The 43,226-nt window shown below is 70.6% G+C and carries 40 protein-coding genes, 1 other RNA gene and 2 pseudogenes (1 of these 43 running past the window's edge); 23 read left to right on the top strand and 20 right to left on the bottom strand.

Going from position 1 to position 43,226, the window contains the following annotated elements; all coding sequences use genetic code 11:
- Positions 1-492 precede the first annotated feature (492 nt).
- The 5 genes from tyrS to ABH928_RS23430 form a co-directional block, all read right to left on the bottom strand.
- Positions 493-1,755, bottom strand: coding sequence for a tyrosine--tRNA ligase (gene tyrS, locus ABH928_RS23450; protein ID WP_370069626.1), 1,263 nt, complete (start codon positions 1,753-1,755; stop codon positions 493-495).
- A gap of 146 nt (positions 1,756-1,901) precedes the next feature.
- Positions 1,902-2,495, bottom strand: coding sequence for a TetR/AcrR family transcriptional regulator (locus tag ABH928_RS23445; RefSeq protein ID WP_370069624.1), 594 nt, complete (start codon positions 2,493-2,495; stop codon positions 1,902-1,904).
- Positions 2,496-2,527: 32 nt separating this feature from the next.
- Complete coding sequence (locus ABH928_RS23440; protein ID WP_370069622.1) at positions 2,528-4,003, bottom strand: MFS transporter; 1,476 nt, start codon at positions 4,001-4,003, stop codon at positions 2,528-2,530.
- A gap of 55 nt (positions 4,004-4,058) precedes the next feature.
- Positions 4,059-4,475, bottom strand: a complete 417-nt coding sequence (locus tag ABH928_RS23435) for a nuclear transport factor 2 family protein (protein ID WP_370069620.1) — start codon at positions 4,473-4,475, stop codon at positions 4,059-4,061.
- Between the two features lie 51 nt (positions 4,476-4,526).
- Positions 4,527-5,189 (bottom strand): DsbA family oxidoreductase, encoded by a 663-nt coding sequence (locus ABH928_RS23430; protein WP_370069618.1) that lies wholly within the window; start codon positions 5,187-5,189, stop codon positions 4,527-4,529.
- A 108-nt stretch (positions 5,190-5,297) separates the two neighbouring features.
- Between ABH928_RS23430 and ABH928_RS23425 the strand changes: the two genes are divergently transcribed.
- The 12 genes from ABH928_RS23425 (at position 5,298) to ABH928_RS23370 (ending at position 16,516) form a co-directional block, all read left to right on the top strand.
- Positions 5,298-5,702 carry a winged helix-turn-helix transcriptional regulator gene (locus tag ABH928_RS23425; protein WP_370069616.1) on the top strand — a complete coding sequence of 135 codons (405 nt, stop codon included), beginning with the start codon at positions 5,298-5,300 and terminating at the stop codon, positions 5,700-5,702.
- 168 nt (positions 5,703-5,870) lie between these two features.
- Positions 5,871-8,669 (top strand): AMP-binding protein, encoded by a 2,799-nt coding sequence (locus ABH928_RS23420; RefSeq protein ID WP_370069614.1) that lies wholly within the window; start codon positions 5,871-5,873, stop codon positions 8,667-8,669.
- A 56-nt stretch (positions 8,670-8,725) separates the two neighbouring features.
- Positions 8,726-9,652, top strand: coding sequence for an NAD-dependent epimerase/dehydratase family protein (locus ABH928_RS23415; RefSeq protein ID WP_370069612.1), 927 nt, complete (start codon positions 8,726-8,728; stop codon positions 9,650-9,652).
- The gene (locus ABH928_RS23410; protein ID WP_370069610.1) at positions 9,649-10,113 is read left to right on the top strand and encodes a nuclear transport factor 2 family protein; all 465 of its coding nucleotides are present in this window, start codon (positions 9,649-9,651) and stop codon (positions 10,111-10,113) included. Before ABH928_RS23415 ends, ABH928_RS23410 begins: the two co-directional genes overlap by 4 nt.
- Positions 10,110-10,589: a quercetin 2,3-dioxygenase gene (locus ABH928_RS23405; RefSeq protein ID WP_370069608.1), complete on the top strand. Its 480-nt coding sequence runs from the start codon at positions 10,110-10,112 to the stop codon at positions 10,587-10,589. Before ABH928_RS23410 ends, ABH928_RS23405 begins: the two co-directional genes overlap by 4 nt.
- Positions 10,590-10,624: 35 nt before the next feature.
- Positions 10,625-11,458: a 4'-phosphopantetheinyl transferase superfamily protein gene (locus tag ABH928_RS23400; RefSeq protein WP_370069606.1), complete on the top strand. Its 834-nt coding sequence runs from the start codon at positions 10,625-10,627 to the stop codon at positions 11,456-11,458.
- Positions 11,455-11,880: a chorismate mutase gene (gene aroH / locus ABH928_RS23395; RefSeq protein ID WP_370069604.1), complete on the top strand. Its 426-nt coding sequence runs from the start codon at positions 11,455-11,457 to the stop codon at positions 11,878-11,880. The genes ABH928_RS23400 and aroH overlap by 4 nt, the downstream gene beginning before the upstream one ends.
- Before the next feature lie 2 nt (positions 11,881-11,882).
- A complete protein-coding gene (locus ABH928_RS23390; RefSeq protein ID WP_370069602.1) occupies positions 11,883-13,133 on the top strand; it encodes a 3-deoxy-7-phosphoheptulonate synthase in 1,251 nt (416 codons plus the stop codon).
- A complete protein-coding gene (gene pheA / locus ABH928_RS23385; RefSeq protein ID WP_370069600.1) occupies positions 13,130-14,035 on the top strand; it encodes a prephenate dehydratase in 906 nt (301 codons plus the stop codon). The genes ABH928_RS23390 and pheA overlap by 4 nt, the downstream gene beginning before the upstream one ends.
- Positions 14,036-14,040: 5 nt before the next feature.
- On the top strand, positions 14,041-14,655 hold the full coding sequence (locus tag ABH928_RS23380; RefSeq protein WP_370069598.1) for a malonic semialdehyde reductase: 615 nt from the start codon (positions 14,041-14,043) through the stop codon (positions 14,653-14,655).
- Between the two features lie 173 nt (positions 14,656-14,828).
- Positions 14,829-16,037 carry an IS701 family transposase gene (locus ABH928_RS23375; protein ID WP_370069596.1) on the top strand — a complete coding sequence of 403 codons (1,209 nt, stop codon included), beginning with the start codon at positions 14,829-14,831 and terminating at the stop codon, positions 16,035-16,037.
- 71 nt (positions 16,038-16,108) lie between these two features.
- Positions 16,109-16,516: a VOC family protein gene (locus ABH928_RS23370; RefSeq protein ID WP_370069594.1), complete on the top strand. Its 408-nt coding sequence runs from the start codon at positions 16,109-16,111 to the stop codon at positions 16,514-16,516.
- 65 nt (positions 16,517-16,581) lie between these two features.
- Here the strand turns inward: ABH928_RS23370 and ABH928_RS23365 are convergent, their stop codons facing one another.
- Positions 16,582-17,265, bottom strand: coding sequence for a DNA-3-methyladenine glycosylase (locus tag ABH928_RS23365; RefSeq protein WP_370069592.1), 684 nt, complete (start codon positions 17,263-17,265; stop codon positions 16,582-16,584).
- 97 nt (positions 17,266-17,362) lie between these two features.
- Here ABH928_RS23365 and ABH928_RS23360 point away from each other — a divergent pair, with 97 nt between their 5' ends.
- The gene (locus tag ABH928_RS23360) at positions 17,363-17,893 is read left to right on the top strand and encodes a YbhB/YbcL family Raf kinase inhibitor-like protein (RefSeq protein WP_370069590.1); all 531 of its coding nucleotides are present in this window, start codon (positions 17,363-17,365) and stop codon (positions 17,891-17,893) included.
- A gap of 149 nt (positions 17,894-18,042) precedes the next feature.
- Positions 18,043-18,549 (top strand): HNH endonuclease, encoded by a 507-nt coding sequence (locus ABH928_RS23355; protein WP_370069588.1) that lies wholly within the window; start codon positions 18,043-18,045, stop codon positions 18,547-18,549.
- 60 nt (positions 18,550-18,609) lie between these two features.
- On the opposite strand, the gene ABH928_RS23350 is transcribed toward ABH928_RS23355, so the two are convergent.
- The 5 genes from ABH928_RS23350 to ABH928_RS23330 all read right to left on the bottom strand — a co-directional run bounded on the left by ABH928_RS23350 (position 18,610) and on the right by ABH928_RS23330 (position 23,481).
- The gene (locus ABH928_RS23350; protein ID WP_370069586.1) at positions 18,610-20,628 is read right to left on the bottom strand and encodes a PQQ-binding-like beta-propeller repeat protein; all 2,019 of its coding nucleotides are present in this window, start codon (positions 20,626-20,628) and stop codon (positions 18,610-18,612) included.
- A gap of 44 nt (positions 20,629-20,672) precedes the next feature.
- Positions 20,673-20,972 carry a 4a-hydroxytetrahydrobiopterin dehydratase gene (locus ABH928_RS23345; protein ID WP_370069584.1) on the bottom strand — a complete coding sequence of 100 codons (300 nt, stop codon included), beginning with the start codon at positions 20,970-20,972 and terminating at the stop codon, positions 20,673-20,675.
- A gap of 91 nt (positions 20,973-21,063) precedes the next feature.
- Complete coding sequence (locus ABH928_RS23340) at positions 21,064-22,050, bottom strand: SPFH domain-containing protein (protein ID WP_370069582.1); 987 nt, start codon at positions 22,048-22,050, stop codon at positions 21,064-21,066.
- A gap of 117 nt (positions 22,051-22,167) precedes the next feature.
- Positions 22,168-22,599 (bottom strand): NfeD family protein, encoded by a 432-nt coding sequence (locus tag ABH928_RS23335; protein WP_370069580.1) that lies wholly within the window; start codon positions 22,597-22,599, stop codon positions 22,168-22,170.
- 90 nt (positions 22,600-22,689) lie between these two features.
- A complete protein-coding gene (locus ABH928_RS23330; RefSeq protein WP_370069578.1) occupies positions 22,690-23,481 on the bottom strand; it encodes an ABC transporter ATP-binding protein in 792 nt (263 codons plus the stop codon).
- A 116-nt stretch (positions 23,482-23,597) separates the two neighbouring features.
- Here ABH928_RS23330 and ABH928_RS23325 point away from each other — a divergent pair, with 116 nt between their 5' ends.
- Complete coding sequence (locus ABH928_RS23325; RefSeq protein WP_370069576.1) at positions 23,598-24,413, top strand: hypothetical protein; 816 nt, start codon at positions 23,598-23,600, stop codon at positions 24,411-24,413.
- 265 nt (positions 24,414-24,678) lie between these two features.
- On the opposite strand, the gene ABH928_RS23320 is transcribed toward ABH928_RS23325, so the two are convergent.
- Complete coding sequence (locus tag ABH928_RS23320) at positions 24,679-25,326, bottom strand: response regulator (protein ID WP_370069574.1); 648 nt, start codon at positions 25,324-25,326, stop codon at positions 24,679-24,681.
- Complete coding sequence (locus tag ABH928_RS23315) at positions 25,319-26,503, bottom strand: GAF domain-containing sensor histidine kinase (RefSeq protein WP_370069572.1); 1,185 nt, start codon at positions 26,501-26,503, stop codon at positions 25,319-25,321. Before ABH928_RS23315 ends, ABH928_RS23320 begins: the two co-directional genes overlap by 8 nt.
- 204 nt (positions 26,504-26,707) lie before the next feature.
- Between ABH928_RS23315 and ABH928_RS23310 the strand changes: the two genes are divergently transcribed.
- Together ABH928_RS23310 and ABH928_RS23305 are read left to right on the top strand one after the other, a co-directional pair.
- A complete protein-coding gene (locus tag ABH928_RS23310; protein WP_370069570.1) occupies positions 26,708-27,433 on the top strand; it encodes an SDR family NAD(P)-dependent oxidoreductase in 726 nt (241 codons plus the stop codon).
- A gap of 80 nt (positions 27,434-27,513) precedes the next feature.
- Positions 27,514-28,635: an S-adenosylmethionine:tRNA ribosyltransferase-isomerase gene (locus ABH928_RS23305; RefSeq protein ID WP_370069568.1), complete on the top strand. Its 1,122-nt coding sequence runs from the start codon at positions 27,514-27,516 to the stop codon at positions 28,633-28,635.
- A 93-nt stretch (positions 28,636-28,728) separates the two neighbouring features.
- On the opposite strand, the gene ABH928_RS23300 is transcribed toward ABH928_RS23305, so the two are convergent.
- A complete protein-coding gene (locus ABH928_RS23300; protein WP_370069566.1) occupies positions 28,729-31,515 on the bottom strand; it encodes an FHA domain-containing protein in 2,787 nt (928 codons plus the stop codon).
- A gap of 198 nt (positions 31,516-31,713) precedes the next feature.
- Between ABH928_RS23300 and ABH928_RS23295 the strand changes: the two genes are divergently transcribed.
- The 5 genes from ABH928_RS23295 (at position 31,714) to ABH928_RS23275 (ending at position 38,560) form a co-directional block, all read left to right on the top strand.
- The gene (locus ABH928_RS23295; RefSeq protein ID WP_370069564.1) at positions 31,714-33,660 is read left to right on the top strand and encodes a streptophobe family protein; all 1,947 of its coding nucleotides are present in this window, start codon (positions 31,714-31,716) and stop codon (positions 33,658-33,660) included.
- Between the two features lie 59 nt (positions 33,661-33,719).
- Positions 33,720-35,180 (top strand): RNB domain-containing ribonuclease, encoded by a 1,461-nt coding sequence (locus ABH928_RS23290; RefSeq protein ID WP_370069562.1) that lies wholly within the window; start codon positions 33,720-33,722, stop codon positions 35,178-35,180.
- Positions 35,181-35,399: 219 nt separating this feature from the next.
- A complete protein-coding gene (locus tag ABH928_RS23285) occupies positions 35,400-37,463 on the top strand; it encodes a hypothetical protein (RefSeq protein ID WP_370069560.1) in 2,064 nt (687 codons plus the stop codon).
- Between the two features lie 51 nt (positions 37,464-37,514).
- Positions 37,515-37,918, top strand: an RNA gene (rnpB, locus tag ABH928_RS23280) — RNase P RNA component class A.
- Positions 37,919-38,206: 288 nt separating this feature from the next.
- Positions 38,207-38,560 carry a DUF3592 domain-containing protein gene (locus ABH928_RS23275; RefSeq protein ID WP_370069642.1) on the top strand — a complete coding sequence of 118 codons (354 nt, stop codon included), beginning with the start codon at positions 38,207-38,209 and terminating at the stop codon, positions 38,558-38,560.
- A 119-nt stretch (positions 38,561-38,679) separates the two neighbouring features.
- On the opposite strand, the pseudogene ABH928_RS23270 reads toward ABH928_RS23275, so the two are convergent.
- From ABH928_RS23270 to ABH928_RS23250, 5 genes and pseudogenes are all read right to left on the bottom strand, one after another.
- Positions 38,680-38,820, bottom strand: a pseudogene (locus tag ABH928_RS23270) (IS5/IS1182 family transposase); the annotation flags it as partial.
- Positions 38,821-39,074: 254 nt separating this feature from the next.
- Complete coding sequence (locus tag ABH928_RS23265; protein ID WP_370069558.1) at positions 39,075-39,443, bottom strand: hypothetical protein; 369 nt, start codon at positions 39,441-39,443, stop codon at positions 39,075-39,077.
- A gap of 157 nt (positions 39,444-39,600) precedes the next feature.
- Positions 39,601-39,987: a hypothetical protein gene (locus ABH928_RS23260; RefSeq protein ID WP_370069556.1), complete on the bottom strand. Its 387-nt coding sequence runs from the start codon at positions 39,985-39,987 to the stop codon at positions 39,601-39,603.
- A 201-nt stretch (positions 39,988-40,188) separates the two neighbouring features.
- On the bottom strand, positions 40,189-40,413 hold the full coding sequence (locus tag ABH928_RS23255) for a type II toxin-antitoxin system HicA family toxin (RefSeq protein ID WP_370069554.1): 225 nt from the start codon (positions 40,411-40,413) through the stop codon (positions 40,189-40,191).
- A complete protein-coding gene (locus tag ABH928_RS23250; protein WP_370069552.1) occupies positions 40,410-40,625 on the bottom strand; it encodes a type II toxin-antitoxin system HicB family antitoxin in 216 nt (71 codons plus the stop codon). Before ABH928_RS23250 ends, ABH928_RS23255 begins: the two co-directional genes overlap by 4 nt.
- A gap of 1,062 nt (positions 40,626-41,687) precedes the next feature.
- Here ABH928_RS23250 and ABH928_RS23245 point away from each other — a divergent pair.
- Positions 41,688-42,481, top strand: a pseudogene (locus ABH928_RS23245) (NUDIX domain-containing protein).
- Here the strand turns inward: ABH928_RS23245 and ABH928_RS23240 are convergent.
- A protein-coding gene (locus ABH928_RS23240) for an XRE family transcriptional regulator (protein WP_370069550.1) crosses the window boundary here: on the bottom strand, positions 42,474-43,226 show its 3' portion. It continues 378 nt past the right edge of the window; 753 of the gene's 1,131 nt are visible here — the last part of the coding sequence; the start codon falls outside the window, past its right edge — the gene reads right to left on this strand; it ends in the stop codon at positions 42,474-42,476. The pseudogene ABH928_RS23245 and the gene ABH928_RS23240 sit on opposite strands and share 8 nt — an antisense overlap.

Genomic DNA, 43,226 nt, shown 5'->3' with positions numbered 1-43,226 from the left:
TGGCGTTGACTTTTGGCACGCTGTTGAGTTCTCAAGGAACGGACGCTTCCTTCAGCCCCGTTTCACCGGGCCCTCCGGGCGCTTCCTTCGTTTTCCAGCTTAGCAGATCCGCCGACCGGTTTTTCCGCTTCCCGGCTGGAAAGTCGGGAGTCGCTCGTTTGCGACGTCCGCTACGTTAGCGCATTTTCCGGAGACCGGGAAATCCACTTCCGTTCGCAAATTCGCACACCAAAAAGACTCGTTCCGGACCGGACAGACACCGGTGCCTACGAGACCGATCAAGTGAGTGAATCAGCTGCGGGTTGGTCACTTTGGACTGGTGCGGCGGAGCGACGCTCCGTACGACGCATCTGTCCGATTCAGGCGACTCGACCAACGTTAGACCCTGATGCCGCGATCGTCAAACACGAAGGGTGGAGACTCTGTCGAATCTCCACCCTTCGGGTGAACATGCTGGTCAACGGCTTGCGCCGGGGGCCCGACGGCGTAGCGTCAGCGCACCAGCTCGACCGCGGCGAGGTTGCGCTTGCCCCGGCGCAGCACCAGCCAGCGGCCGTGGAGCAGGTCGGCCGGCGTGGCCGCGGCGGCCTCGTCGTCGATCTTGTTGTTGTTGAGGTAGGCACCACCCTCGTTGACCGTTCGGCGGGCGGCCGAACGGCTGGCGGAGAGGCCGGTGGCGACGAACAGGTCCACCAGTTCGCCGAGTTCGGACACCTGGGCGCTCGGCAGCTCGGCGACCGCGGCGGCCAGGGTGCGGTCGTCGAGTTCGGTCAGGTCGCCCTGGCCGAAGAGCGCCTTGGACGCGGCGACCGCGCGGTCGAGCTGGTCCTGGCCGTGGACGAGAACAGTCAGCTCCTCCGCGAGGGCTCGCTGGGCGGCGCGCTTGAACGGCGCCTCCTCCGTCTGCCGCTCCAGCTCCTCGATCTCCTCGCGCGACGTGAAGCTGAAGATGCGCAGGAACTTGGAGATGTCACGGTCGTCCGCGTTGAGCCAGAACTGGTAGAACGCGTACGGAGAGGTCAGGTCCGGGTCGAGCCAGACGGTGCCCGACTCGGTCTTGCCGAACTTGGTGCCGTCCGCCTTGGTGATCAGCGGAGTGGCCAGGGCGTGCGCGCTGACGCCCTCGGCCTTGCGGATCAGGTCGGTGCCGGCGGTCAGGTTGCCCCACTGGTCGCTGCCGCCGGTCTGCAGCATGCAGCCGTGGCGGCGGTACAGCTCCAGGAAGTCCAGTCCCTGGAGGACCTGGTAGCTGAACTCGGTGTAGCTGATGCCCGCGTCGGAGTTGAGCCGTCGGGCGACGGCCTCCTTCGCGATCATGTTGTTGACCCGGAAGTACTTGCCGATGTCACGCAGCAGGTTGATCGCGGACATCCCCGAGGTCCAGTCGAGGTTGTTCACCATCTGCGCGGCGTTGGGCCCCTCGAAGTCGAGGAAGCGCTCGATCTGGGTGCGCAGCCGCCCGACCCACTCGGCGACGGTCTCCGGGTCGTTGAGCACCCGCTCGGCGGTGGGCTTCGGGTCACCGATCAGGCCGGTGGCCCCACCGACGAGGCCCAGCGGCTTGTTGCCTGCCTGCTGGATCCGCTTCATGGTCAGGATCTGCACCAGGTTGCCCAGGTGGAGGCTGACCGCGGTCGGGTCGAAGCCGCAATAGAACGTGACCGGGCCGTCCGCGAAGGCCTTGCGCAAGGCGTCCTCGTCGGTGGACAGGGCGATGAGCCCACGCCACTGCAGCTCGTCGACGATGTCGGTCACGATCCCTCGTCTCTTCGTTCGTACGGTCGGCCTGGTCGGGAGTCGGTCAGCGCCGTGTCAGTGCCCTGTACAGGGTCGCTGAAAGAGTCCCGTCTTGGCTAATCCGATTCGAGGGGCGAACAGGGCAGCAGCGGAGTGACGACGGCTCACATGCGGACGACGAGGTCGGACAGCCCCTCGCGGATGGCGTCGCCGCTGGTGGGACCGAGCAGGGCGCGCTGGACCAGCAGGCCCTGGACGATGCCGATCACTGCCCGGACCAGGTGCTCGGCGCTGGCCCCACCGAGCGGTGTCGCGTGGTTCTTCAGGCGCTGTCCGTATTCGAGGAGTTCCTCGACCAGCTCAGCCCAGGCGGAGCGGAGCCGGTCGGTGAGTGCGGGGTTGTGCAGGCATTCGCTCCACACCTGGATGAGCAGGCGGGCGGAGCCGTCGCAGTCCTCGGCGAGCGCCGGGTTGGCGAGGATCCGGTCGAGCAGCTCGTTCACGGTCGGGAACGGCTCCGCCACGGCGGCGGCCACGATGATCCGGCCGAGCCGTCCGGCGGCGTCCGCGGCGACGTCGGCGATCAGCGCCTCCTTGCCGGAGAAGTAGCTGTAGACCGCTCCTGTCGACAGGCCGACGTCACCGGAGACGTCCTGCATCGACGCCGCCCGGAAGCCCTTGGCGAGGAAGCAGCGGCGGGCGCCGTCGAGGATCTGGCGACGGCGGCTGTCGCGGTACTGCGGAGAGACGCGGGCCACCGCGTTCCTCCTTTCCTGGTCAGGGGCGAGTGTCAGGAGCGGACGGTTCCGGCGGCCGGGGCTGCCTCGGCAGGCCGGGGGGCGGGGGCGGCCGGGGCGGGGGCCTTCGGCAGCAGCAGGGTGAGGCCGATCGTGGCCAGCAGCAACGCGATGTCGATGCCCGCCGTGATCTGGAGGCCCGAGGTGAAGTCGGCCCGGGTCGGGTGGGCCCCGACGGCGCCGAAGAGCACCGTGCCGAGAAGGGCGACGCCGGTGGCGTTGGCGAACTGCTGGCTGGTGGTAAGGACGCCGGCGGCGGCTCCGGCCTGGGCCTGCGGCACGCCCGCCAGCACCGAGCCCATCAGGGCCGGCATGACCAGGCCGTTGCCGAGTCCGACCAGGCCGAGCGGGGCGAGCATCCAGCCGACGGTGATGTCCGGGCCGAGCTGGTGCAGTTCGGCGAGCAGCGTGGCGACACCGACCGCACTGATCGCGGCGCCGAGCGCCAGGACGCGCAGGCCGTACTTGGCGACCAGCGGTCGACCGGCGACCGAGGTGACGCCCAGGAGCACGCCGAGCGGGGTGAAGGTGAGCCCGGCGGCGAGCGCGGAGAGGCCGAGGCCGGACTGGAGCAGCAGGGTGAGGGTGAAGATAAAGCTGCCGAAGAACGCCATGAAGGCGATGTTGACGATCAGTCCGCCGGTGAACGACCGGCTGCTGAACAGCTTGAGGTCGAGCAGCGGGGCACCGCCGCGGGCGGTGAGCCGCCGCTCCCAGGCAAGCGTGGCGGCCACGGCGGGAAGGGCGGCGATCATCAGGACCCACGTCCAGACCGGCCAGCCCGCGTCGCGGCCGAGCATCAGCGGGACCAGGATCAGCGCCAGGCTGGTGGACACGCCGAGCGCGCCGACCAGGTCGAGAGAGGTCCGCCGCTCGTTGGTGTGCCGGGGGACGAGGCGCAGTGCGCAGGCGATGGTGACCGCGCCGACCGGGACGTTGATCAGGAAGATGACGCGCCAGCCGAGCCCGAACAGGTTCGCGTCGAGCAGCATCCCGCCGAGGACCTGCCCGGCGACCGAGGCGAGCCCGGCGGTGACGCCGAACCAGGCCATGGTGCGGGGTCGTTCCGAAGGGGCGAACGGTGCGGTGATCAGCGCGAGGATCTGCGGCACCATCAGCGCGCCGGTGAGTCCCTGGGCCATGCGGGCGACGACGAGTTCGCCGGGGGTGACGGCGAGTCCGCAGAGCAGCGAGGCGACCGAGAAGGTGCCCAGGCCGATCAGGAACATACGGCGGTGGCTGAAGATGTCGCCGAGACGACCCCCGGTCACCATGCCGCTGCCGTAGGTGAAGGCGTAGCCGCCGACGATGAGCTCCAGGGCGACGTCGCCGGCGTGGAGTTGGCTGCGCAGCGAGGGCGCGGCAACGTTCACCACGAAGGTGTCGAACTGGGCCATGAAGGAGGCCAGCAGCACCACCGGCAGCATCAGCCAGCGGCGCGGGTCGGGACCGGGATCGGATGGGGTCATCGCAGAGTCACCTGTCTGTGGGTGAGTTGGCGGAGCGGCGCGCGTCGGTCGGCGATCAGTCGGCGATCAGTCGGTGCATCTCCGCCGTGTCGAAGACGTCCTCGAGCCGGGTGACGCGTCCGTCGCACAGGGTCCAGGAGTGGACGAAGCGGAGGGTGCCGGTCCTGCCGTTGTGAGCGGTCACATGGCGGCTGCCGAGGACGACGATGCGGTCGCCGTCGACGACGAACTCCTCGGGCACGACCTGCTGCCCTGCAAGCACGCTCGGCACCTTGGCGAGAAAGGACTTGACGCCCTCGTGCCCGACCTTGGTGCCGCCGACGCCGTAGGCGACCATGCCCTCGGGGTGGACCCAGTCGATGTCCGGGGCGAACGCGTCCAGCACGGAGGGCAGGTCCCGGCGGTCGAAGGCGGCGTAGACGCCGCGGACCAGCTCGAGGTTGGCGGTCGAGAGATCGGCGGTCGAGGTCATGGTGGTGCTCCTGTCGGTGAATCGGGTGGTGAACAGCGAAGGGACGGGTGGTCAGCTGTCGGCCGGGCCCGGGCCCGGGAGGGTGCGCAGGATCGGGCCCAGCAGCCGCGCCAGTTCGTCGGTCTCCGGTACGCCTCCCGAGCAGGGACGCCCTTGGACGGCGAGGAAGGGGACGCCAGCGGCGCCCAACAGCCGGGCGCGGCGCTCCTCGGCGTGCACGTGGTCGGCGAAAGCGTCTCCGGCCAGGACGGTGGCCGCCTCGTCGGCGTCCAGACCGACCTCGGCCGCGAGTGCGGCCAGGGTGGTGTGGGCGGAGAGGTCGATGCCCTCGCCGGTGAAGGCCCGCGCGAGTCGTTCGGTCAGTGTGGGTCGGAGTCCGCGGCGGTCGGCCCAGTGGGTCAGCCCGTGGGCGTCGAAGGTGTCGACCGGGCGGGCCTTGTCGAGGTGGTACTCGAGCCCCTCGGCGGCGGCCAGTTCGGTGACATAGGCGATGCGTTGCTGGACCTGACGGTGCGTCATGCCAGCGGCGGCGACATGCGCGGGCAGCAGCCGTCCGGCCCGGTACGGGACGGGAGGAGGGAGCGGCAGGCTGCGCAGCGAGACAGTGTCCTCGAAGCGGTGGCCGAGGCCGACCACTGCCCGCTCCAACCGCCGCCTGCCGATGGGACACCAGGGACACACCAGGTCAACCCACAGCTCCACGTGCATGCGCATTGCCACCCATCGTCGAAATCCGCCGCGACCAGCCGTGATCAGCAACAAGCTCACCATAGGATGCGAGCTAACTTTTAGAAAGTACGCACTTTTGGGTAAGCTCCCGCTATGACGGAAAGCATGCAGGTGAGCGCGGTTTCCGCCGATCAGATCGGCGATGTCTTCGACAGCGACTGCCCCGTCCGGACGGTGCTCAGCCATGTGGCGGGCCGCTGGGGCGTGCTGGTCCTGGCCGCTCTGGAGGGCGGCCCGCTGCGGTTCTTCGAGCTGAACGCCCGAATCGGCGGGATCAGCGACAAGATGCTCACCCAGACCCTGCGGACCCTCGTCCGCGACGGACTGGTGAGCCGTACCGTGCAGCCCTCGTCCCCGCCCAAGGTCTCGTACCAGCTCACCCTGGTCGGTGAGGACCTGACCGAGCCGTTGCTCCAGCTTCTCGACCGGATCAGGGAGCGCACCGCCGACGTGATCGCGGCCCAGCAGAGCCACGACACCCAGGCAGCCTCCGCCTGACGTCCCACGTCAGACCGGGGGTGGTCCGAGAATCTGGCACTCTCCCGGAGAACTGGCGAAGTGCGTCTCGCGATCTTTGCCTCTCTTCGAGTGCATGTTCATTCTGGCAAGGGCCGCCGCCTCACAGCTGTCGGCGGCCCTTCCCAGGCACTTGTGAGAGGCAGGACGATGACCATTCTGGAATCCCTCCCTGCGGAGACCGGCGTCGCACCCCCGGCGCAGGAGGCCCGCAATGTTGCCGACCTGCTCGTGCTGGCGGCCCGTCAGGTCCCGGACCGGGGGGTGCGGTACAGCCTGACCGGGCAGGTGACGGAGGGTCGGCTGCAGACCTACCCGGAGCTGCTCGACGACGCCCGTCGCATCCTGGCCGGGTTGCACGCCCGCGGGGCCGGGCCCGGCCGGACCGTCGCGCTCCTGCTGGAGCGGCCGGACGAGTTCCTGCCCGCCTTCTGGGCCTGTCTGCTGGGCGGCATGCCCGCCTGCCCGATGGTGCCCATCCGTAACGACCCGCAGCGCTGGGCCGCCCAACTCACCCACGCCGGAGCGCTGCTGGACGAGCCGCTGTTGGTGACCTCCGGTCGGCTGCGCGCCGAACTGCCGGACGTGCCCGGTCTGGAGGTGGCCGACCTGGCCGACCTCGAAGCCACGTCCATACCCGCGGACCTGGAGATCCACCAGGCGAAGCCCGCCGATGTGGCCCTGCTGGTGCTGACCTCCGGGTCCACCGGGAACTCCAAGGCCGTCATGCTCAGCCACGCCAACCTGCTCGCGTCGATGCGTGCCAAGGCCGAGGTCCAAGGCCTCACCGGCGAGGACGTGACGCTCAACTGGATCTCCTACGACCACGTCGCGGCGCTGCTGGAGGCCCATCTGCTGCCGCTCTCGGTCGGCGCGACGCAGCTGCACACCACTCCGGACACGATCCTCGGCGACCCGCTGCGCTTCCTCAGGCTGATCGACGCGCACCGGGTGACGATGACGTTCACGCCGAACTTCCTGCTGGGGCTGATCAACCGGGCGCTCTCCCAGCTTCCGGAGGACCTGCGGCTCGACCTGTCCAGCCTGCGCCGGATCATCTCCGGCGGCGAGGCGAACCTGGTCAGCACCGGCGCGGCCTTCCTGGACGCGCTCGCCCCCTACGGGCTGGACCGCGGCGTGCTGTGGCCCGCATTCGGGATGACGGAGACCTGCGCGGGCAGCATCTACAACCGGACCTTCCCCGCGGGCGATGCGGGCGCCGAGTTCGCGGCCGTGGGCCGCCCCGTGACCGGGCTGAGCATCCGCGTGGTCGAGGACGGTGGCCACCGCTCGCTGGCTGACGGCGAGGTCGGCGAGGTCCAGCTCTACGGGCCGATGGTCACCGAGGGCTACCTGAACAACAACCGGGCCACCGAGGACGCCTTCACCGCCGACGGCTGGTTCCGCACCGGAGACCTGGGGCGGCTGACCGACGGTCGGCTGAGCCTGGTCGGCCGCAGCAAGGACAGCATCATCGTCAACGGGGTCAACTACTTCAGCCACGAGATGGAGTCGCTGCTGGAGGAGCTCGACGGCATCGACAAGTCGTACGTGGCGGCCTTCCCGACCCGTCCCGAGGGCAGCGACACCGAGCAGTTGGTGATCGCGTTCGCCACCACGCTGCCCGCGGACGACGAGGCCGAGCTGCACCGGCTGCTGATCGCGGTGCGCAACAGCGTGGTGATGGCCTGGGGGTTCCGGCCCTCGCTGCTGCTGCCGCTGCCGAAGGAGGCGTTCCCCAAGACCAGCCTCGGCAAGATCCAGCGCCCGCTGATGCGGTCCCGGCTGGAGTCCGGCGCCTACGCCGCGCAGCAGGAGGCCGTGGCGGACCTGGTGACCCGTCAGCTCGGTGGCCACGTGGCCCCGGAGGGCGAGCTCGAGACCGCACTGGCCGGGATCTATGCCGAGTTGTTCGAGGTCGCGCCGGACGCGATCAGCGCCACGGCCAGCTTCTTCGACCTGGGAGGCACCTCACTGGACATCCTGCGGCTGAAGCGGCTGCTCGGCGTCCGGCTCGGGGTCGAGGACCTGCCGGTGCTGGCGATCCTCACCGCGCCGAGTGTCCGGGCCCTGTCCGGGCGGCTGGAGGCCGGTTCGGCGGCGGACGAGGGCGTCTACGACCCGATCGTGCCGCTGCAGACCAGTGGCGAGAAGACGCCGCTCTTCTGCGTCCACCCCGGCGTCGGCGAGGTCCTCGTCTTCGTCAACCTGGCCAAGTACTTCGTCCACGAGCGCCCCTTCTACGCGCTGCGGGCACGCGGTTTCAACCCCGGGGAGAAGCCGTTCGAGAGCTTCGCCGAGATGGCCCGCAGCTACGCCGACGCGATCCGCGCCAAGCAGCCGCACGGCCCGTACGCGCTGGCCGGCTACTCCTTCGGCGCGGCGGTGGCCTTCGAGGTCGCCAAGCTGCTGGAGGCGGAGGGGGAGCGGGTCGACTTCCTCGGCAGCTTCAACCTGCCCCCGCACATCAAGTACCGGATGGACGAGCTGGACTTCATCGAGACGGCCGTCAACCTGGCGATGTTCCTGGACCTGATCTCGAAGCAGCAGGCGAAGGAGCTGCCCGAGCAGCTGCGTCCGCTGAGCAAGGAGGAGCAGCTCGCGCACCTGATCCGGATCGCGCCGCCGGAGCGGCTGGCCGAACTCGACCTGGACCTGCCGCGGTTCACCGCCTGGGCCGACCTCGCCGACGGCCTGACCGGCCTCGGCCGGACGTACCAGCCGAGCGGTCAGGTGCGGTCGATGAGCATCTTCTACGCGATCCCGCTGCGCGGCACCAAGCAGGACTGGCTGAACAAGGAACTGCGGCGCTGGGACGACTTCACCGTCGAGCCGAACCGCTTCCTCGACGTCCCCGGCGAGCACTACACGCTGATGGGCCCGAAGCACGTGGCCAACTTCCAGAGCATCCTGCGCGCCGAGCTCGACCGGGCGCTCGACGCCAAGTAGCAGCACCGGCAGGGCGCCGGAGTAAGCAGCAGGTCCGTACAGATGAGGAACAGTTGATGCACGGAAAGAAGATCCTGATCACCGGGGGCACCGGCCAGGCGGCCCGTCCGGTCGCGGAAGCGCTCGCCGCCGACAACGAGGTCTGGTGCCTGGGCCGCTTCGGCACGCCGGGCGTGGAGGACGAACTGCGCGCGCAGGGCATCACCACCTACCACTGGGACATGGGCGAGGACACCCTCGAATCGCTGCCGGACGACTTCACGCACGTCATGCACTCGGCCGTGCACCGCGGCTACGACGGCGACTTCGACACCGCGATCGAGGTCAACTCGGTCGCGGTGGGCCGGCTGATGACCCACTGCCAGAAGGCCGAGGCCTTCCTGCACGTGTCCACCGGCGCCTTCTACAAGCGCCAGACGCTGGACCACCAGTACAAGGAGACCGACCCGCTGGACGGGGTGGCCGAGTGGCTGCCCACCTACCCGGTCTGCAAGATCGCCGCGGAGGGCACGGCCCGCGCCTACGCCCGGACGCTGGGGCTGCCGACCACCATCGCCCGGCTCAACATCTCCTATGGGCCCGCCTCCTACGGCGGCGTGCCGGTGATGTACTTCAAGCAGATGTTGGCGGGCGAGCCGATCCAGATCCCGGTCGAGGGACAGAACTGGGCCTCGCTGATCCACACCGACGACCTGGTCCACCAGGTGCCGCTGCTGTGGGGCATCGCCTCGACGCCTGCCACAGTGGTCAACTGGGGCGGCGACGAGCCCGTCGGAATGACCGACTGTGCCCGGTACATGGAGGAACTCACCGGCGTGGAGGCCAAGTTCGCCAAGAGCGAGGTCACCCGCGAGACCTACGCCTTCGACAGCACCAAGCGCCGAGCCCTGATCGGCGACTGCACGGTCGAGTGGCACGACGGCATCCGACGCACTCTCGAGGCACACTTCCCCGACGTCCGGCTGACGGAGGTCCCGGCATGAGCGACCAGCAGACCGGCGCAACGGACCTTGCAGACCCGGCCGAGGTGGAAAAGCGCATCCGCGCCGCGTACGAGGCGTTCCACCGGCGGGACGTCGAGGGGATCCTCGCATTCTTCGACCCCGAGGTGGTCTGGGTCCACCCCGACGGTATGCGCGACGTGGGACTGGGCGGCCCCAAGCACGGGCACGCCGGGATGCGCGAGTTCCTCGCGCACGTGCCGACCCGTCTCGGCGGGATGCGGCTGGAGCCGCAGGAGTTCCTGGTCTTCGGCCGACGCGTGATCGTCCTCGGCACCCGGGAGGTGAAGGCGCTCGACGGCCGCACCGCGACCCTGAAGTTCGTCCACTCCTGGACGCTGGAGAACGGCAAGGCCGTGCTGTTCGAGGACTACTTCGACACCGTCGAGATGCGCCGGCTCATCGACCTGCCCCCCGCGGAGGCGCGGGAGGAGACCCGATGAGCACCGAGGACCCACGCGTGCTCTACGTCCCGGCGGGCGGCGGCGCGAGCCGCTGGGTGTTCGGCGACCGCTACACGTTCAAGGCGGACGCAAAGGACACCGGAGGCGCCTTCAGCCTGCTGGAGGCCGTCGTCCCCGCCGACGCCGGGCCGCCGCCGCACATCCACCACCATGCCGACGAGGCGTTCTACGTCCTGGACGGCGCGATCGAGTTCACCGACGGCGAGGAGAAGCACGTCGTGGAGCGCGGGGGCTTCGTCTTCGTCCCGCGCGGCAGCGTCCACGGCTTCCGCAACCTCGGCCCCGACCCGGTGAAGATGCTCGGTTGGTTCACCCCCGGTGGCACGGAGGGCTTCTTCCAGGAGCTCGGCGTGCCCGCGGTGGCGGGCGAACCCGCTCCGCCGGACCCACAGCGGCTCACCGACGCCGAGGACGCGTTGAAGATCCTGACGAAGTACCACTCGCAGTACCTCTGAGCCGCCTGCCGCCGAGTCGCAGCATCGGGGAGAAGATGACCGAGAACCGTGCCGCCCACGCCGGTCCGCAGCGCGACACCTGCCAGGTGTGGTGGGCCCGGCCGTCGCAGGTGCCCGCGGACCTGGTGGACATCCTCAGTCCCGCCGAACACGAGCGCCGCGCCGCGACCGGGCTCCCGGCGGACCGGGACCGCTTCACCGCCGCCGCGGTGATCCTGCGGCTGGCACTCGGGGCACTGCTCGGCCTCCCGCCAGACCGGGTGCCGGTCGACCGGGTCTGTCCGGACTGCGCCTTCCCTCACGGGCGCCCACGGCTGCCGGGGGTGCCCGGCGTGGACTGCTCGATCGCCCACAGCTCACGGCTGACCGCCGTGGCGGTGTGTCAGGGCCGCCGGATCGGAATCGACGTCGAGGACGCCGTCGAACCGGAGGAGCTGGACGATCTGGCCCGGATGGCGCTCACCGCCCGTGAGTCGGTGGCGCTCGCCCGCTGTCCCCGGCGGGACCGGCCGCGCCACCTGGCCCAGGTGTGGACGGCCAAGGAGGCCGTGCTCAAGGCGACCGGGCACGGGCTGCGGATCTGTCCCGGGCTGGTGGAGGTCCGCGCCGACCGGGGCGGGCTGCGGGTGATCGCTCTGCCCCCGCTGCCCTCGCTCACGCGGGGAGCGGCACTGCACCGGCTGCGGCCGGTCGGGGCGGTGGCCACCCTGGCGGCGCTCGGCCCGGGGCCGCTCCGGGTGCGCGAGCATCCGGCGGCGGCCCTGTACGACGCGGCTCTTCACGAGACGGCCGCGCACCAGGAGGTGCTCGCCCGCCGGGCCGTCAGCCAGGGCGCCCGGACCGGCCCATCGCAGCGAGGAGTCCGATGACCATGCACGACAGCTGTACCCCTGTGGTCCGGGCGGTCCGCGGCGCCACCCGGGCGGACGCGGACGAGCCCGCGCTGATCGAGGCGGCCACCGGCGAGCTGCTCACCGCGCTCATGGAAGGCAACGGGCTCGTCGGCGACGACCTCATCAGCATTCTGTTCACCGTCACCCCCGACCTGACGTCCGCCTACCCCGCACGCGCGGCGCGGGAGTTGGGGCTGACCGAGGTGCCACTGATGTGCGCGACGGAGATCCCCGTGCCCGGGGCGCTCACCCGCACCATCCGGGTCCTGGCCCATGTGTACACGTCCCGCTCCCGGGCGTCACTCCGCCATGTGTACCTCGGTGGCACCGCCGTCCTCAGGCCGGATCTGGCCGCCGTACCGGCGGACCGAACCGGCTCCCTCCCGCAAGGAGACTGACCATGTCCACCAGCAGCCACGAGATGCTCGCCCCCGTTCCGATCGACGCGGCGGTGCCGCTGCGTCCCCACGACGGCCGCGGGGCTTGGGAGTCGGCGACCGCCCGGCAGCAGCCCGACTGGCACGACCCGCTCCGCGCAGCCGCCGTCCGCGCCGAACTCGCGCACCTGCCGGGCCTGGTGGCCTGGGAGGAGGTGCAGGTGCTGCGCATGCTGCTGGCCCAGGCCGCGGAGGGCAACTACCAGGTCATCCAGGCCGGGGACTGCGCCGAGGATCCGGCCGAGTGCGAGTCCGGACAGGTAGCCCGCAAGGTCGGCCTGCTCGACGCCCTGGCCGGGGTGATGAAGGTGAACACCGGCAAGCCGGTGATCCGCATCGGCCGGATCGCCGGACAGTTCGCCAAGCCCCGCAGCTCCCCGACCGAGACCGTCGACGGCCGGGAGTTGCCGGTGTACCGCGGCCACCTGGTCAACTCGCCCGCCCCGACGGCCCAGGACCGCCGGGCGGACCCGGAGCGGATGCTCTCCTGCTACCAGGCCGCCTATCGCGCCACCTCCTTCCTGCGGCAACGCACCGGCGGCTGGACGCCGCCGACCGGGGCCCCCGTGTGGACCAGCCACGAGGCGCTGGTGCTGGACTACGAACTCCCGCTGCTGCGCCGCACCCCGACCGGCCAGACCATGCTGGCCTCCACCCACCTGCCCTGGATCGGTGAGCGGACCCGCCAACTGGACGGCCCCCACGTCCAGATGCTCGCCGAGGTGGCCAACCCCGTCGGCTGCAAGGTCGGGCCGACCATGACGCCGCAGGAGTTGGTGGCGCTGTGCGACCGGCTCGACCCGGGCCGCGAGCCCGGCCGGCTCACCCTGATCGCGCGGATGGGCGCGGCGCGGGCCGGCGTGGCCCTGCCACCGCTGGTCGCCGCCGTCCGCGCGGCCGGACACCCGGTGGCCTGGTTGTGCGACCCGATGCACGGCAACACCGTCACGTCGCCGAGCGGGCACAAGACCCGCACGGTGGAGACGCTGATCGCCGAGGTGGTGGCCTTCCAGCAGGCCGTGGCCGAGGGCGGCAGCACCGCGGCCGGGCTGCACCTGGAGGCCACGCCCGACGCGGTCACCGAATGCGGCTGGAGCGGCTCCGACCTCGACCGCGTGGGCGAGCGCTACACCACGCTGTGCGACCCGCGGCTCAACCCCCAGCAGGCGATCGCCGTCGCCGGCTCCTGGGGAGCGGTGGGAGGACTGCGGTGACGCACACCGCCTATCTGGGACCGTCCGGTTCTTTCACCGAGGCCGCGTTGGCCGGTCTGGGGACACCGCGCGACCGGGCGGTGCCGTACGCGAGCGTTCAGCAGGCGCTGGCGGCGGCCCGCACCGGAGCGGCGGATGCGGCCGTGGTGCCCTGGGAGAACTCGGTCGAGGGCCCGGTCACCGCCACCGTCGACGCCCTGGCCCGGCATCCAGGCCTGAGTATCACCGGCGAGACGCTGCTGCGGGTGGAGTTCGTGCTCGCCGCGCCGTCGGGCCACGCGTCCGCCCCCGTCCGACGGGTGCTGACGCATCCGCACGCCCACGCGCAGTGCCGCGACTGGCTGGAGGAGCGCCTCCCGCACGCGGAGTTCGTCCCGACCGGTTCCACCGCCGAGGCCGCACGCACCGTGGCCGAGGCGGGCGTGCCGGGCGACGCGGCGATCGCCGCGCCCGCCACCGCGGCCGGCTACGGGCTCGACCTGCTGGCCGAGGGCATCGGTGACCGACCCGACGCCGTGACGCGGTTCGTCCGGGTCGTTCGGGTCAGCCTGGAGGGCCGGGACGGCCGGGACGACCCCCTGCCCGCGCCGACCGGCGAGGACCGCAGTACCCTGTTCGTCCCATTGGCCGGACCGGTCGGCGAACTCCAGGACGTACTACGGGAGTTCACCCGGACCCGGACCCCGCTGACCGCGGTGCTGCCGCGACCGGCCGGGGACGGTCTGGGCCGCTACTCCTTCCTGCTGGAGTGCGAGGGCCACATCGACCAGCCCGCCGTACGCACCACGGTCGACGCCCTGCGCCGACGCTTCACGAAGACCCGGTTCCTCGGCAGCTACCCACGTGCCGTGACCCGTCCGCTGCTCACCCCGACAACTCCGACTCCGACTCTCCCAAGGTGATCCCTGTGACCTCCGCACCCGTCTCCCCGGACCTGCTCTCCCTGGCCTCCGCCGCCCAGGACCTGCTCTTCCGTGAGGCCCACACCGCCCATGCCTTCACCGACGAGCCCGTCGGCGAGGAAGCGATCGCGGCCGTCTTCGACCTGATCAAGTACGCGCCGACCTCGCTGAACAGCCAGCCCCTGCGCGGCGTCCTGGTCCGCCCCGGCGCGGCGCGCGAGCGGCTGGTCGAGCTGATGAACCCGAACAACCGGGCCAAGACCGGCCAGGCGCCGCTGACCGCGATCCTGGCCGCCGACCTCGACTTCCACGAGACGCTGCCGCGTCTGGTCCCGCACCTGCCCAACGCGCGTGACTTCTTCGCGGACCCGAAGACCCGGCACGAGGGCGCGGTGCTCAACGCGGCGCTGCAGATCGGCTACTTCGTCCTTGGCGTGCGCGCGGCCGGTCTCGCGGCCGGACCGATGTCCGGCTTCGACGCCGAGGGTGTGGCCAAGGAGTTCTTCCCGGACGAGCCGTACCGGCCGCTGGTGGTGGTCAACATCGGCCACCCCGCACCGGACGCCTTCCGACCGCGCGCGCCGCGGCTGGAGTTCACCGAGGTTTTCCGCACCGTCTGACCGGCCGCACCTTCCAACATGGCAATGAAACGCCAGTGTTAACAGAACATCAGAAACCGGTCAGGTCATTGCAGTCCCGATCTTGCCCGAGGAAAGGTTGGCCTACGATCCTACGGTGAGCTCAGCGGTTCACCGAACGAGCTCTTTGGACGACTACGAGGGGAGGACCCGCGATGACCGCCGGTGTCCGTCGACCAAGGTTCGGCCGCCCACTCCAGGGCGAGGCCGATGCGGAGCTGTACGAGGCACTGCTGGCACCGCTGCGCAGACGCGGCCAGCGGATCTACGCCATGCAGTACCTGCGGGGTCTACTGACCACGAACGGTCGCAAGACCATCCGCAGGATCGCCTCCAGTGCGGAGGACGGCGCGACGAGCCACGCACTGCACCATTTCATCAGCGACTCGCCCTGGGACTGGGGGCAGGTGCGCCGCTCGGTGGCGCGGCAGTTGGACGAGGAGGTCCGGCCCCGCGCCTGGGTCGTCGCGCCGTTGGTGATCCCGAAGTCCGGGCCGCACTCGGTCGGCGTGGACAGCATGTTCGTGCCGCACCTGGGTGCGCAGACCACGGGCCAGCGCTCCTACGGCGTCTGGCTCGCCCGCGAGGAGGCGAGCTATCCGGTCAACTGGCGGCTGCACCTGCCCGACCACTGGCTGCAGGACGCCCGGCGGCGTGAGGCGGGCATCCCCGCGCACGTCGGCTCCTCCTCGCTGGGCAGCTGCGTCGCCCGTGCGGTGCTCGACACCGCCTCGTGGGGACTGGAGCGCCGCCCGGTCGTCATCGACGCCCGGGAGGCGAACCCGCTCGACGTCGTCGGCGAACTCACCGCCGCCGACGTGCCGTTCCTGCTCAAGGTCCGCTGCTCCACCCACGTGCTGACGGGCCAGGCCCTGGCCGCCGCCGAGGCCGGTTCGGGCGGGGGCTCCGGTTCCCGCTCCGCCACGGTCCTGCACCTCGCCGCCGGACTGCACGCCGGGCGCCACCACGTGGCCTGGAAGTCGCCGCAGACCCGCTCGGTCACCTCCTCGCTGGCCTCCGCCACACCGGTGCGGCTGGCCGGGGCGGCCGACGGGCCCGGCCTGGTGCTGCTCTGCGAGTGGCGGGGGTCCCGGGGTCGGCCGTCCGGGTTCTGGCTGTCGTCCATGGTGGGGCAGTCGCCCGACCAGCTGCTGCGGCTGAGCAAACTGGCGCTCCAGGTCGCTTCGGACACCGCGGACACCGGCACCGACGTCGGCCTCTACGACTACGAGGGCCGCACCTACCGGGGCTGGCACCACCACATGACGCTGGCGTCGACCGCCCATGCGGCGGTGATGCTGGCGGCCGACGCGGAGCACCACGAGTCCGAGGAGCTCGCGGGAGACCTGCGCCACTCGGCCTGACGTGCACTCATGTACTCATTGAGCAAGTCCGCGAGAGATCGGGACAGATCGAGAAACGGGGAGGGTCCTGCATGAGGTTCCACCATGTCGGCGTCAGTGTCGCCGACATCGACCGCTCGCTCGAGTGGTACCAGAAGGTGCTCGGCTTCGAACGGGGATACGGCTTCGAGGAACCGGGCAAGGGACTGCGCGGAGTCTTCGCGGTCGGGCCCGACGGGCTGAGCGTCGAGCTGCTCGAACGCGAGGGTTCCACCCCGGGCAACCGTGAGGCCAGCCCGTTCAAGGCGAGCGAGGTGCACGGCTACCACCACCTGTGCCTGGAGGTCGAGGAGCTCGACTCCGCGTACGACGAGGCGGTGACGGCGGGCGCCCGCGCGGTCTGGGAGCCGCACCAGTCCCCGGACCCGAGCCTGCGCGTCGCCTACATCGCGGACCTGGACGGCAACTTCATCGAGCTGCTGCAGCGCGTCGCCGCCTGACCGGCCGACAGGCGGGCGGGGACGGACGGGCCGGCGGGCGGGCGGGCGGGCGGGCGAGGGCCGTGCTATGCCCGGCGCACCCGGGGTGTGTGCCTCCGGTACGGGCTGACGCTGGCCTCGCCCGCGATCCAGAAGCGCCACGGCGTCTCGTGTGCCCGCGAGACGCCGGTGCGCGGGCCGCTCAGCACGGTCAGGTCCGCCGCCGGCTCGGCCGACCCGCCAAGCTCGGCCGGCTCGTGCAGGCGCACAGGTGACTCCGGGTCACACAGGTCGACGCCGTTGACGGTGCGGTCGATCCCGAGGGCCCGCGTCAGCCTTCCCGGTCCTCTGGCCAGGTCCGCGGGACGCTTGGCCGAGGGTCGACGCCCGGCCGCGTGCGCGTGTCCCTGAATGATCTCGCCCGCCCGGATGAGCACCGCCTGGGACTCCCCCGTCCGGCCGCAGACGACGTTGACGGCGTGGTGCATCCCGTAGATCCAGTACACGTAGAGGTGGCCGGCCTCGCCGAACATCACCTCGGTCCTGGGCGTGGGTCCCTTCCAGCCGTGGGACGCAGGATCGTCGACGCCCTCGTAGGCCTCGACCTCGGTGATCCGCAGGGCCAGCACCTGGTCCTCCTCCTCGCAGACCAGGACCCGGCCGAGCAGTTCGGGCGCGACCTCGTGGGCGACGCGCGCCAGAAGGCCACGCGGAACGACTGAGCCGAAGGCACCACCCGGTTCCTGCGGCACGGCAACTGGTTTCGACACACCGCGAGACTAGGCTGATCGCCGGACTTCCAGCGAATCAGTTCCAGCGATTCCCTTCCAGCGAACCAGTTCCGCCGAACCACAGGAGGCTGACGACATGTCGGAGCCCAAGCGGCGTCCGCTCCCCCACGACTTCCATCCGCCGGTCGCGTCGATCACCGTCACCAGTGACGACATCTCCGACGGCGCGGTCCTGCCCGACGCGCAGGTCTACGCGCACGGGAACACCTCGCCGCAGCTGCGCTGGTCCGGGGCCCCGGCCGGGACCAAGAGCTTCGCGGTCACCTGCTACGACCCGGACGCGCCGACCGGGAGCGGTTTCTGGCACTGGACCGTCTTCGACATCCCCGCCGACGTCACCGAGTTGCCGACCGGAGCCGGGAGCGGGGACTTCAAGGGCCTGCCGGCCGGGGCCGTGCAGGTGCGCAACGACTACGGGACGCGGGACTTCGGCGGGGCCGCGCCGCCGCCCGGGGACGGGCCGCACCGGTACGTGTTCACCGTCTACGCCGTGGACCAGGAGAAACTCGACCCGGACGCCGACGCGTCGCCCGCCGTGGTCGGGTTCAACCTGCGCTTCCACGCGATCGGGCGCGGTCAGCTGATCGCGGAGTACGAGCACCCGTGACGACCTGGTACGCGATGGCCGTAAGCGTCTCGTCGACCTGACCGTAACTCCCAGGTCACCGAAATTGCGTTGTCCCGGCATCCGGGCCGCCCGCAGAGTGGACCCACCGTCCACCTGGGGCGGACCGGGAACCGGGAGGTGGCTGGGCCATGCGCAAGACTCTGGTGCTGAACGCGACGTACGAGCCGCTGGCGGCGGTGACACTGCAGCGCGCGGTGGTGCTGGTACTCCAGGACAAGGCCGTGGTCGAGCACGCCCACCCGGTGCGACGGGTGCGCGGTAGCACGGTGGAAGTACCGCTGCCACGGGTCGTCAGACTCAAGCGGTACGTACGGGTGCCGTTCCGACAACGGGCGGCGTGGTCGCGGCGCGGTGTGCTGGCCCGGGACAACTTCCGGTGCGCGTACTGCGGCCGGCGGGCCACGACGGTCGACCACGTGCTGCCGCGGTCGCGCGGCGGGCAGGACACCTGGCTGAACACGGTGGCGGCCTGCGCGGCGGACAACCACCGCAAGGCGGACCGGACTCCGGAGCAGGCCGGCATGAAGCTGCTGCACCGCCCTTTCGAGCCGACACCCGACGCTGCGCTGATCGCCGCGCTCGGGCTGACCGTCGACGGACGCCCCGTGGTCCGGGGCTGGGACGAGGCGGCCTAACGGCGGGACGGCGAGGCGGCGTAACGGCGAGGCACTGCCTGGCCTGGCCTGGCCGTCCGCTCAGCTGGCGGCGGTCCAGGCGGTGACGGCTGTGTTGTAGCTGCCGGTGTACTCCGGCAGCGACACCACCGTGCTGTCCCGGTAGAGCACCCGGCCCGAGCCGAGGAGCGAGCCGGTGCCCTGCGGGAAGGTTCCGCCGACCGTCTCCGTGCCCGAGGTCAGGTCGAAGTGGCTGAGGCGGGCGGGCTGGCCGAGCCGTTCGTCGGTGGCGACGACCGCGTCGTTGCCGTCGATGCCGACCGGCACGCCCGCGCCCTTCTCCTGGGCGGTGGTGCGCCACAGCTGCTTGCCGCTGACCAGGTCGAACGCGGCGATCACGGCGGGCCCGGAGGCGGCTGAGGAGGACTGCGCCGACGGGTTGATCGCCGCGACCACGGTGTTCCCGGAGAAGAAGAGCGCCGGGTCCGGGTCGAAGCTGCCGTGGGTCGAGTCGATGGTGCCGCCGGACTGGGAGACGGGGATGGTCGCCTCGGGGTTGCCCTTGTCGTCCCACGCCTTCAGCTCGTCCTGGGTGGAGTCGGTCATGTGGACGCTGACCACCGCCGGGCTGGCCGACAGGACGGTGTACGACTGGGCGTTGGCAGGCAGGCCCCGGTACCAGATCAGGTTGCCGCTGTTCGGGTCCAGCGACAGGATCTGCTGCTTGATCGAGGTGTCCGCGCAGGTGCTCTGGACCAGCAGCGCGGTGCCGCTGCCGTTGCCGGACAGCGCGCAGTACTTCCCCGGTCCGCCGTAGTTCCAGGACTGCTTGCCGGTGGCCACGTCGTAGCCGGTGGCGGAGTTGCCGACGGCCACGACCTTGGTGTCCGTCACCATCACGGACGCGCCGAAGCTGTTGCCGTTGCCGCCCGCGAGTGTCGCCTTCCACTTGGCCTGGCCGCTGGAGGTGTCCACCGCGACCACCTCGGAGCAGGCCTGGCCGCTGCCCGGCTGGGACTGGAAGACCACCGCGCCGATGCCCGCGCTGTTGACCGAGCTCGACATCGCGCAGGGGACGGCGCCGCTGCTGGGCGGCGTCACACTCCAGAGCTTGTGGCCGTCGGTGGTGGAGTAGGCGGTGACGCCGAGTCCGTCGCCGCGCACGACCGCGTCGCCGAGCAGCCAGGCGCCGACCAGACCGTCGTTGGCGCTGCCGCCGTTGGCGGTCGCTCCGGCGTCGGCCGGGGCGGCCCAGGACTTGGTGTGGTTGACGCCGATGTTCGCCTGCGGCTGGGCGGCGGCGTCGGCGGCGCTGCTGTTCGACGAGGATCCGCCGGAACCGCTCCCGGCGACCCAGATGCCCGCGCCGCCCAGCACGACCAGCGCGACGGCGGCGATGCCGACGCGCGTCAGCAGGGTCCTGCGGTCGCCGTTCGGCCCGCCTCCGAAGGCGGCGAGGGCCCGGTCACGCAGAGCTGACACCCCGTCACCTCGCGGCGCGGAGGCGGCTCCCCGGCCGCGCCGTTCGCGTCGGCTGACGGCGGTGGCGCCGACCGGGTCGGGGCCGGTCGCATCCGGGTCGGTCACGCCGGATTCGGGATCGGCGTCCGCCGGGAGGCCGGAGTGGAGGGCCGATTCCTGCTCGGGAGCCGTCGCCTGGGCCGGGAAGGGGATGTCCGCGCCGATGCCGTTGCCGGCGCCGCCACCCGTGCCGTCCGCCGTCCAGTAGGGCTGCTCGGCGGCCTGCGCGTCCTGGCCGTAGTAGGCGTACTGCTGCGCGTCGTACGTCTGCGGGTCGTACGTCTGCGCCTGGTCCGGTGCGGCGTAGGGGTAGGGCTGCTGGTAGCCGGAGGGGTCGTAGTAACTGCCGTCGTACGCGCCCGCGCCCTCGTAGGTGCCTGCGTACGTCCCGTCGTACGTGCCCTCGTAGCCGGTGGGTTGGGCGTAGTAGCCCTCGGTCGGCGGCGGGACCTGCTGCTCGGCATAGGCGGAGTAGTCGTACTGCTGCGCACCGTAGGGGTCGTACGGCTGCTGCTGCCAGTACTGCTGGTGCTCCTGCGGGCTATCGCCCGGCATCCCGGTGGTGTCGTCTCGTTCCATGGGTGTCGTACCGCTCCCGCCTGCCTGATGCGCGAGCCAGCATCTCATGCCTCCGCGTGGGCGGCGGCATCGATGAGAGCGGCGAGCCTCAGGTCCAGGGCGGTGACCCCGCCCGAGGAGTGGGTGGAGAGCGTGAAGTGCAGGTTCCGCCAACGGATGTCGATGTCCGGGTGATGATCCATCGCCTCGGCCTGCCCGGCGACGGCGACGACGATGCGGATCGCCGCCGGGAAGTCCTTGGCCTGCACGGTCCGCCGGATCGAGTCGCCGTCGCGGTGCCACTCGGGCAGGGACCGGAGCCCGTCGGTGAGTTGCTCGTCGGTGAGGAGGTCACGCGTACTCATGCGCAGCACGCTACTCGCCGGGAACGCACGAGACCCCGGCGCGCGTGACGGCGCGCCGGGGTCTCCTGACGGACTCAGCGGAGCTGTGGGCTCACTCGGGGTCGAGCTCGGGGCGCTCGGTGCGCTTGTCCAGGTTCGGGCCGCCGTTGGCGGCAGCGACCGCCGCGCCGTCGGCCGGGCCACCCATGCCGGGGATGCCACTCTTCGGGCTCATTCCGGCGAAGGCGCCGCCGACACCCTTGAGCGCCTCGCCGACCTCGCTGGGGATGATCCAGAGCTTGTTGGCGTCGCCCTGGGCGATCTGCGGGAGGGTCTCCAGGTACTTGTACGCGAGCAGCTTCTGGTCGGCGTCGCCGGAGTGGATGGCGTCGAAGACGGTGCGGATCGCGGCCGCCTCACCGTCGGCGCGCAGCACGGCGGCCTGCGCCTCGCCCTCGGCCTGGAGCACGTCGGCCTGCTTCTTGCCCTCGGCCTTGAGGATCGCCGACTGCCGCTCACCCTCGGCCTGGAGGATCGCCGCGCGCTTGTCACGGTCGGCGCGCATCTGCTTCTCCATCGAGTCCTGGATGGAGGTCGGCGGCTCGATCGCCTTGAGCTCGACGCGGTTGACCCGGATGCCCCACTTGCCGGTGGCCTCGTCCAGCACTCCGCGCAGACCGGCGTTGATGGTCTCGCGGGAGGTGAGGGTCGACTCCAGGTCCATCGAGCCGATGATGTTGCGCAGCGTGGTGATGGTCAGCTGCTCGATGGCCTGCAGGTAGCTCTGCACCTCGTAGGTGGCCGCGCGCGGGTCGGTGACCTGGAAGTAGATCACCGTGTCGATGTTCACCACCAGGTTGTCCTGGGTGATCACCGGCTGCGGCGGGAACGGCTGGACCTGCTCGCGCAGGTCCAGGCGGTTGCGCACGGTGTCTATGAACGGCACCACGATGTTGAGCCCGGCGTTGAGCGTGCGCGTGTACCGGCCGAAGCGCTCCACGATGGCCGCCTGGGCCTGCGGGATCACCTGGATCGTCCGCAGCAGGACGACGAACACGAACACCGCCACGATGACCAGGACGATGATCACGGTTTCCACAGGGACTCCCTCGACAGACCCTCGAACAACTTGACGCTGTGTGGTTTTGACGTTGTGTGGCTAGGTACCCAGACAAACGGCCCGCAACGCGGCCGGAACAGGGGCGCGCAGAGCATGTCAGAGCACGACGGCGGTCGCACCGTCGATCTCCGCGACGCTGACCTTCTCCCCCGGCTCGAAGACCTGCCCCGTCGCGAGCGTTCGAGCGGACCAGATCTCGCCCTTGAGCTTGATCCGTCCGTCGTGCTCGTCGACGCGTTCCAGCACGACGGCCTCCGCCCCCTTCAGTGCCTCGATCCCGTGCCGGACCGAAACAGCGCTCCGCCGTTGGCGTTTGGCGATCGGTCGGACGAAGACGAGAAGACCGAGGGTGGTGGCGAGGAAGACGACGAACTGCAGCACGATCCCGCCGCCGAGCCCGGCCGTCAGCGACGCCGCGCCCGCCCCGATCCCGAACATGACGAACTCGAGCGCGGCGGTGTGCACCACGGGGGCGCACAGCAACACCGCGACCAGCAGCCACCATGCCCAACTCTCCACGGGGACCATGGTAGTTGCGCGACTGGTCCGCCGTCAGGAATCGGAGGCAAAGATCATCACAACAAGGGCACGACGGACAGCCTCGGAAAAAACGGTGCGTCAGCCGAGGGGAAGGCCGCGGGCGGCCCAGCGGCCGTCCTCGTGCTCCAGGGTCAGCGGCAGGCCGAAGCAGAGCGAGAGGTTGCGGGCGCTCAGCGTCTCGTGGATCGGACCGGCGGCCAGCACCTTGCCCTGACGGATCATCAGCACGTGGGTGAAGCCCGGCGGGATCTCCTCGACGTGGTGGGTCACCATGATCATCGCCGGGGCGATCGGATCCTGGGCCAGCGCACCGAGACGGCGGACCAGGTCCTCACGACCGCCGAGGTCCAGACCGGCGGCGGGCTCGTCGAGGAGCAGCAGCTCCGGGTCGGTCATCAGCGCGCGGGCGATGAGGGTGCGCTTGCGCTCGCCCTCGGAGAGCGTGCCGAACTTGCGGTCGGTGTAGTCGGCCATGCCGAGCAGGTCGAGCAGCAGCCGGGCACGGGACTCGTCGGTCTGCTCGTAGGTCTCGCGCCAGTGCGCGGTCATGCCGTACGCGGCGGTGAGGACGGTCTCCAGCACCGTCTGCCGCCTGGGCAGCTTGTCGGCCATCGCGGCGCCGGCCAGGCCGATCCGGGGGCGCAGGTCGAAGACGTCGACGGAGCCGAGCTTGTCACCGAGGATCGCGGCGGTGCCGGAGCTGGGGAAGAGGTAGCTGGCGGCGACCTGCAGCAGCGTCGTCTTGCCGGCCCCGTTCGGACCGAGGACGACCCAGCGCTCGCCCTCCGCGACCGCCCAGGACACCTGTTCCACCAGCGGACGTCCGTCCCGGATCACGGAAACGTCCACCAGCTCCAGCACGTCGCTCATTGCGTACGCCTTCCCCAATGAAAAGAAGAGTTGTTCACTCGCTCACGGCCCGGGACCAGCAGAGCCCGTCCAAACCTACGCCACCGAGGTGACCGGATGCTCCGTAGGCTGGGCCCATGCCGCAGACGGAAGCGCACGAAGCGTACGAAGAACCCCGGTCCGCCCGACTTGTCGCCTGGGGCAACGCCTGGTTCGCGGGCCTCACCTCCCCCGACGACGCGGCCGAGGCGGTCCGCGGGGGTGACGAGACGCACCTCGTCCGCGATCTGCCGGGCGCGGACGGTGTCGGCCTGACGCTGGCGCTGGGCCGGTTGCGGGCGTTGGGCGCGACAGGCCTGCGGCTGGCCCTTCCCGCCTCCGGCCACCCGCTGGGCCTGACGGGACCGGCCGAGTTCAACGCCCGGGCGCTGGAGACCGGCGAGGCGGTCGTCGCCGTCGGCGCACCCTGGGGCCTGGTCCCGGAGGCGCTGTGGCACGGCGCGGACCACGAGGACGACGGCGTGCTCGCCGTCACCTGGCACGCGCTGCCGGCGAACCTGGGCTTCCCCGCGGACGTCCCGGCACTGCGGGACGCGGAACGCGAGCTGCTGGAAGGCATGCGCGAGGCGACCGAGTCCCTGGTCCGCCTCGACGTCGCGGGCGCGGGGAGTCCGTCCGTCGAGGCCGCGTTGGCGCGGATGCGCTCGCGCGCGTCGCAGGCGGAGGAGTTGCTCGCGCCTGGCTACTCGGGGCGGGCGGTGGGGGTGCTGCAGAGCGCGAGGCGCGTCGCCGCGTTGGTCGCGGTGGCGGCGCTGAGCGAGGGGGCTGCGGTGAGCGCGGGCGAGATGGCCGCGAGGGCGGGGGCGCTACGGCCGTTGGAACGGGCGGCCCGGAGGGCACGGGTGGCGGCGTACAACTCGCTGGTGGACGAACCGGCTACTGATCGACGTTAGGGAAGTTGCACGTTCTGGGGGCACGGGGATCCTGCAGGCGAGAAAGCAGGCACGTGCTCAGGGGTGCGGGGACTGCGCGAGAAACCGCCCGGTGCGGATGGCCCTGACCGTTCGGGGACTCACCACCCAGGGTGGCTTGTCGCGCAGTTCCCCGCGCCCCTTATGCGGTTGCAACTACCTGCGGTAGCGAAGCACCCCTCTGCTCGCGCCCACGCGGCGGAGCCGCTCGCTGGCAGAGCCTCGCGCCCCTATCCCGCGCCCCCGTTTATCCCGCGACTCCGTTGCGGACCGCCCACAACGCGGCCTGGGTGCGGTCCTGGAGGTCGAGCTTCATCAGGATGTTGGAGACGTGCGTCTTGACCGTCTTCTCCGAGAGGGTCAGCGCCCGAGCGATCTCGCGGTTGCTGCGGCCGTTGGCGATCAGACCGAGGACCTCCTGTTCGCGGTCGGTCAGCGTGCCGCCGCGGCCCTGGGGCGCCCGGCCCGCCGACTCCTCGGCGAGCAGCGCCTCCGCCAGCTCCGGCTGGAGCAGGACATGGCCCGCGTGGACGCTGCGGATCGCGCCGGCCAAAGCCTCCGGGTCGACGTCCTTGTAGACGTAACCCGCCGCTCCGGCGCGGAGCGCCGGGACGACCGTGCGGTGCTCGGTGAAGCTGGTGACCACCAGAACCTTGGCCGGGTTGCCGCGTTCCTTCAGCATCCGCAACGCGTCGATACCGTCGGTGCCAGGCATCTTGACGTCCATGAGGACCACGTCCGGCCGCAGCTCCTCGGCGCAGGCGACGCCCTCCGCACCGTCCGCGGCCTCGCCGACGACCTCGATGTCCGGCTGGACCTCAAGGAACGTGCGCAGGCCGCGGCGGACGACCTGGTGGTCGTCGACCAGCAGCACCTTGATGGTCGGTTCAGCCACCGGGGACCTCCAGTTCCACCACGGTCCCCGCTCCGGGGGACGAGTCGATGTGCAACGCGCCGCCGACGCCCGCGGCGCGGTCCCGCATGGAGACCAGGCCGAGGTGGCGTCCGGCGCGGCGGGTCTGCTCGGGGTCGAAGCCCTTGCCGTCGTCGGTCACCCGCAGCCGGGCGCCGCGTCCCGAGCCGGACGGGCTGCGCACGGAGCGGAGTTCGACCTCGACCGTGGTCGCGCCGGAGTGGCGCAGGGCGTTGTGCAGCGCCTCCTGGGCGACCCGCAGCAGTGCCTCCTCCTGCCCGGCGGGCAGCGCACCCACGCGGTCGTGGAAGAAGCGGACGTGCGCGGTGTGCGCCCGGTTCAGGACGTCGACCTGGGAGGCGAGGGTCGGTAGCAGACCGTCCTCGTCCAGCGCGGCCGGCCGCAGTTCGACGACCACGCTGCGGAGTTCGTCGGCCGCCTCGGCGGCGAGGCGGGAGACCTCGGCGAGTTCGGCGCGGGCGCGGGCCGGGTCGCGTTCCACCAGGGTGGCGGCGGCCTGCGCGGTGAGCCGGAGCGAGAAGAGCTTCTGGGAGACGGCGTCGTGCAGCTCGTGGGCGATCCGGGCGCGCTCGCCGACCAGGGTGAGCTCGCGACTGCGCTCGTAGAGGCGGGCGTTGAGCAGGGCCAGCGCCGCATGGGCGGCGAGGATCCGGAGCAGTTCCTCGTCGTGGCCGGAGAAGCTCTCCCGTCCCTCCGGGTTGGCCAGGAAGAGCGCACCGAGGATCTCCTCGCCGTCCTGGATCGGGACGCCGAGGAAGGCCTGCATATCCGGGTGCGCGCCGGGCCAGCCGCCGAAGCGCGGGTCCTGGCGGACGTCGGCGAGGCGGGTCGGGTCCGGCTCGTGCAGCATCGCGGCGAGGATGCCGTGCTGGCGCGGCAGCGGGCCGATCGCGCGCCACTGGTCGTCGGAGACGCCGTCGACGACGAACTGGGCGAAGCCGCCGTGGTCGTCGGGCACGCCGAGCGCCGCGTACTGGGCGCCGACCAGGGTGCGGGCGGAGGTGACGATCCGCTGCAGCACCTCGCGCACTTCGAGGTGGCGGCTCATGGCCAGCACGGCGGAGCTGATCGCCTCGATACCGCCGAGGCACCGGTCGCTGGGTCCGTCCTCGTAGGGCGGGCACGCGTCTGTCGACATGCCGTCACCGTACCGCCGGGTGATCCCCGCGGCATCGGACGTCGGGAGGTCGGTCGCACGTCCCATGACCTAGGTCGAAGGGACCCGGGTCGCGAGACCGGTCGCCCGAGGTGGACGGGACCTGCGGCGGCCTAGCTTCGGCGGTATCGGAACCGCACCGCAGCGGGACTCAGCAAGCGGGACTCAGCAACAGGAGGAATCGCCATGGCAGTCGCCATTGTGACGGGGGCGTCGCGAGGACTGGGACGGGCGCTGGCGCTGGCCCTGGCCGAGCGCGGCTGGGACGTGGTCGCGGACGGTCGACACGCCGAAGCGCTCGCCGAGCTCGCCGCCGCGCACGCCCGGATCCACGCGGTCGCGGGCGACGTGACCGATCCCGCTCACCGCAGGGCACTCGTCAGCGCGGCCTGGGACCTGGGCGGCGCGAGCCTGGTGGTCAACAACGCCGGGGTACTGGGGTCGGGGGCGCAGGGGTCCGAACCGCTGGTGACGCTGGCGGAGCAGGACCTGGAGGTGCTGCGCCGCGCGCTCGAGGTCAACGTGCTCGCGCCGCTCGGGCTGACGCAGGAGGCGCTGTCGCAGCTGCTGGCGCACGAGGGCGCGCTGCTCAACATCACCTCCGACGCCGCCGTCGAGGCGTACCCGACCTGGGGTGCGTACGGGGCGACCAAGGCGGCGCTGGAGCAGTGGTCGGCGGTGCTGCAGCGGGAGGAGCCGAGCCTGCGGGTCTGGTGGGTCGACCCGGGCGAGATGAACACGGCGATGTACGCGGCGGCCGACGCGCAGTCGGCGGCGCAGGCACCGCTGCCCGAGGAGCAGGCCGTCCCGGCCCTGCTGGCGCTGGTCACGGACCGGCTGCCGAGCGGCCGGTACACGGCGGCCGGGCTGGCGGCCGAGGCGACAGAGGCCGGGGCGGGGGTGACGCGGTGAGCCGGCTGCGCGGTGTCCAGGTGGCGCCGGAGGCACGGGCAGTGCGGGCGGACGCTCGGGAGGTCGCTCGGGAGGACGACGTGGCGGATGACGTGACGGACGCGGGATTCGTCGACGGTCTCGGCGACTGGGAGCTGCCGCCGGAGCTGGAGGCCGTGGCCCCGCCGGAGGAGCGCGGCGGCAGCGGACGCGACGACGTTCGGCTGATGGTCGCCCGGCGTTCCGGACTGACGGTCACTCACCACGCGTTCCGCGAGCTGCCGCAACTGCTGGAGCCGGGCGACGTGCTGGTGGTGAACACCTCCGCGACGCTTCCCGCCGCCGTCGACGGCCGGGTGACCGACACCGGCGAGCCGGTGGTGGTGCACTTCTCGACCCGGCGCTCGGACGGCGAGTGGGTCGTGGAGCTGCGCACCCCCGACGGCAGGGGGTCCACCCGGCAGCGGACGACGGCTCTGACCGGAGGCGCCCCGGAGGAGGTGACCGTCCGACTCGCCGGGGGCGCGCGGCTGGCGCTGCTCGCGCCGGTCGGCTCTGCAGGCCGGACGGCAGGTGCCCAAGCGCGCCTGTGGCGGGCCTGCTTCGGGGCGACCGACCCGCTGGCGTACCTGGCCCGCTACGGGCGGCCGATCCGCTACTCCTACACCGATGCCGACCGGGATCTGACGGCCTATCAGACCGTCTTCGCCGAGCCGTCACCGCGCGCGGGATCGGCGGAGATGCCCAGCGCGGCAAGGCCGTTCACGGCGGAGCTGGTCACCCGGCTGGTCAGCCGGGGCGTGCAGGTGGTGCCGCTGACCCTGCACACCGGCGTCGCCTCGGTGGAGTCCCACGAACCGCCCTACGCCGAGTGGTTCGAGGTGCCCGAGCCGACCACGCGGGTGGTCAACGCGGCACGGGCGGCGGGCTCGCGCGTCGTCGCCGTGGGCACGACGGCGGTGCGGGCGCTGGAGTCGGCGGCGGACGCGTCCGGCGTGGTCCGGCCGCGCTCGGGGTGGACCGAGGTGGTGATCACCCCGGAGCGCGGGGTGCGGGTGGTGGACGGCCTGGTCACCGGCTTCCACGAACCGCGCGCCTCGCACCTGCTGATGCTGGAGGCCATCGCGGGCCGGGCGCTGCTGGACCGCAGCTACGCGGAGGCACTGCGCGAGGGCTACCTCTGGCACGAGTTCGGCGACCTGCACCTGATCCTCACCCGGTGACAGTGCCTGCCCGGCCCTCAGACCCGAGAACACGTAGCGAGGCCGCATCCCCGCCTATCTGGGGATACGGCCTCGCGGTGTTCCGTCCTGCGGTCAGCGGGTACGCATGACCTCCGGCTCATGCCTGCGCAGCAGCCGGATCACGATGACCCCCAGGACCGCGCTGAGGACGACGAGCGCGCTGCAGTCGATCAGCCACTGGGAAGCGGTGTGCTGCCACATCGAGTCCGGGGAGCCGATAAGACGGCCCAGGTCGATGGTGGTGCCCAGGGCTCCGGCGGCCCACCGGGACGGCATCAACCAGGCGATCTGCTCCAGTCCGGGACTGCCGGCGATGGCGAAGCCGAGGCAGCCGGTGAAGACGACCTGGACGATGGCGAACATCACCAACAGCGGCATGGTCTTCTCGCTGGTCTTGACCAGCGACGAGATGACCAGACCGAACATCATCGAGGCGAAGCTCAGCAGGATGATCGGGATCGTCATCTCGAGGGCCGGGAAAGCCGAGACGATCAACCCGGACGGGAGCTTCCGGGTCGAGAACCCGATACCGCAGATGAGCACGCCCTGCACCACGCTCACCACACCGAGGACCACGACCTTGGACATCAGGTAGGCGCTGCGGGAGAGGCCGACGGCGCGTTCCCGCTCGTAGATCACCCGCTCCTTGATCAGCTCTCGAACCGAGTTGGCAGCTCCGGAGAAGCAGGCGCCGACAGCCATGATCAGGATGATCGTGGGGGCATTCGTGTTGAGGCCTCCCTGGCCCGGGGTGAGGCCGTCCGGCGACGGGATGACCATGCTGACCACACCGAGGACCGCGGGCAGCAGCAGCGACAGCAGCATGAAGCCGCGGTCCGAGGCGATCACCGCCAGGTAGCGGCGTACCAGCGTGGACAGCTGCGAGCCCCAGCTCTGCTGCTTGGGCGGCTGGGTCTGGTGGTGCTGTATCTGCGCGGACTGGGCCTGCACGGCGTCGACGTCGGCCGCGTACATCTGGAAGTGCACCGAGCCGCGGAACCGGCCGCCCCAGTCGTGCTCGGCGTGGTTCTCGAAGGCCTGGAAGACGTCGGCCCAGGCCTCGCACTGGAAGAAGTGCAGGGCCTCCTTCGGCGGACCGAAGTACGCCACCGAGCCGCCCGGGGCCATCACCAACAGCCGGTCGCAGAGCGCGAGTTCGGCCACCGAGTGGGTGACGACCAGGACGGTGCGTCCCTCGTCGGCCAGGTCGCGCAGCATCTTCATGACGTCGCGGTCCATGCCCGGGTCGAGACCGGAGGTCGGCTCGTCCAGGAAGATCAGCGACGGCTTGGTCAGCAGCTCCAAGGCGACCGAGACGCGCTTGCGCTGGCCGCCGGAGAGCGCGGTGATCCGGTTGTCGGCGCGCTTCTCCAGGTGCAGCTCGACCAGCACCTCGTCGACCCGGCGCTGACGCTCGGACTTCTCGGTGTCGCCGGGGAAGCGGAGCTCGGCGGCGTACTCGAGCGCGGTGCGGACGCTCAACTGCGAGTGCAGGATGTCGTCCTGCGGCACCAGACCGATGCGCTGGCGCAGCTCGGCGAACTGCTTGTAGAGGTTACGGCCGTCGTAGAGGACGTCACCGCGGTCGGCCGGACGGTAGCCGGTCAGCGCGCGGAGCAGCGTCGACTTGCCGGAACCGGAGGGGCCGATCACCCCGATGAGCGACTTCTCCGGGACCGCGAAGCTGACGTCGTTGAGCAGGATCTTCTTCTGGCCCTTGTGCTCGACCTCGACGGTCAGGTGACGGGCGGAGAAGGAGACCTCACCGGTGTCGACGAACTCCTCGAGCCGGTCGCCGACCAGACGGAAGGTCGAGTGACCGACACCGACGATGTCCTGGGCGGTCAGCACCTGACGCGAGATCGGCTGACCGTTGACGTAGGTGCCATTGTGGCTCTCGAGGTCGACGATCTCGTAGCGGCCGTCGGTCAGCTGGCGCAGTTCGGAGTGGTGCCGGGAGACCTGCAGGTCGGAGACGACCAGGTCGTTGTCAAGGCCACGACCGATCCGGATGGTCTTCAGACCGGCCGTCAGGTTGCGGACCATGGTCGGGTTGCGCGCGCCGTAGACCGGCGAGGGCACCGGCTGGCCCGGCTGCGGGGCCTGCTGTGACGGCTGTGACTGCTGCGGGGCCTGCTGCTGCCCCGGCTGGGCGTAGCCGGCTGCGGCGTTGTAGGCGGGGGCGGCGTTGTAGCCCGGCCCCGCGTTGTAGCCGGCGGCGGCGTTGTATCCGGCAGCCGCCCCCGCGTCCGCTGCCGGGGCCTGTTGCTGCTGCATCTGCTGTTGGGGCATCTGCTGCTGCGGGACCTGGGCCTGGTAGGGCTGCTGCTGGCCCGGGTACGGCTGGTGCTGGTGTTGTTGTTGCTGCTGCTGCGCAGGCTGCTGAGGCTGTGCGCCGCCGTAGCGCGAGGTGCTCTGGTCGTGCCACGCGGCGGCCTGCTGCGACTGCTGTGCCTGCTGTGCCTGCTGGCCGTGCTGCTGACCCGGGAAGGGCTGCTGGCCGGGCTGTGCCTGCTGCTGAACGGGCTGCTGCTGCACCGGCTGCGCGGCGGGCACTCCGGTGAAGCTCACCCGCGGGCCGTTCTCGGCGTTGCCGAGCAGGATCACCGATCCGTCGCCGAGGTAGACCTGCGTCGTCCGCTGCCCGGCGGCGAAAGTGCCGTTGGTCGAGCCGAGATCCTGGAACAACCAGGCGTTGCCCGCAAAGGAGATGGTGGCGTGTTGCCACGACACCCGGGCGTCGTTGATGCAGAAGTCCGACTGAGGGTTGCGCCCGACGCTGTAACTGCGCCCGGGTTCCAGCGTCGCTCGCTGCCCGTTGATCTCTAGTACAAGTTGCGGCACGGTTGCCTGTCCCACGTTGTTGTCCCCCGAATGAGCCCCTTACGTTTTCAGAGGCAGTGTAGGGATGCTGAACTGCTGGGGGAATCATTCCAGCTCGGTCACCGAACAGAGAACCGGGACCCGTGCCATGACGCCGGACCGTGACACTGTGGCAACCTGACGCCTGGGGGCGGACGTTGCGGTCGTTCGCGCGAGCGTCGGGATGGTGTGGCGATGACGGGGTACGGAAACGCACAGCCAGCGCGCGGAGGCCCAGGCGGGTCGTCGGGGCGCGCGGATTCCGGCCGGACGACGGGGCAGGGCCCCGGTCCGGGACTGGTCCGCGGCGTCGTCTTCAGTGCCATGGCGGCGAGTTGGGCGATCGTCGCGATGGGCGCGATCGGCGCGCTCGGAGTGCACCTGCTCGGGCTCGACCAGAACGCCAACCTGGGGTCCGTCACCGCCGTCCTGGTGTCCATGGCGGTCGGTGGAAAGGTCAACCCCACAGGTGACGTCTCCGTCTTCGGACTTGACGCGGCGGCGGCCCAGGGCGCGATCGACATCCTGCCGCTGGGCCTGACCGTCGTCGGCGCGCTGGTGCTCGGCTGGCTGTTCACCGCCCAGCTGCGGCGAATCGCCGCACCCACTCCGGCCGACCTGCTCGCGCGAGCGGCCGGGGCGGTGGTGGCGTTCCTGGTGCTGCTCACCGTGGTCGCCTGGGCGGGCGACGGCTCCGTCGCACTGAACCTCGGTGGCGGGGGCGGCGGTTCCTCCGGTGGCACCACGGGTGGCACGACCGGTGGCAGCAGCGGCGGCAGTGGTGGCTCCGACGGCGGGATCGGCGGGGCGCTCGGCGGGCTGCTCGGCAACTCCGCCCACTCGGGGGTCCATGCGGGCGGCGGCAGCGGGGGCAGCGGTGGCGGTGACGGCGGCCTGGGCGGTCTATTCGGCGGTCTCGTCGGCAACAGCCAGCAGACGGTGGGCTTCAAGGTCGATCTGCTGCCGACGCTCGGCTTCGGACTGCTGTGGGTGGTGCTGGTGCTCGCCTTCGCCTGTGTCGCGGCCCGGCGCGTCCCACTGCCGACGGCGTGGAGCGGCCTGACCCGGACCGTACGGCCGGTCGCCTCCGCGATCACCACGATCTACCTCGGCACGGTCGCCGTGGGCACCGTCGCGGGCGTCATCGTCGGCCTCACCGGCAACGGCGGGGCGAAGACGATCGGCGGCGCGTTGCTGGCGGCGCCCAACGGCATCTTTCTCGCCATCGCGCTGGGCATGGGCATCCCGCTCAACGGCCAAGCGCGCGGCCCGCTGGCCCACTTCCTGCCGTCCCCCGTCAACCAGTTGCTGGCGGGCGGCGAGGGGAAGACCATCACCGTCTCGTCGCTGGCCTCACTGGACGGCAGGGTCTGGCTGCTGCCGGTCGGCGTGGTGCTGACGCTGTTCGCCGTCGGCGTCTACGCGGCGGTACGGACTCCGCGCCCGCTGACGGGCGTTCCGGGGTCGGTCGGCACCGAGTCGGTCGGCTCCGAGGTGGTCGGCTCCGAGGTGGGCGGTGCGGCTCTGCGCCTGGGCGTGGGGCTGGCGGTGGTCACGCCGGTGCTGCTGATGCTGGCCGACGTCTCGGTCAACGCGAACCTTTCGGTCTTCGGCTTCGACGCGGCGGGCGCCGGGTTGAGCGTGACGGGCAACGTGCTGCTGGCAGTGGTGCTGGGCCTGGTCGAGGGCGCGGTCTTCGGCGCGGTGGGCGCGGCACTGGTCCGCCGCTTCGCGAGCGCGAAGCGCGTCGCGGCGGAAGGCGGCGGTGCGGAAGGCGGCGGTGCGGTGGCGGGGTATCCGGCAGGGCCGGGGTACCCGGCTGCGCCGCCCGCACCCTCCGCGCCGCCGATGCCTGCGCCGCCTTCCCCCGGGCCGCGAGGCGGTTACGGCGGCGGGTATGGCAGCGGGCACGGCGGCGGCTACGGCGGGCTGCCGCAGAGCGCACCCCCGGCGCAGGCGCCACCACAGAGCGGCGGCAATCCGTACGCCAGCCCGAACCCCGGCCCCGCCGGGCCTCCCCCGGCACCCGGCCACCCGCCGCGCCCGGCACCCGGCGGCAACCCCTACGGCGGCCTCCCTCAGCAGGGCCCCGGCCCGGCCGGTCCGCAGCAGCAGCCACCGTCGGAGAACCCGTACCGGTAGGGCCCCCTGGCGTCGGCCCTGCTTCGATGTTCGGCGCGGCACGCAACTACGCTGGGCGCGTGCCGCGTCGACTGCTGAGCGTACGGACCGCCGGGACCGCCCGGATCAACACGGAACTCGCCGCGCTGCGGGCCCGGCTGGAGCTTCCGAACGGCTGGTCGGACGCCGTGCTCGCCGAGGTGGCCGCCGCCTCCGCCGCGCCCGTCCTGCCCGGGTTCGACGCGACGGACCTGCCGCTCTTCACCCTCGACCCGCCCGAGTCGCGCGATCTGGACCAGGCGATGCACCTGGAGCGCCGCCCCGGTGGCGGCTACCGCGTGCACTACGCGATCGCCGACGTCAGCGCCTTTGTCCGGCCCGGCGGCGCGATAGACACCGAGGCCCGGAGGCGGGTCGAGACGCTCTACTTCCCCGACGTCCGGGTCCCCCTGCATCCGCCGCAGCTCTCCGAGGGCGCGGCCAGCCTGCTCCCCGGCCAGGACGCTCCGGCGCTGCTCTGGCAGCTGGACCTGAACGCGGACGGCGAACTGCGCGAGACCCGGCTGCGCCGGGCGCTGGTCCGCAGCCGGGCCAAGCTGAACTACGCGGGTGTCCAGAAGGCCCTCGACACCGGCACCGCCGAGGAGTCGCTGACCCTTCTCGGCGTCATCGGCCCGCTGCGCGAGGAGCGGGAACGCGCCCGTGGCGGGGTCAGCCTGCCGATCCCCGAGCAAGAGGTCGAGGAGATCCCCGGCGACGGCTACACCCTCGCCTACCGCGCACCGCTTCCCGCCGACGGCTGGAACGCGCAGATCTCGCTGTTGACCGGTATGGCCGCGGCCGGGCTGATGCTCGACGGCGGCACGGGCGTCCTGCGCACCCTTCCGGGCGCACCGCCCAGCGCGTTCGAGAAGCTGCACCGGATCGCCCAGGCGCTGCACGTGGACTGGCCGATGGGCCTCCCCTACCCGCAGTTGATCCGCTCGCTCGACCCGCAGCTCCCGGCGCATGCGGCGTTCCTCAACGAGTGCACCGGCCTGCTGCGCGGCGCGGGCTACACCGCCTTCGACGTCCCCGGTGGCGGCGTCGTGCCCGAGAACCCGGCCCACGCGGCGGTCGCCGCGCCGTACGCGCACTGCACCGCTCCCCTGCGGCGGCTGGTCGACCGCTTCGCGGGGGAGGTGTGCGTGGCGCTGACGGCCGGTCAGGAGCCCCCGTCGTGGGTGCGGGAGGCGCTGCCGACCCTGCCCGCGTTGATGGCGTCCGGCGACCGCCGCGCCCACGAGGTCGAGCGGGCCTGCGTGGACCTGGTCGAGGCCGCACTGCTGACGGGCCGTGAGGGCGAGCTCTTCGACGGGATCGTCATCGACGTCGACGAGCGCCATCCGGTGCGCGGCACGGTCCAGCTCTGCGACCCCGCGGTGCGCGCCCCGCTGACCGACGACAACGGCCACGGCCCGCTCCCGCTGGGCGCGGAGATCCGGGTCCGCCTCACCTCCGTCGAACTCTCCCACCCGGCGCTCCGTTTCGTCACGGCGTGAGCCGTGGGGACGGTCGCGGCGGTTGGGGGGTGTTTGCGGGGCGGTCGCGCGGTGGTCGGGCGGCGGTTGGGCGCGTGTTCGGTGCTGACCAGGTGAAACCGCAGCACAGAGGGCCTGTGCCCTTGTACAGTCCAGCCCCGGGGCCACACGAAGACTCTCCGTATGCGTTCCGATGCCTTCCCTTTCCTTCCTTTAGCTCCTTGAGGACTGAGGTCTGTCGTGCCCACGTCGACCGACGAGCAGCAGCAACACCCGCGCCCGGACTCCCCTCCGGCAGCGCACGATCCCGCCCCGGCGGCGGAGGCCCCGGAGACGGCCCCGGGCGAGCCGACCGCGAAGGCCGCGGAGGCCGCAGAGGCTGATGCCGAGGCAGTGGCTGAGACTGAGCCGGAGCTGGACGAGGCAGACGAGCCGGACTCGGGTGACCCGGACGAGCCGGATGCTTCGGATGCTTTGGATGCTTCGGACGAGCCTGATGGCCCGGACGAGCCGGAGCCCGGTGTGCCGGCTGAGCAGGACGATCCGGGCGTCGATGCCGAGGTCACCGATGCCGAGGCCGCCGATCCGGACTCCGACGGCGATTCCGCTGCAGCCGCCGACACCGACACCGGCACCGGCACCGATGTCGATCTCGACACCGAATCAGGTCCCGAAGCCGGTGCCGAAGCAGACACAGGTACCGATGCGGATGCCGCTGCTCTCGACACTGCCGCCGAGATCGAGATCGAGATCGAGACCGCGCCCGCGCCGGAGGCCGGTACCGCTGGCGCGACTTCCGCTACCGCTCCGACTCCGGCTGCGCCTACCCCTGTAGTCGCGGCAACCCCTGCCGCTACGGCTACCCCTGCCGCTGTCTCTGCCGGGGCAGCTGCTCCCGTCGCGTTCGGCGGCCTCACCCCGATCCCCGACGTCACCGGGATGGTCAGCGCGCCTTCGCGCTTCCCGAGGCTGCGGGAGGCGTCCGCCCGGATCGGCCGGAACGCCCGCGACGTACGACTGGCGGTGGCCGATCGCCTGGCCGACGTCAACGTCGGCAACCTCGGCGAACTCGTCGAGCGCTGCCGGGACTTGCTCGCCGATCGGCGCAACGTCCGGATCGCGACCGCCGGCGGGGTCGGGGTCGTCGCCGTGGCCGTCGTGCTGGCGGTGACCCTCGGATCCGGTTCCTCGACCTCGTCGGCCGCAGACTCCGTCGCCGGGGCTCTCGGACATCCGGCCGGCGCCGCACCGTCCGCGCCGCGTCTGAGCCTGACCGTCCCCGCCTCGTTCACCGTGCCCGGACACCTCGCCCTGGCGTGGCCCTCCTCCGGCCAGGCGGCCATCGCGGTCCCGGGCGTCGGACTGCTGGGGAGCAGCGGTCCGGTGGGCACCGCGCAGTCGATCGCGTCCGTCACCAAGACGATGACGGCCTATCTGATCCTCAAGGACCACCCGCTGGCCCCCGGCCAGTCCGGACCGGTCCTCACGATCACCGCCGCCGAGGCCGCGGCGCTTCCCGGCGAGGAGGCGCTGAACCAGTCCCTGGTACCGGTCCGGACGGGAGAACGGTTCACCGAGCGGCAGGCGCTGCAGGCGCTGCTGCTCGCCTCCGCGGACAACATGGCCGAGATCCTGGCCGCCTGGGACGCGGGCAGCGAAAGCCGCTTCGTGACCCGGATGAACGCCATGGCAACGACCCTGGGCATGACCCACACCTGGTTCACCCAGCCCTCCGGCTATCTCGGCACTTCGGTCTCCACGGCGACGGACCTGGTCAAGCTCGGCGAGGCCGCGATCACCGACCCGTCCTTCGCCGACCTCGTCGACGAAACCTCCGCCGTCATCCCCGGCGGCGCGATCCGCAACTACAACGCCCTGCTCGGCCAGGACGGTGTCGACGGCATCAAGACCGGCTCGACCTACTGGGCCGGCGGCTGCCTGCTCTTCTCGGCGCGCACCCGCGTCGCCGGGCACGAGGTCACACTGGTCGGCGCGGTTCTGGGACAGCCGGGCAACATCAGCACCATGCTGCCGAGCGTCTTCGCCGCCACCGCGCGCCTGCTGCACAGCGCCGACCGGGCGCTGGAGCAGGTCACCCCCGTCGGCCAGAGCCGGACCGTCGCGGAACTCTCCGGCGGGGGCAACACGCCCCAGCTCCTCCATGCACCGCACGCCATGACGTTGGTCGGCTGGCCCGGCCTGCATCTGACCCTGCGGTTGGCCGGATCCGCCGCCCAACCTGCACTGCAGGCCCTGACGCCCGACGGCCCGGCCGCGGCCGTCACACCGCTGGTCTCCGGCTGAGGTCGGGACCGGACAGGCCCGGCGGCCCGCTACCATGGTCACCACGGCGGACGAGCCGGCCGGGCGGTCGCGTCGGATCCCTCACGGGATCTGCCGAGGAACGTCCGGGCTCCACAGGGCAGGGTGGTGGCTAACGGCCACCCGGGGTGACCCGCGGGACAGTGCCACAGAAAGCAGACCGCCAGGCGCTTCGGCGCCCGGTAAGGGTGAAACGGTGGTGTAAGAGACCACCAGCGTCCAGGGTGACCTGGACGGCTAGGTAAACCCCACCTGGAGCAAGGTCAAGATGGGCATCGGGTTCGATGCCCTGCGCTGACGCCTGAGGGCTGCCCGCCCGAGTCAGCGGGTAGACCGCTTGAGGCGGCCGGCAACGGCCGCCGTAGATGGATGACCGCCTCCCGCGGCCCGGCAACGGACCGCGGAGACAGAACCCGGCGTACAGGCCGACTCGTCCGCCTCCTGCATTTATGCAGGTCAGAGTATGTATCTGTTCGGGAAGATTCCTTCGGGGCCAATCCGGGGCCAAAACCGTCCTCACCGAACCGATCTTGCGACCACCCCATGCCCCGCATTCTCACGATCTGCAGTCGCATCGATACGTTTACTGTGTGTCGCCAGGGGCGTCGCTGCCCGCGTTCACGCAGGATCTGCCCAGGTCAACGACCTGCGGGATCCCCGACTGTCCGCATCCGCCCACGTGACGCAGTCAATGATCGCGAGCCGGGCGGACGTTTTGGACTGTACTGCGGGCCAGCGACTCCAAACGGCACCACCAACGAAGCCGCGAAAGGCAAGCAAAGGCGCACGGCGTCCCACACCAGTACGGCGTCGGCGACCAGATCCCCGTCGTCTACGACCCGAACGATCCCTCGAACGTCTCGGCCGTCTCGACCGCGGAGGAGGAGTCAGCGCCGGGCAACTTGCTGGACTTTTCCCTCTTCGGAGCGGCCTTCGTAGTCGTGGGTCTATTGACGCTATTGCGAGGAGTTCCCAAGGAGATGGACAGATGGGCTTACAACCGCGACTACCTTCCCGGGGCACGCCGCCGGCCCTCGTCCCCTGAATCGTCGGGGCACGCCCCGGGGACCACTGACTGACGCACCCGCGTGGAAGGACAGTCGCCAGGGGGTGCAGTGCTCGTTCGCGCCGGAACCGTACCCTCGTCCGGCAGCACCCGAACCAACGGCCTGCGGCCCAGCCGTGTGGCGGGACCGCCGCGGGTCAGCCGATGGACCAGGACGCCGATCATCGCCCAGCGGATCATGGTCTCCGCTCGGGCCCGGCTGGCCTCGTAACCCCGGGCCAGCCGACGGTGAGCGGTCAGCCACGAAAACGTGCGCTCCACCACCCACCGCTTCGACTGGATCCCGCGGCCACACCTTGACCTGGTCGACGTGGCACCGCCGCCACCTAGCACACGCAAGCCATTGCCGCTGCAGGCGACGCGACCACCCTTTCGCGCGAAATCCTGACGAACGCCGCTCAGACTCCAACGCGGCCCCGCTACACTCCGGACCATCGGGCCGCTGAGCAGGAAAAAGCAGAACTCTCACTGGAATACATCACCCTGAAGCCCCTAGCGTCGCAGAAGCCGCGGCTCCCGTCGCGCCGCTACTTCACTCCGCGAAATGGCGCAAAATGGGATGGCGCATCAATCCACTCGCGATCCGCATGCCAGTCACACTGAGTCGCAATCACATAACCCGCACCTGAATTCAAGGAAAAGGCAAAATGCGGCTCAGGCGGGACACCAATGCCAATGGCTTCAAATTCCTCCCGCAGCTCCACTCGATCAATCTTCAGATTTGCCATCTCTGCCGAAATATTCATGTGCTGCACATTAGAGAAAAGAATCTCGATTCGCTCATCGGAGTCAAACCTGGGCTCACTCCGGAGGAGCAATCTGGAGTAGCTGAATCCGTAGGCCCAGACCTTGAACTCTCGATCCCACTCAACCAGACGCACCAGAAAACCGCCCATCGAAAGCAGACTCAGATATATGCCACATGTCCAACAGAATGCAGACCTGCCACCCAGCGGCATCTATTGCGCGGCGGACAGGTCTCCCATCATAGCCGGACTGCCCATCAAGTCGATCTGACCGCTGGGCAGTCCGACTGCAGGTCTCAAGGACCGCTCATCCAGCCGCACGGAGGACATTAAAATCAGGCAGATCAATTGGAACCACCCGACCCCCCTGCCAGAAGGTGATGGAATCCCAAGATCTATTACCCAACCTGACAGACTCGCCGAGGATATTCATTTCCCTCTGAGTGGTAATCCAGGGCTTGCCAACCATGCCTTCTTGATAGAAGTCCTCAAATAGCTGCTGCGGCGTACCTGGCTTTCCAGTTGACATCTTGAAGCCGTCAAGCACGACATTGATTCGGCGATCCGGCTGCTCATTCGCTACAGCTCGCACATTTGCCAGAGCATCTTCCATCGAGTTGTCAAGAAAATGCTCGAAGCCATTAGTTTGCGCAAAGTTGCGAAGATCTCCCTCTTTGCGAATTCCAAGGGCCACTTCACACGTGCTGCTGTTGGGAACCAAGATCGGGACGCCGCCCGCCACAACATAGTACGTGTGATAGGCGAGCCCTACTCACCTGCGTTTTCGCAGGCCACGTACGATGCGGGAGTCCGCCGGCGTCCCCAGAAGTGCTCTGGAGTCCGCTGGTGTTGCCGTCAGCGTTGCCGTCAGAGGTATAGACCTCTGGGGGTGGAATTACTTAAGGAATTTCTCCAACGTCTCCACCGACCAATCGGCCTGGCGGAGGATCGACCGGAGCGTCCCGGCTGCAAGGTCATGATGCAGGGGGACGATGACGGTCCGGCCTTCGGTGCGGTACTTGGCGTGGCTGCCGCGAGTCGAGACGTGCTCGAAGCCGCCGCGCATCAACGCCTTGCCGACCTCGGCCCCGGACAGTCCGTGCGGGACGGCGGGGCTCATGCGACGCGGACCTCAATCGGCGCGGTGATCACGTCGTAGACCTCGGGAGCGGGCTCGTCCTCGAAGTAGAGCTCCAGGGCTTCGCGGAGGTTCCCCATGGCTTCCTCGATGGTGCGGCCCTGGCTGGTGACCTCGACCTGGAGGCATCGGGCGACGTACCACTCACCCTCGTGGGTGATCGCCGCTGTGAGGTGCAAGGCGTGCTGCGTCATGCCGCCAGTCTGGCATGCGGGCCTTCGACCTGTCTGCGCTCGCCGCGTCTGCGCCGGCACTCCGAGCGCGTGCCGATCTTCGGCAGATGCGGGCCTGAGTGGGGTGGTTCCTCCTCGATCGGGCAGCTTTGCCGAACCGGGGTTCTCCCAGGGCCGCCAGGCTCACAGCGTGACCCTTGGGCTTGGCCTGGCGGCCCTGGGAGGTTCTCGGTACGCCTCCGGGGCTCGATCGGGGAGGAACCGCACCGCGCCACCGCCCATAACCCCCTCCCTCCCGCACCCTCTCCCCCTCGGTTCGTCGCTCCTTGAGAAGGGCCGGGGTTTGGGGCGGAGCCCCATGACGTGCACCCTGCTGGCGGCGATGGTCACGGCTGCGGGGCACCACGCCTCGCGGAAACGAGTCCGCCTGTACTGCGTGCCTTCCGCCAGGGCTGTCGCGGTCCCGCCCCGGCCCGACCGGTGCCCTGGACGCACCCCGTACCCGTCCCGGCGGTGGGTGCTTGAAGCAAATCGTTGGTGAGCTCAGCCATGCAGCCCCGGACTGTTGATCCCCCTTGTCCTTCTCTGCCGAGGGGGAGGCCACCGCCGGCGTCGCCCGCACGGGGCGCAGACAGGAGTGCGGGCGGGCGTCGGCGGGTGGCCGACGCCCGCGTAGCAGTGTGAATGTCCAGACCGTGAGGTCGCCGATCAGTTATTCGCTCTGCCCGTGTGTCCGTGGTAGCTGCTGCGGGACTCGTCCCGCGTCGATTTCCTGCTCTCCGCTCCCTGCGGCTGGCGGAGCGCGGACCTGCGGTAGCGACCGGGGAGAGGGCGCCGATCGGGCCGGGGCGGGACCGGGGCAGTCAACGGCGGGAAGGTCAGCAGGGACGGGAGCCCGTAGCGCGCGAGCGGAGCGAGCGCCTTGATTCAGTAGCGAAAATCGTAACCACACCGCAGGTTGGGCACACGCAGGTTGGGCGCAGGTTGGGCAATGGCTCGGATGATCAAGCTCGGCATAGCCGACTGACATTCCCACCGCCTACAGTGGTTCGTACCAGTGATCAGAGCGGGACGTGGAGGGACATGGGCGAGACCACGGCGCGAGTTGAGGACACCATCCGTGGATGGATCAGCGATGGCACGTTGCAGCCTGGCGGGAAGCTGCCCTCTGAGCGCGTGCTCGCTGATGAGCTGTCAGCCGGTAGGACCACCGTCCGCCTGGTCCTCGCCAAGCTGACCGCTGAGGGACTGATTCGCGCAGAGCATGGCCGGGGCTACTTCATCAGCTCCAACGCCGAGGGGGCGTAGTCGTGACCGATCAGGGGGAGCCGCTGGAGTCGTGGAAGATCCATGGAGAGCGGACGGTCTATGACAATCAGTGGGTCAAACTGACCTTGGTGGACGTTGAGCCGCCTGGCGTCGAGCGCTTTGAGCACCACGTCGTGCGGCTGAACCGTGTGGCGATCTCCGCTGTCCTGGACGACGAAGACAGGGTGCTGATGCTGTGGCGCTACCGCTTCGTCCCGGACCAGTGGGGCTGGGAACTCCCCGGCGGCATCGTGGATGCTGGCGAAGACGGCTTGACTGCGGCTCTCCGGGAGATCGAGGAGGAGACCGGCTGGCGGGCCGATGGCCTAGAGCACGTCGTGACCTTTCAGCCCATGGTGGGCATGGTCGACTCCCCGCACGAGATCTTTGTCGGCAAGGGTGCTCGGCTCGTGGGCGAGCCGGAAGGCGGGGAGGAGGCTGGCCGCGTCGCTTGGGTGCCTCTCTCGGAGATCCCCGGCATGATGGCGTCGGGTGAGCTGATGGGGGCGGGAACCCTTGTCGCCTTGCTGCACGTCCTGGCTTCGCGCGCCGGAACCGCCGCTAGATAGAGCGCGTCAACCGCTCGATCCGGGTTCGCTGTCGGACCGAGCCTGTACGTCCGGCCAGCAGTCGAGCCTGTCGCAGATGCTCGGCTGCTTGGTCCATCTCGCCACGCGTGATGTGCGCCTGGGCGAGATCGGCACGCAGTCCTGCGGTCGCCCGAACGAAACTCGGGTCCATCCGGTCGAGTGCCGCGTAGAGATCTCCCACGGCGTCGTCCTCTCCGAGGAGAGCGAGCACGTTCCCTCGCCAGCGGGCGAGATGCGTCCCGTTGAGGAAGATGCTCAGCATGTCCGGGTCCCGCGCCTCATCGCCCGCGGGAAGGACTGAGGCGGCTCGGTCCAGTGCTCGGCGGGCCTCGTCGGGCTTCCCAGCCTTCGCGCAGATCTCCGCTTCGGTCGCATGAAGCCACGCTGCCAGCCTCGGGGAAGTCCGTCCCCTGCCGGTCTCCTGGGCGTCTCGGACGAGTTCGACGGCCAGCTCGGGCCTGCCCGCGTCTGTCAGCACGTATGCCTGCTCAGCGGTTGCGTGCGCCAGGTACATCGGTTCGTTGGACTCCAGCGCTGCCCGCTTCGCCAACTCGTAGTGACGCCAAGCTCGTTCGACGGCACCAACGTCAAGGGCCTGCCATGCCGCCAAGGTGGACGCGCCGGCCAACGCCCGCGCGATCGGCCCTCGGACACCGGGGAGGATTGCGAACGTCAACGCGTCTTCCAGCCGCGTGAGGTGCGCGCCCATCTGGTCAACCAGTCC

It is taken from the genome of Streptacidiphilus sp. MAP5-3 (assembly GCF_041262505.1).
In the GTDB taxonomy this organism is placed as follows: domain Bacteria; phylum Actinomycetota; class Actinomycetes; order Streptomycetales; family Streptomycetaceae; genus Streptacidiphilus.
This window is presented reverse-complemented; position numbering and strand designations above follow the sequence as displayed.

Excerpts from the sequence above, each read along its gene's own strand:
- ABH928_RS23315 (WP_370069572.1), bottom strand. The coding sequence starts at position 26,503 with ATGTCGACAGACGCGTGCCCGCCCTACGAGGACGGACCCAGCGACCGG.
- ABH928_RS23440 (WP_370069622.1), bottom strand. The coding sequence starts at position 4,003 with ATGACCCCATCCGATCCCGGTCCCGACCCGCGCCGCTGGCTGATGCTG.
- ABH928_RS23400 (WP_370069606.1), top strand. The coding sequence starts at position 10,625 with ATGACCGAGAACCGTGCCGCCCACGCCGGTCCGCAGCGCGACACCTGC.
- ABH928_RS23325 (WP_370069576.1), top strand. The coding sequence starts at position 23,598 with ATGCCGCAGACGGAAGCGCACGAAGCGTACGAAGAACCCCGGTCCGCC.
- ABH928_RS23255 (WP_370069554.1), bottom strand. The coding sequence starts at position 40,413 with ATGAGCCCCGCCGTCCCGCACGGACTGTCCGGGGCCGAGGTCGGCAAG.
- ABH928_RS23360 (WP_370069590.1), top strand. The coding sequence starts at position 17,363 with ATGTCGGAGCCCAAGCGGCGTCCGCTCCCCCACGACTTCCATCCGCCG.
- ABH928_RS23375 (WP_370069596.1), top strand. The coding sequence starts at position 14,829 with ATGACCGCCGGTGTCCGTCGACCAAGGTTCGGCCGCCCACTCCAGGGC.
- ABH928_RS23295 (WP_370069564.1), top strand. The coding sequence starts at position 31,714 with ATGACGGGGTACGGAAACGCACAGCCAGCGCGCGGAGGCCCAGGCGGG.
- ABH928_RS23335 (WP_370069580.1), bottom strand. The coding sequence starts at position 22,599 with ATGGTCCCCGTGGAGAGTTGGGCATGGTGGCTGCTGGTCGCGGTGTTG.
- ABH928_RS23390 (WP_370069602.1), top strand. The coding sequence starts at position 11,883 with ATGTCCACCAGCAGCCACGAGATGCTCGCCCCCGTTCCGATCGACGCG.
- ABH928_RS23350 (WP_370069586.1), bottom strand. The coding sequence starts at position 20,628 with ATGGAACGAGACGACACCACCGGGATGCCGGGCGATAGCCCGCAGGAG.
- ABH928_RS23345 (WP_370069584.1), bottom strand. The coding sequence starts at position 20,972 with ATGAGTACGCGTGACCTCCTCACCGACGAGCAACTCACCGACGGGCTC.
- ABH928_RS23310 (WP_370069570.1), top strand. The coding sequence starts at position 26,708 with ATGGCAGTCGCCATTGTGACGGGGGCGTCGCGAGGACTGGGACGGGCG.
- ABH928_RS23430 (WP_370069618.1), bottom strand. The coding sequence starts at position 5,189 with ATGCGCATGCACGTGGAGCTGTGGGTTGACCTGGTGTGTCCCTGGTGT.
- ABH928_RS23415 (WP_370069612.1), top strand. The coding sequence starts at position 8,726 with ATGCACGGAAAGAAGATCCTGATCACCGGGGGCACCGGCCAGGCGGCC.
- aroH (WP_370069604.1), top strand. The coding sequence starts at position 11,455 with ATGACCATGCACGACAGCTGTACCCCTGTGGTCCGGGCGGTCCGCGGC.
- ABH928_RS23435 (WP_370069620.1), bottom strand. The coding sequence starts at position 4,475 with ATGACCTCGACCGCCGATCTCTCGACCGCCAACCTCGAGCTGGTCCGC.
- ABH928_RS23410 (WP_370069610.1), top strand. The coding sequence starts at position 9,649 with ATGAGCGACCAGCAGACCGGCGCAACGGACCTTGCAGACCCGGCCGAG.
- ABH928_RS23420 (WP_370069614.1), top strand. The coding sequence starts at position 5,871 with ATGACCATTCTGGAATCCCTCCCTGCGGAGACCGGCGTCGCACCCCCG.
- ABH928_RS23405 (WP_370069608.1), top strand. The coding sequence starts at position 10,110 with ATGAGCACCGAGGACCCACGCGTGCTCTACGTCCCGGCGGGCGGCGGC.
- ABH928_RS23265 (WP_370069558.1), bottom strand. The coding sequence starts at position 39,443 with ATGGGCGGTTTTCTGGTGCGTCTGGTTGAGTGGGATCGAGAGTTCAAG.
- ABH928_RS23330 (WP_370069578.1), bottom strand. The coding sequence starts at position 23,481 with ATGAGCGACGTGCTGGAGCTGGTGGACGTTTCCGTGATCCGGGACGGA.
- ABH928_RS23370 (WP_370069594.1), top strand. The coding sequence starts at position 16,109 with ATGAGGTTCCACCATGTCGGCGTCAGTGTCGCCGACATCGACCGCTCG.
- ABH928_RS23250 (WP_370069552.1), bottom strand. The coding sequence starts at position 40,625 with ATGACGCAGCACGCCTTGCACCTCACAGCGGCGATCACCCACGAGGGT.
- ABH928_RS23425 (WP_370069616.1), top strand. The coding sequence starts at position 5,298 with ATGACGGAAAGCATGCAGGTGAGCGCGGTTTCCGCCGATCAGATCGGC.
- ABH928_RS23355 (WP_370069588.1), top strand. The coding sequence starts at position 18,043 with ATGCGCAAGACTCTGGTGCTGAACGCGACGTACGAGCCGCTGGCGGCG.